This window comes from Plantibacter sp. CFBP 13570, assembly GCF_014841395.1.
Lineage (GTDB): Bacteria > Actinomycetota > Actinomycetes > Actinomycetales > Microbacteriaceae > Plantibacter > Plantibacter auratus.
In genome coordinates this window covers 1-47949 of sequence record NZ_JACYTW010000029.1, presented here as the reverse complement: position 1 = coordinate 47949, position 47949 = coordinate 1, and the positions used below count along the sequence as shown (strand labels likewise).

56 protein-coding genes are annotated in these 47949 nt (G+C 65.1%); 22 read left to right on the top strand and 34 right to left on the bottom strand.

Annotated features, from left to right (window positions below):
- Positions 1 to 167: 167 nt before the first annotated feature.
- Positions 168 to 1769, bottom strand: a complete 1602-nt coding sequence (locus tag IFT89_RS11420; RefSeq protein WP_213014255.1) for a relaxase/mobilization nuclease domain-containing protein — start codon at positions 1767 to 1769, stop codon at positions 168 to 170.
- A complete protein-coding gene (locus tag IFT89_RS11415) occupies positions 1766 to 2164 on the bottom strand; it encodes a plasmid mobilization protein (protein ID WP_202939018.1) in 399 nt (132 codons plus the stop codon). Before IFT89_RS11415 ends, IFT89_RS11420 begins: the two co-directional genes overlap by 4 nt.
- Before the next feature lie 466 nt (positions 2165 to 2630).
- Between IFT89_RS11415 and IFT89_RS11410 the strand changes: the two genes are divergently transcribed.
- Positions 2631 to 2927 carry a hypothetical protein gene (locus tag IFT89_RS11410; RefSeq protein WP_202939017.1) on the top strand — a complete coding sequence of 99 codons (297 nt, stop codon included), beginning with the start codon at positions 2631 to 2633 and terminating at the stop codon, positions 2925 to 2927.
- On the top strand, positions 2924 to 3307 hold the full coding sequence (locus IFT89_RS11405) for a hypothetical protein (protein WP_202939016.1): 384 nt from the start codon (positions 2924 to 2926) through the stop codon (positions 3305 to 3307). The genes IFT89_RS11410 and IFT89_RS11405 overlap by 4 nt, the downstream gene beginning before the upstream one ends.
- Before the next feature lie 138 nt (positions 3308 to 3445).
- On the opposite strand, the gene IFT89_RS11400 is transcribed toward IFT89_RS11405, so the two are convergent.
- The 6 genes from IFT89_RS11400 to IFT89_RS11375 all read right to left on the bottom strand — a co-directional run bounded on the left by IFT89_RS11400 (position 3446) and on the right by IFT89_RS11375 (position 8013).
- Positions 3446 to 3661 carry a hypothetical protein gene (locus tag IFT89_RS11400; RefSeq protein WP_202939015.1) on the bottom strand — a complete coding sequence of 72 codons (216 nt, stop codon included), beginning with the start codon at positions 3659 to 3661 and terminating at the stop codon, positions 3446 to 3448.
- A 30-nt stretch (positions 3662 to 3691) separates the two neighbouring features.
- Positions 3692 to 4129, bottom strand: coding sequence for a hypothetical protein (locus tag IFT89_RS11395; RefSeq protein ID WP_202939014.1), 438 nt, complete (start codon positions 4127 to 4129; stop codon positions 3692 to 3694).
- A gap of 58 nt (positions 4130 to 4187) precedes the next feature.
- Complete coding sequence (locus IFT89_RS11390) at positions 4188 to 5156, bottom strand: DUF3560 domain-containing protein (protein WP_202939013.1); 969 nt, start codon at positions 5154 to 5156, stop codon at positions 4188 to 4190.
- Between the two features lie 30 nt (positions 5157 to 5186).
- Positions 5187 to 5561 carry a hypothetical protein gene (locus IFT89_RS11385; protein WP_202939012.1) on the bottom strand — a complete coding sequence of 125 codons (375 nt, stop codon included), beginning with the start codon at positions 5559 to 5561 and terminating at the stop codon, positions 5187 to 5189.
- 545 nt (positions 5562 to 6106) lie between these two features.
- Positions 6107 to 7525 (bottom strand): ParB/RepB/Spo0J family partition protein, encoded by a 1419-nt coding sequence (locus tag IFT89_RS11380; protein ID WP_202939011.1) that lies wholly within the window; start codon positions 7523 to 7525, stop codon positions 6107 to 6109.
- Between the two features lie 104 nt (positions 7526 to 7629).
- Positions 7630 to 8013 carry a DUF3846 domain-containing protein gene (locus IFT89_RS11375; RefSeq protein ID WP_202939010.1) on the bottom strand — a complete coding sequence of 128 codons (384 nt, stop codon included), beginning with the start codon at positions 8011 to 8013 and terminating at the stop codon, positions 7630 to 7632.
- 537 nt (positions 8014 to 8550) lie between these two features.
- On the opposite strand from IFT89_RS11375, the gene IFT89_RS11370 reads away from it, so the two are divergent.
- Genes IFT89_RS11370 through IFT89_RS11360 form a run of 3 tightly spaced genes read left to right on the top strand, consistent with a single transcriptional unit; the run spans position 8551 to position 11672 of the window.
- Entirely contained in the window at positions 8551 to 9756 is a 1206-nt protein-coding gene (locus tag IFT89_RS11370) for a hypothetical protein (protein WP_202939009.1), read from the top strand.
- A 58-nt stretch (positions 9757 to 9814) separates the two neighbouring features.
- Positions 9815 to 10525, top strand: coding sequence for a TIGR02391 family protein (locus IFT89_RS11365; protein WP_202939008.1), 711 nt, complete (start codon positions 9815 to 9817; stop codon positions 10523 to 10525).
- 25 nt (positions 10526 to 10550) lie between these two features.
- Positions 10551 to 11672, top strand: coding sequence for a hypothetical protein (locus IFT89_RS11360; protein ID WP_202939007.1), 1122 nt, complete (start codon positions 10551 to 10553; stop codon positions 11670 to 11672).
- A gap of 79 nt (positions 11673 to 11751) precedes the next feature.
- On the opposite strand, the gene IFT89_RS11355 is transcribed toward IFT89_RS11360, so the two are convergent.
- The 3 genes from IFT89_RS11355 to IFT89_RS11345 form a co-directional block, all read right to left on the bottom strand.
- On the bottom strand, positions 11752 to 12513 hold the full coding sequence (locus tag IFT89_RS11355) for a Fic/DOC family protein (protein WP_202939006.1): 762 nt from the start codon (positions 12511 to 12513) through the stop codon (positions 11752 to 11754).
- A complete protein-coding gene (locus IFT89_RS11350) occupies positions 12506 to 12703 on the bottom strand; it encodes a hypothetical protein (protein WP_244650697.1) in 198 nt (65 codons plus the stop codon). Before IFT89_RS11350 ends, IFT89_RS11355 begins: the two co-directional genes overlap by 8 nt.
- Positions 12704 to 12933: 230 nt before the next feature.
- Complete coding sequence (locus IFT89_RS11345; protein WP_202939005.1) at positions 12934 to 13398, bottom strand: DUF1643 domain-containing protein; 465 nt, start codon at positions 13396 to 13398, stop codon at positions 12934 to 12936.
- On the opposite strand from IFT89_RS11345, the gene IFT89_RS11340 reads away from it, so the two are divergent.
- Positions 13385 to 14068, top strand: a complete 684-nt coding sequence (locus IFT89_RS11340; protein ID WP_244650700.1) for a GNAT family N-acetyltransferase — start codon at positions 13385 to 13387, stop codon at positions 14066 to 14068. The genes IFT89_RS11345 and IFT89_RS11340 overlap by 14 nt on opposite strands.
- Here IFT89_RS11340 and IFT89_RS11335 read toward each other — a convergent pair.
- The 5 genes from IFT89_RS11335 to IFT89_RS11315 all read right to left on the bottom strand — a co-directional run bounded on the left by IFT89_RS11335 (position 14065) and on the right by IFT89_RS11315 (position 18353).
- Positions 14065 to 14649: a recombinase family protein gene (locus IFT89_RS11335; protein ID WP_202939003.1), complete on the bottom strand. Its 585-nt coding sequence runs from the start codon at positions 14647 to 14649 to the stop codon at positions 14065 to 14067. The genes IFT89_RS11340 and IFT89_RS11335 overlap by 4 nt on opposite strands.
- Positions 14650 to 14651: 2 nt before the next feature.
- The gene (locus IFT89_RS11330) at positions 14652 to 15434 is read right to left on the bottom strand and encodes a Fic/DOC family protein (protein WP_202939002.1); all 783 of its coding nucleotides are present in this window, start codon (positions 15432 to 15434) and stop codon (positions 14652 to 14654) included.
- A gap of 2 nt (positions 15435 to 15436) precedes the next feature.
- The gene (locus IFT89_RS11325) at positions 15437 to 15583 is read right to left on the bottom strand and encodes a hypothetical protein (RefSeq protein WP_202939001.1); all 147 of its coding nucleotides are present in this window, start codon (positions 15581 to 15583) and stop codon (positions 15437 to 15439) included.
- Positions 15584 to 15943: 360 nt separating this feature from the next.
- Positions 15944 to 16801: a TIR domain-containing protein gene (locus IFT89_RS11320; protein ID WP_202939000.1), complete on the bottom strand. Its 858-nt coding sequence runs from the start codon at positions 16799 to 16801 to the stop codon at positions 15944 to 15946.
- 235 nt (positions 16802 to 17036) lie between these two features.
- Positions 17037 to 18353, bottom strand: a complete 1317-nt coding sequence (locus IFT89_RS11315) for a hypothetical protein (protein WP_213014254.1) — start codon at positions 18351 to 18353, stop codon at positions 17037 to 17039.
- A gap of 554 nt (positions 18354 to 18907) precedes the next feature.
- On the opposite strand from IFT89_RS11315, the gene IFT89_RS11310 reads away from it, so the two are divergent.
- The gene (locus IFT89_RS11310; RefSeq protein WP_202938998.1) at positions 18908 to 19690 is read left to right on the top strand and encodes a hypothetical protein; all 783 of its coding nucleotides are present in this window, start codon (positions 18908 to 18910) and stop codon (positions 19688 to 19690) included.
- 481 nt (positions 19691 to 20171) lie between these two features.
- Here IFT89_RS11310 and IFT89_RS11305 read toward each other — a convergent pair whose 3' ends face one another.
- The gene (locus tag IFT89_RS11305) at positions 20172 to 21569 is read right to left on the bottom strand and encodes an XRE family transcriptional regulator (RefSeq protein ID WP_274605576.1); all 1398 of its coding nucleotides are present in this window, start codon (positions 21567 to 21569) and stop codon (positions 20172 to 20174) included.
- Positions 21570 to 21574: 5 nt separating this feature from the next.
- Positions 21575 to 22336 (bottom strand): hypothetical protein, encoded by a 762-nt coding sequence (locus IFT89_RS11300; RefSeq protein WP_202938996.1) that lies wholly within the window; start codon positions 22334 to 22336, stop codon positions 21575 to 21577.
- Between the two features lie 296 nt (positions 22337 to 22632).
- Between IFT89_RS11300 and IFT89_RS11295 the strand changes: the two genes are divergently transcribed.
- Positions 22633 to 23595: an Abi family protein gene (locus IFT89_RS11295; protein ID WP_202938995.1), complete on the top strand. Its 963-nt coding sequence runs from the start codon at positions 22633 to 22635 to the stop codon at positions 23593 to 23595.
- A 142-nt stretch (positions 23596 to 23737) separates the two neighbouring features.
- Here the strand turns inward: IFT89_RS11295 and IFT89_RS11290 are convergent, their stop codons facing one another.
- The 3 genes from IFT89_RS11290 to IFT89_RS11280 all read right to left on the bottom strand — a co-directional run bounded on the left by IFT89_RS11290 (position 23738) and on the right by IFT89_RS11280 (position 24932).
- Positions 23738 to 24133, bottom strand: a complete 396-nt coding sequence (locus IFT89_RS11290) for a hypothetical protein (RefSeq protein WP_202938994.1) — start codon at positions 24131 to 24133, stop codon at positions 23738 to 23740.
- Positions 24134 to 24181: 48 nt separating this feature from the next.
- Positions 24182 to 24397 (bottom strand): histone-like nucleoid-structuring protein Lsr2, encoded by a 216-nt coding sequence (locus IFT89_RS11285; RefSeq protein ID WP_202938993.1) that lies wholly within the window; start codon positions 24395 to 24397, stop codon positions 24182 to 24184.
- Positions 24398 to 24584: 187 nt separating this feature from the next.
- Positions 24585 to 24932 carry a hypothetical protein gene (locus IFT89_RS11280; RefSeq protein WP_202938992.1) on the bottom strand — a complete coding sequence of 116 codons (348 nt, stop codon included), beginning with the start codon at positions 24930 to 24932 and terminating at the stop codon, positions 24585 to 24587.
- A 684-nt stretch (positions 24933 to 25616) separates the two neighbouring features.
- Between IFT89_RS11280 and IFT89_RS11275 the strand changes: the two genes are divergently transcribed.
- Positions 25617 to 26408: a hypothetical protein gene (locus IFT89_RS11275; protein ID WP_202938991.1), complete on the top strand. Its 792-nt coding sequence runs from the start codon at positions 25617 to 25619 to the stop codon at positions 26406 to 26408.
- 159 nt (positions 26409 to 26567) lie between these two features.
- Here IFT89_RS11275 and IFT89_RS20925 read toward each other — a convergent pair whose 3' ends face one another.
- The 5 genes from IFT89_RS20925 to IFT89_RS11250 all read right to left on the bottom strand — a co-directional run bounded on the left by IFT89_RS20925 (position 26568) and on the right by IFT89_RS11250 (position 31758).
- A complete protein-coding gene (locus IFT89_RS20925; protein WP_374190800.1) occupies positions 26568 to 26816 on the bottom strand; it encodes a ParB family protein in 249 nt (82 codons plus the stop codon).
- Between the two features lie 145 nt (positions 26817 to 26961).
- Positions 26962 to 27885 carry a ParA family protein gene (locus IFT89_RS11265; protein ID WP_202938989.1) on the bottom strand — a complete coding sequence of 308 codons (924 nt, stop codon included), beginning with the start codon at positions 27883 to 27885 and terminating at the stop codon, positions 26962 to 26964.
- 248 nt (positions 27886 to 28133) lie between these two features.
- Positions 28134 to 29549 (bottom strand): hypothetical protein, encoded by a 1416-nt coding sequence (locus tag IFT89_RS11260; RefSeq protein ID WP_202938988.1) that lies wholly within the window; start codon positions 29547 to 29549, stop codon positions 28134 to 28136.
- 1175 nt (positions 29550 to 30724) lie between these two features.
- On the bottom strand, positions 30725 to 31480 hold the full coding sequence (locus tag IFT89_RS11255) for an MBL fold metallo-hydrolase (protein ID WP_274605575.1): 756 nt from the start codon (positions 31478 to 31480) through the stop codon (positions 30725 to 30727).
- Positions 31481 to 31500: 20 nt separating this feature from the next.
- Positions 31501 to 31758 (bottom strand): hypothetical protein, encoded by a 258-nt coding sequence (locus tag IFT89_RS11250; protein ID WP_202938986.1) that lies wholly within the window; start codon positions 31756 to 31758, stop codon positions 31501 to 31503.
- A 525-nt stretch (positions 31759 to 32283) separates the two neighbouring features.
- Here IFT89_RS11250 and IFT89_RS11245 point away from each other — a divergent pair.
- The gene (locus IFT89_RS11245) at positions 32284 to 33402 is read left to right on the top strand and encodes a hypothetical protein (RefSeq protein ID WP_202938985.1); all 1119 of its coding nucleotides are present in this window, start codon (positions 32284 to 32286) and stop codon (positions 33400 to 33402) included.
- On the opposite strand, the gene IFT89_RS11240 is transcribed toward IFT89_RS11245, so the two are convergent.
- Positions 33399 to 33725, bottom strand: a complete 327-nt coding sequence (locus IFT89_RS11240; protein ID WP_202938984.1) for a helix-turn-helix domain-containing protein — start codon at positions 33723 to 33725, stop codon at positions 33399 to 33401. The two genes, IFT89_RS11245 and IFT89_RS11240, sit on opposite strands and share 4 nt — an antisense overlap.
- A 399-nt stretch (positions 33726 to 34124) precedes the next feature.
- Between IFT89_RS11240 and IFT89_RS11235 the strand changes: the two genes are divergently transcribed.
- The 4 genes from IFT89_RS11235 to IFT89_RS11220 all read left to right on the top strand — a co-directional run bounded on the left by IFT89_RS11235 (position 34125) and on the right by IFT89_RS11220 (position 37515).
- The gene (locus IFT89_RS11235; protein WP_202938983.1) at positions 34125 to 34523 is read left to right on the top strand and encodes a hypothetical protein; all 399 of its coding nucleotides are present in this window, start codon (positions 34125 to 34127) and stop codon (positions 34521 to 34523) included.
- Positions 34510 to 34755, top strand: coding sequence for a hypothetical protein (locus tag IFT89_RS11230; RefSeq protein WP_202938982.1), 246 nt, complete (start codon positions 34510 to 34512; stop codon positions 34753 to 34755). The genes IFT89_RS11235 and IFT89_RS11230 overlap by 14 nt, the downstream gene beginning before the upstream one ends.
- The gene (locus IFT89_RS11225; protein WP_202938981.1) at positions 34752 to 35555 is read left to right on the top strand and encodes a hypothetical protein; all 804 of its coding nucleotides are present in this window, start codon (positions 34752 to 34754) and stop codon (positions 35553 to 35555) included. Before IFT89_RS11230 ends, IFT89_RS11225 begins: the two co-directional genes overlap by 4 nt.
- A 103-nt stretch (positions 35556 to 35658) precedes the next feature.
- Entirely contained in the window at positions 35659 to 37515 is a 1857-nt protein-coding gene (locus IFT89_RS11220) for a thioester domain-containing protein (RefSeq protein WP_202938980.1), read from the top strand.
- A 72-nt stretch (positions 37516 to 37587) separates the two neighbouring features.
- On the opposite strand, the gene IFT89_RS11215 is transcribed toward IFT89_RS11220, so the two are convergent.
- The 7 genes from IFT89_RS11215 to IFT89_RS11185 all read right to left on the bottom strand — a co-directional run bounded on the left by IFT89_RS11215 (position 37588) and on the right by IFT89_RS11185 (position 40979).
- Positions 37588 to 38781: a hypothetical protein gene (locus IFT89_RS11215; RefSeq protein ID WP_202938979.1), complete on the bottom strand. Its 1194-nt coding sequence runs from the start codon at positions 38779 to 38781 to the stop codon at positions 37588 to 37590.
- A complete protein-coding gene (locus tag IFT89_RS11210) occupies positions 38778 to 38996 on the bottom strand; it encodes a hypothetical protein (RefSeq protein WP_202938978.1) in 219 nt (72 codons plus the stop codon). The genes IFT89_RS11215 and IFT89_RS11210 overlap by 4 nt, the downstream gene beginning before the upstream one ends.
- A gap of 65 nt (positions 38997 to 39061) precedes the next feature.
- A complete protein-coding gene (locus IFT89_RS11205) occupies positions 39062 to 39280 on the bottom strand; it encodes a hypothetical protein (protein WP_202938977.1) in 219 nt (72 codons plus the stop codon).
- A gap of 197 nt (positions 39281 to 39477) precedes the next feature.
- On the bottom strand, positions 39478 to 40008 hold the full coding sequence (locus IFT89_RS11200) for a hypothetical protein (RefSeq protein ID WP_202938976.1): 531 nt from the start codon (positions 40006 to 40008) through the stop codon (positions 39478 to 39480).
- Positions 40005 to 40232 (bottom strand): glutaredoxin-like protein NrdH, encoded by a 228-nt coding sequence (gene nrdH, locus IFT89_RS11195; protein ID WP_202938975.1) that lies wholly within the window; start codon positions 40230 to 40232, stop codon positions 40005 to 40007. Before nrdH ends, IFT89_RS11200 begins: the two co-directional genes overlap by 4 nt.
- 295 nt (positions 40233 to 40527) lie before the next feature.
- Positions 40528 to 40680 (bottom strand): hypothetical protein, encoded by a 153-nt coding sequence (locus tag IFT89_RS11190; protein WP_202938974.1) that lies wholly within the window; start codon positions 40678 to 40680, stop codon positions 40528 to 40530.
- A complete protein-coding gene (locus IFT89_RS11185) occupies positions 40680 to 40979 on the bottom strand; it encodes a hypothetical protein (protein WP_202938973.1) in 300 nt (99 codons plus the stop codon). Before IFT89_RS11185 ends, IFT89_RS11190 begins: the two co-directional genes overlap by 1 nt.
- A gap of 180 nt (positions 40980 to 41159) precedes the next feature.
- On the opposite strand from IFT89_RS11185, the gene IFT89_RS11180 reads away from it, so the two are divergent.
- The 8 genes from IFT89_RS11180 to IFT89_RS11150 all read left to right on the top strand — a co-directional run.
- The gene (locus IFT89_RS11180; protein ID WP_202938972.1) at positions 41160 to 41696 is read left to right on the top strand and encodes a hypothetical protein; all 537 of its coding nucleotides are present in this window, start codon (positions 41160 to 41162) and stop codon (positions 41694 to 41696) included.
- Positions 41693 to 42730: a CHAP domain-containing protein gene (locus IFT89_RS11175; RefSeq protein WP_202938971.1), complete on the top strand. Its 1038-nt coding sequence runs from the start codon at positions 41693 to 41695 to the stop codon at positions 42728 to 42730. Before IFT89_RS11180 ends, IFT89_RS11175 begins: the two co-directional genes overlap by 4 nt.
- 86 nt (positions 42731 to 42816) lie before the next feature.
- Positions 42817 to 44340: a hypothetical protein gene (locus tag IFT89_RS20260; RefSeq protein ID WP_244650694.1), complete on the top strand. Its 1524-nt coding sequence runs from the start codon at positions 42817 to 42819 to the stop codon at positions 44338 to 44340.
- A 32-nt stretch (positions 44341 to 44372) separates the two neighbouring features.
- The gene (locus IFT89_RS20255; protein ID WP_244650693.1) at positions 44373 to 44906 is read left to right on the top strand and encodes an LPXTG cell wall anchor domain-containing protein; all 534 of its coding nucleotides are present in this window, start codon (positions 44373 to 44375) and stop codon (positions 44904 to 44906) included.
- A 42-nt stretch (positions 44907 to 44948) separates the two neighbouring features.
- A complete protein-coding gene (locus IFT89_RS11165) occupies positions 44949 to 45521 on the top strand; it encodes a DUF6668 family protein (protein ID WP_202938969.1) in 573 nt (190 codons plus the stop codon).
- Between the two features lie 10 nt (positions 45522 to 45531).
- Positions 45532 to 45879 carry a hypothetical protein gene (locus IFT89_RS11160; protein WP_202938968.1) on the top strand — a complete coding sequence of 116 codons (348 nt, stop codon included), beginning with the start codon at positions 45532 to 45534 and terminating at the stop codon, positions 45877 to 45879.
- A complete protein-coding gene (locus IFT89_RS11155) occupies positions 45876 to 46577 on the top strand; it encodes a hypothetical protein (protein ID WP_202938967.1) in 702 nt (233 codons plus the stop codon). The genes IFT89_RS11160 and IFT89_RS11155 overlap by 4 nt, the downstream gene beginning before the upstream one ends.
- The coding region (locus IFT89_RS11150) for a hypothetical protein (protein WP_202938966.1) at positions 46574 to 47949 on the top strand (1376 nt) is incomplete at its 3' end. The genes IFT89_RS11155 and IFT89_RS11150, both read left to right, overlap by 4 nt.

The window sequence follows — 47949 nt, the reverse complement described above, 5'->3', positions numbered from 1 at the left end:
CGCTCCGCGGCGCGGCCCTCGTGTTCGCTGCGCTCACGCGCGCGCTGCAGCTGCGTCTGCCGCAGGCGGGCGAGTTGTTCCGCGATGCGGGTCGCGATCATCAGTGAGGTGCGAAGTGACCCGTGGAATGCATCGTCCATGCCGTCGGAGTCAGTCATCATGTGTTCCTATCGTTCACGCCCACGGTCGCCCTCATACGACCGGCCGGGCTGTTGTGGTGCCGCCTCAGGTGAGGCGGACGGTGGGGTGACCGTGCCGGTGCTGGCGGGCATGCCGCGCTGCGCGATCCGGAGCGCTTCTGACGCGGCCCGGTGCTCGACCGGGATCTCGGCCGCGCGTTCGGTCTGTGGTTGTTGGGATGCCGCACGGGTCGGTACCGGCGGGAGCTTCGCGGCGACTGCGGCGAGTTGTGCGCGCGCACCTCGCTCGAGCTCGGCCGCGCGGCGAGCTTCGCCGGCAGCACGGTGCATGCCGATCAGCGCATCGGTGAGCGCGAGCATCTGCTTCATCATCACGGTGTACGCGATCGCCCCGTTGGCTGGAGCGCCAGCCTGCAGGAGCAACATCGCAGCCCCGGACACTCGCGGGACGGACGGCTTCGAAACGGTCGCCTGACGGGTGCGCAACTGCGCCGACTTCGCGACCGAGTCAGCGGCAGCAGCCAACGGTCCGGGCGTCTGTTCGACCCGCTTCGACCATGCGGCCAACGTCCCGGACGTCTCCCGCGCCACCCGCGCCCACGTCACCCGATCCGTCGGCGGCACAGCAGCGAGCTTCGCTTGCAGATCATGCATCTCGATCGTGTACTTCGGCCACAGCGTCGCATCCGGAACACCAACATCCCGGCCACGGCCGACCGCGGGTTGGCGCTGCTTCGCAGCCGTCCACTCCGGTGCTGCGGTGGCCGTTTCCGACCACTCCGCGCGCAGGGCCACCAGCGAGAGGTCACGTCCGAGGCTGCGGCCACCGAACCAGATCGGGGTGGTGTCGGAACTCTTCCGGGTCGGGGTGTGTGCGACGGAGTATCCGACGACGTCGGTGCTACTGCCACGCTCAAACCTGGGACGCACGAGCAGCCCAGCTTGCCGCAGCCGGCGCACGAACTCTGCCTCATCCGTCGACGCGGTGGCGCACCCCCGGACCGTCCTGGCCAGGCTCACCCGGGCAGGTTCCGCGGCGCCGCGACGCTCCGACGCCTCGCGCTCACCGGCCTTCACGCCACGGGTTGCGCGTTCGGGCATCTCGGACTCGAGCAGCTGCAGCCCGTGCTTCGCTTCCAACATCCGGGAGGTGCGCTGGGCGCGCACCTGGTCGAGGTGGATGCTCACCTTCGTGCCATCCTCCCGCACCCGGGATGCGGCGATGTGGACGTGGTCGTTGCCGTTCTTCGACACCCCGTGACGCACCGCAACCCACCGGGCCGGTGACTTCCCGGACGCGTCGGTGAAGCCCATCTCGTCCATGAAGTCCTGCGTGATCTCCGCCCACTTCTCATCCGACAGCGCACCCTCCTCGGCACGCAACGACAGCGAGCAGTGCCACACAGAACCACCCGACACCTCGACACCAGACGAGCGTCGAGGCTGGTCAAGGATCCGCGCGATCTGCAACGCGTCGTCATGCGCCAGCTGCGCAGTACCGTGCATCGCCATAGCGACCGGGTCGCCCGCCACCAGGTGCGCATCACGGTGCTCGTTCGCCCGCCCCTCACCCACCAGATAGGACATGAGGCCGCTCATCCGGTCGCCCTTGACGACGTTCGGCATCATGCGTGAATCAGGCTCTCAACGAGATCGTCCATCCTCGTCAACGTCTTCTGCGTCGCACGCAACGTCGCCGCCAACTCCGCCGACACAACGCCCGTCGCGTTCGACGCACGAGCCAACTGGTTGACGTTGTTCGACAGCGCACCAAGCATCCGCTGCGTCTGGAAGAACTGCGTCAACAGATCACGCCGCTGCGTCGACGTCTCACCACCACGCTGCAACGTCGACTCAACCAACAACCGTGCCACCGTCACCCGCTGCTCCTCAGCGAGAACCACCAACCGGGCCTCCTCCTCCGGAGTGACCTTCACCCGGTGAGAGTGCTGCCGAGCAACCGGCGCATTCGCCCGACGACGACGAACCAACGCTCGCTTCCGCGGCTCCGTCTCGTCCGTCATCACCACTCCTCAGCCCAGCGCAGCGACCCCGAAACCTCGGGGACCACACGACCAGTGTGCCATCCGAAGCGCCACGCCGCCAGAGGATCAAGCCATTTAGGGAACCTAAATGTATAGCTTGCTCCGCAGGACCAGTGGAACCGGTGCCTGTGGTGCCCTGCATGGTCGGCAGAGCCGGGGAGTGGAGCATGCCACCCGGGCTGTGCATGAACCTCTCGGTTCGTGCGATCTGCGCTCTTTCGTTCGCGGTCTCTCCGAGCCCGCATCGGCAGAGAGCGTTCCGTGTGAACGGGCGGCCACCGTCCGGGCATGGTGCAGCCACGAACGCTGCACGCGCCGGACGTCTTGACCCCGCGCAACGCGGCTGCGCGGGCAAACCACATCTGTAGGTGGGTGTGCAAGTTCCGCTTGCACACCTACCCCCCGTCTATAGGTGGGGAGTCTCCCTCAATTGGAAGGATCACGCATGGATGAACACGACACCGCGGACGCGGCAGCAGCACGCGCCCGCGAGCTACTGCAAGAGGAGATGGACGCACGAGTGAACACCGTGCGCACCCTCGTCAACGCCGGACAGCACGCAACCAACATCGAGGCTCAGGCACGAGACGCAGCAACTCAGCACCAGGCCGCGTATCGCGCAGCGATCGACGCCGGCTGGACAGAGACCGGGCTACGCAAGGCCGGCATCCGACCACCGGGAACAGGCGCAACGCGCCGCCGGCCCGCGCGCGGCGCCGCATCGCAGGGGAGTGAGCAGTGAACGACACCGCGGCGCTGGCCGCGTCCTACCAGCTCTACTTGGCACAAGGTCTCCTGGTGCTCTTCGTCATCGCGGCAGCTGTGGCGAGCCTCGTCAAACTTGCGCGTGGGCGCTACCGGCGACCGATCACCCGTTGGGTGGTCGGGTCACTGCAGTCGATGCTCGTTGCAGCCGCGTACGGGCTGTTGCTCGTGCAACTCCCGAAGCTTGCCTACGCGCTCGCCACGCAGTCCGGCAGCTACCTCGAGCAGGTGTACCGAGAGTCAGGGATCTTGTTCGGTGCCATCGCGATCGCGATCGTCACCCTGAGCCTCATGCCGCTCATCATGGGCCGCGTGCGCGCAGCACGGACACCGCCAATCCCGAAACCGCTTCCCTAACGACGACAGCGAAACAGCAGAGGGTGCACCCGCGTTGCGGTTGCACCCTCTGCTGTTCGTCCGGTTGGTGGCTGGGGGAGTGTGAGGGGGCTCCGTCCCCCTCGCATGGTGCGCGCAGCGTGCCATGCCCCGCCCCGCTCAGTCGGGTCGCTCGGTGAGGGTGTAGCCGTCGAGGACGCCGTCTGCGATCAGGGCGATCTCTTCGAACAGCTCGCCCATGACGGTGTGCTCATCGAACGGGTCAAGGTCGGCGTCCCAGCCGGTGCCGTAGCGGTGGGTGGCGAGCTGTCCGGCGAGCAGCACATCGGTTTCAGCGGCGATGGTGTGACCGTCCGGGAGGGTGAGCATGAGCATGGCGTGGTCCTTCGTGAGTCGGGGAGTGGTTCAGTTGTCAGTGGTGCAGACGGCGCAACGGGTGACGCCGTCGACCATGTGGAGCGGGCCGTCGTAGGCTCCGCAATCGGCGCACTCTCGGGCGGCCCAGTACGCGACCACATCGGGCTGGTCCTCGAACGCCACGCGCGGGACGAAGTGGAAGCGTTCGTCGCCCTCACCGGGTATCGCTGCGGTGTGGTCCTCGTCGCTGAGGCGTGATCCGTGCGCGTTAGCCCAGGGCAGCGGGTCGCGCGAATCGGCGGCCTCGCCCTCCCACACCTCGCGGATGATGTGCTGGGCGACGTCTCCTTGGTCGAGCTGCGCGAACAGGGTGGCGAGGGTGTAGCCCTCGCCCATCGACAGGGAACCGAGAATGTTCCCGTGGTGCCAGTCACGAATCATCCGCGCGGCTGCGACGGCTGCGGGAACGGCGGTGATGGTGGTCATGGTGGGCTGCTTTCAGGTGAGGGCCGGAGCGACGGAGCGTCGCCCCGGCCGGTGGGTGCTAGCTGGCGCGGGCTGCTGCGGCGGCTTCCCAATCGGCAGCCGTGGTGAGCTGCTGAATCTCCGCATACGGGGTCGTGTCGGTCCACGAGTAACCGGTGGTGAGACTGACGGTCTTCTGGTTCACCCGGACGACTTCGCGCCACGACCCGCGCACCTTCACCCGGTCACCCTTCTGAACGGTGGAGCGGTCGTAGCCGGTGGCCGTGCCGGTGCGGATCTGTTCGGCGCGCACCTGCTCCCAGTACGCGAGCTGGTCGACGAGCTCCGCGCGGCGCGGTTCCGTGCGGGCGGTGCGGCGGCTGATCTGCTCCGACGTCGCCGGGACGTATCCGGCGGTGTCGTCGTAGACGGGGGCGACGCGTTCGCGGTCGAGGCGGCGGATGTCGGCGGCGTACTTCTCGATCCGGTTCGCGACCGTCACCGGGTTGTATCGTGCGTCGTTCGTGGCGGCGGCTGAGGCGGCGCGGGCTCGCGCGGTATCGGCGTCGTCGGTCGCGGCGACGGCTCGGCCGGTGGCGTTGTGGGCTCTCGCGATCGCGTTGCGGTGGCGGTGCTCGGAGTGATGGCCGATCTTGATGGGCTCGCCACCCTCGGGGAGCCGGTCGAGGGCGCGACGCTCGACGTCCCATGCGGCGTCAGCGGCGGCGGTCTTGCGCTCGGCTTTCGCGTCGAGCGCGGCCACCCGGTCATCCTGCCGGGCTATCTTGTCCGCCTCGACCTCCGCCGTTGTCCGGTGGGTGCGGTCGACGTCGACGGACACCGTGAATCCGGCCTGGCGGAGTGCGTCGGCGGTGCGGGTGATGGTGTGCAGGTTCGGCAGGCGGTCGCGGGAGTGCGGGACGTACCAGGCGGCGATGCTGCGCCCCCAACGCCACCGGTTGGCCTTCAGGACGTCGGCGGTGCCGTCGCCCCGGCTGGTGCCGTCGATGAGGGTTCCGGCTTCGTGCGTGTGCGTGATGGTGAGCATGCTGGGTCCTTCGTGTTCGTGATGGGTGGGTCAGTCGTTGGCGAGGTAGTCGGGACGGGTCTCGCTGCGGTCGTGGAGCGCGTAGGCGGCGGGCACCAGGCCGAGCGTGCGAGCGGCGGTCAGCGGGACGACGACGTAGGCACCGGAGGCCATGTACCCGGTCCGGCCCGGACGGACCGGGTCGACGGGTGCGAAGTGCTGCAACGTCGCGCCACCGCACGCCGCGACGTGCACGCGGGTGATGAGTCGGACGGCGGGTGTCTGCTCGGTCACCGGGTCGGTGCCGCCTGCGTCGACGATGACCACACGGCGAGTCTGGGCGCTCAGCCCGTCATCACCCGGCCCGTGGTGCTCGCTGGTGATGACCTCGGCGAGGTGGCCACGGGTGGTGTCGGTCGTGCTCATGGGGGTGTCCTTTCGTCAGGTCTTGGAGGGGGTCAGATGTCGCTGTCACGCCAGCGGCTGACGGTGCAGCGCTCACCTGGCTGGTTGGTGTCCCGGCCCTCAGAGCGGCACGAGCTGCACGCGCATCCGTCGGCGTAGCTCTCACCGGCGTACGTGTTCTCGTGTCCGTAGTCGTCCATTGGTCTCCCCCTCGTTCTTTTGCCGTGAAGGCGGTTTACCGCCGTCAGGGAGCGCCGGACTGGGCGCAACCCGAAGGGCAGGGGAGGAGAGAGTTTCCGGGCGATGTGAGGGAGCCTGCGACCGCGTCCGGGAAGTCTCGGGGGAGCTGGCGGTGCAGCCGCTTGCGCCCAGGCCGGCCGACCGCATCCTGCCGAAGGCTTCACGGCTAAAGAACGCACCCGCAGGGTGCACACAGCGCCCGCGCAGCGGGTGTCAATGCTGGGGGAGTGTGAGGGGGCTCCGACCCCTCGCATCGTGCGCTCTGCGTGCGATGCCGCGCCGCTTGTCCGGGATGAGGTGCTGGGCCTCACCCCGGACAGGACCGGTTAGCTGTCGGTGGGGAGCTTCGCGGCGATCCGCTCCACGTCACTCAGCGGGTAGCCCCACGCGGCGAGCTGACGGAAGTAGGCGGCGATATCGTCGCCGCCCTGTCGCCAGGTGTGGCGGCCGGTGGACTCTTCGATGCCAGCGAGGACGATTGCCAGGGCGACGTGCTGAGCGCGGGTCGGGTTCTTCGAGGTCGTTGCGGCGAGTCGGTCGCTGATCGACCCGTAGGCCGCCTTGTCGTGCTTCACGCCGAGCAGTTCGTGGGCGAACCGATTCCCGGTGTCCATGCCCCGGGAGACCGCGTGGCGGTGGGTGGTGAGGCCGTCCGCGATCACCTTCGCGGCACCCCTCGGCAGGGTCTTGGCGCGCAGCTTGGCTGCGAGCCAGTCGCGGCGCACCGTCTGCGCGGCATCCCACGCCTTGTTGTTCGCGATCAACTGACGGCGCTCCTGCTTCTTCGCCTCCCGCTCCTCAGGCGTCAACTCGTCCGCTGCGGGCTTGGACGCCGTGGACGCGTAGCGGTCCCGGAACCCCTTCGCGCTCTTCGGGATGTAGTAGCGGACGGACGCCTCAGCGTCGCCCGCATACGCGTTCACCGTGGCTGTGCGGCCCTCGACCTCGGAGATCACGTCCGGGGTCACCGGTTCCCCGTCCAGGGTCGCGAGCTGAGCGATCGACACCATGCCCGTGGACCAGTCGACGTAGTCCACGACCGCGAACCCCTGCCCGGTGAGCTGTTCGGTCGCAGCGTCCACGAGCTGTCGGATGTGGCGGTCGTTGCGGGCGCGCTGCGCGGCGTGCTCGAACTGCTCCGGCTCGGTCGTCGCAACCTGGATCAGTTCGGCGGTGACGTCCGGATCGTCCGCGAAGTCGAGCAACGCGGCCCCCTGCTCCAACGTCAGCTGGTGGGTGAACATGGCCGCTGCCGTGCCGGCGTGCTCTGCGAGGGCGAGGCCAGTCGTCACACGAGCCTTGGCGGTGCCGAGCTGCTTCGCGATCGTCGCGACGTCCATACCCTCGAAGGACAGCTGCTGCCAGGCGGCGACCCGGTCAGCGTCGCTGAGTTCCGTGCGGTGCTCGTTCTCGATCATCTGCGCGACGATGCGTTCCGTGGTCGCCTCGTCCGCCTCGACCACGTAGACGGGGATGGTGGGGCGCTGCGCCTCGCGGGCGGCGAGGGTACGGCGCTGACCCATCCGCACCAGGACGTTCCCGTGCTCGTCACGACGCGCGACGACGGGCTGCATAACCCCGAACCGGCGAATGCCGTCGATGAACTCGGGCGTGAGCGGGGCGACGGTGCGGACGTTGGTCTCAACGATGATCGTCTGCGGGTCCAGGTGCTCCAACACACCCGCCGGAACAGCCTGTGCGGTCTGCCGGGCGGCGGTCTGGGTGGTGGTGGTGTTCTTGGTCACGATGTTGCCTTTCAGATAGAATTTCAAGTGGCCGGGAACGGTGACAGCTGAAATGTCACCGACCCCGGCCTTTGTCGTTGCTGCGGGGTCGTCCTGGGGTGGGGTTAGCCGAGGAGCGCGGCGGCGTTCGTCAGCGGCGGATACGCGGTCGCCGCGCACCAGGCGGACACGACCGCAGCGGTTTGAGCGTCAGACAGACCGGCCGGGCTGCCCTGCTCATCGGTGCCGAGGAACACAATCGGGCCGTGCACGATCATCGGGTGTCCCGCCTGGTGCAGGAGCATCGATGCGACCCCGTTGACGGGTGTGCCCCGGTCCGCGCCGTACATGTCGTAGTACAGCTCGACACCGGACCCGAACGAGCTCGCGAGGTCGTACCAATCCGACCCCAACAGCTCGTTCATCTCGTCCGGGAACGTGACCTTGCTTGTGTCCACGTGCACGGCCTCGACGACCCCTGCCGCGCTGATTCTGAGTGCTCTGTTCATCCGTGTTGCTCCATTTCGTGTGCGCGAGCTGGCCTCGAAGACCCAGCCCGCTTCGTGAGCCCCCACCCCCTCGTTGTTTTCCCTTATCTGAGGTGGGGAGCCGATCTGGCACGTAGAGAGAGAGCGAAGAGAGGGAGGTAAGCGCCCGGGAGAGAGCGGTTGCTAAGCGCAGCCGGAGCTTGCGGAGGCGAAGTCTGCAAATAGCGAGCGATGGGTGCGCACCGGACGAGCGCAGCTACGATCGCAGAGCCAGAACGGCGCACCACATCAGATACGGGAACACTCCCGTCCCGAAGGGACGGGAGTGTCAAGCACAGCGCCGGCGACGCCGGCTCCTCATGAACAAGCACCTCGAGCGAAAGCTCGTCAGCTGAGTACGACTAGTTCCAGCAGGACCCGCGACGCCGCGCTCACTCATCGGCTAGACCGGCTTGGGACTGGCGCAACATCGAATCGACCAAGGCACGCGGCCTCACAAATGACCTCAAGCCCCAAAAGTGAAACAACTGTTGCAGCATGTGTGTAACACTATTCAACATGAGAACTTCGACCGCGGCGTTGATCACCATCCGTGCCGAGCGTGAGCGCGCAGTGAGGGAGCTCCGGCGCCTCGACCTCGCGATGGGGCGTCTCGCTGCAGACACCATGCGCAGCGACGAGTACGCAACGAAGTCCTCGCTGGGAAGACTGTTGGGGTATTCACATACGCACATCGCAAACCTGATCCAAGCTGCCGAGGCGGAGCCAGTCGCGGAGCCATTGGAGCGCGTGCCCGTGATAGACAACGCGGCCGCCGGTGACTACGTCACCTCCCTCGGATCCCGAATTGTCCGCTCGATCTCAGCATTCGAATCGAGTGACGTGTTGGTGCAGTCGGGTCTGGACCCGCGGCTATTCGCCGACGATGAAGATATTCGGGTCCCATACATGCTGTGGCAACTGGACTCAGGCGATTGGGTGGGCGTCGGCACCGCGACTGTGGGCTACGGAGGCACGGGGTGCGACCTTTCCCGCGACGCCCTGACTCGAGCAGGGGTTTCGCCCCAGGTTGCGGACGAAATTGTGCGTTGGCGCTTCTGCGATGCAATCGACATCGACGACCGCCAGACCTGGTTGACGAGCACCCGCTGGCCAGTGCATTCCCGCGGGATCCCGCGCGCACTGGACGACCGGATGATCGTGCCATTCGGGGATGGCCTGCGCTCGATCCGCACCTTCCGCGACTACCCCCAGCCGTCCCGACCTGAAATTGACGAAACAGGGTTCTACCCGTCCGTCACACAGGAGACAAACCTCGAAGCCTGGTTGCGTTTCCTCGACGACACCGATGCCCTCCCCGAGTGGGCTCAAGGAACACGGGTCGCGCGGGTGTTCCGGAACGATGATGCCGCCGCCTCAGATGGATTCGCGGCCCGTCCTCTTCGCTCGAACTGGGGCAGCTACGGTTCCGCGCACCCTTGCGTGGTGATCGAGCAAGGCATGGTGCAGTTGTGGGGGTTCTATCACCGACCCCTTGACCACACCCAGTACCTTCCCGACGAGGCCTACGAGGTGCTTGACATGGCTAACGCCTACCCAGCGACCTTGATCGAACGGGATGCCCGACAAGCACGGCCGTGGGCACGGTTCCTTTCAGCGTTCGTTCCACAAAGCGATGGACTGCCCGACCGGGTCGACATCTCGCCCAACGGAACCAGCGCCCTGGCCTACCTCCCCACAGCACCCATTACCTACGTCAGCTAGATACGCCATAGGGGACCGGGGATACCGCTCTCGAGCGAATCTGCTCTAGCGTCACACCATGAGTGAATTGCCAGACGCAGAGCTTGTCCGGATCGGTACGACCGAGGAGATCGCCGTCGCGCTGCTCCAAGGCACCGGCGGCGAGGGAGACTCTGTCAGCGGTCACAACACCATGGTCCACGCGGAAGAGAAGTTCAGATCCGAGACGGACCGTTTTGCGCTGGTCGGACGCGTCGGCGATGCGTGGGCTTGGCTGGTCGCGCACGGGTGCGTCGGAGAATCCGGTGGCGGAGCATGGCAGCGTGTCACACAACAAGGTGCTGCGATCGCGGCGAGTCCAGCTGCGGTGCTCGACCTCCAAGCATCTGCTCTGCTCTCCGCAGAGCTCTCGCCGGCACTCTTAGGGTCGGCGAAGCCTGCGTTCGCTCGAGGTGACTACGAGACCGCCGCATTTGCGGCACTGAAAGCTGTCGAGATCGAAGTCCGGCGGCTGGGGCAGTTTCCTGCCGGGCTGGTCGGTAGGAATCTCATGCAGGAGGCATTCAAGACTGGAGGCCCGCTCACTGACCCATCAGCTGAAAGCAGTGAACAAGTTGCCACGAGCCAGCTCTTTTGCGGGGCTATCGGAGCATTCAAAAACCCGGCCAGTCACCGGACGGTGCATTTCGATGACCCGTTCGAAGCAGCGGAGGTCGTGCAACTGGCAGACCTGCTCCTGCGAATGCTGCGGCGGATCGACGAACGCATCAACACGCCACAAAACGCCTGAGCCCCCCGAGAGAACGAAGAGCTGAGTGGACATCATGCACACCCTGATCCTGGTGACGGCAGAAGGCACAACGGCCCCATACCTCGTGTTCACCTTCGGTGTCGGACAGAAGCTCATCGACCGAGCCCGCGAGCTCGGTTGGGTTCCCCTGGGTGAGACGGTGGAGCTGGAGGGGCTGGTTGATGCTTCCCCGGAACACATCCGGGTACTGATCTCGGATGAGGTCATCATCGACAGCGACGCCGGCCCAGGCGACCTTCCAGGATGGTGGGAGGCTGTGCGCGCGGCTGACAACCGCTGCCTCGTGCTCCTCGCCGCAGATGACACCTTCGACCCGTCCGACGAGGAACGGCTCTCCGAGCAGCTCGCCGCCCTGCACCAAGCGCCGAACACCGCCGTAGCAGCACTTCCTATCGAGTACTCCCGGCAGGCAATAGTCCTGGCGTCCGAACCGGTCATCGCGCTCGCAACCCTCTCGAGCTTCAACGCGGATCTCACCGAGGCTCGGCAGAACTTCGAGCTCGCCGCGGAGTTCGAGAACGCGGTCGACGAGCGAGGCCACCAGATCTACCGGGCGTTGGTGAACCAAGCAGTCATCGCGTATCTGCGGTGCGTCAAGAAGTCGGATCACCGCCCCCCAGTGCTCGAGTACGTGTCGGTCCCGGAGCAGTTCCTTGGGGTGCATAGCCAGCTCGACAAGCTCCGAAATCGAACCATCGCCCACTCGGAAAGCGACCTCGAAGCGTCTTACGTTCTCGCCACGCTGAACGCCACCGACGGCACTCCATCGCTGCAGCAGATCCAAACGATCACCGCCGCTGGCGCAATGCCCCCGGCCATACGCGCACGAGCGGAAGCTCTCGTCACAGACCTCTCCACACAACTGAACAAAATCATTGACGAGGCGAAGCAAGCAGTCTCGGCGTCGCTGTCTCCCGAGGACGCAGCAACGCTATGGACGGATGGTCGGCAGCCACGGTTCGTTCCCGCCCTGATCTCCGAATGGGACCCGAATCGCAAACGAGCCCACTACCCGAGCTCGGAGCTGATCCCGATGTACATGTTCGACGACCCGGTGAACCCTGAGCAAGCGGCCGGCGGGGACGAGGGTGACGCCCAGCAGACAGTGCATCTGTCGATCGCCTGAGCAGCTCTCCGGGCCCACCGGCTTGCGATGATCCCGGCCCGCGAGCTGGCTCGGCTGCCTCAGGCTCTGAGTGTGGGAGTTAGCGTTCCTGCTCGACAGAGCGCTCCGGCGAGGACTGCACGGAGCTCGAGCTTGCCTTCGGCGCCTTGCCCGGGCGCTGGCGCACCGCTTCGGACGCCGGCAGCGGAAACGATGCGCGCCGCAGCGCGAGCAGCCGTTGCAGGTCGACGTCGACGACCGGCAACGTCTTGCTCGCGACCTGCCCGAACATCGCCTGCAAGGGTAGGAGATCTTGGGACTCAGCAGCGATTCTGCACGCCTGGTCGTTAGCTGCTCCAGTAACAGCCGTCCAATCGAGCGTGTAACCGGCCTCATGGGCAATCTGAGACCAGAAGACACGTTGCGTTCGACCATTGCCCTCACGGAACGGATGCAGGTAGTTCACCTGGTCGTAGTGACACGCCAAACGGCCCACGAACCGCTCTGGATCAAGTTCCCGCAGACGTCCCTCCTCGGTGAGTTCAGCGAATGCGAAACCGGCGCCCTGCTGCAGTCTCGCAACCGGCATGAAGAACTCCGCAGTCGGCGAATCGCCCTTACGGATATCAACGGTGCGCAGCTCACCTGCCCAGTCATAGACGTCTTGGAACAACTGGTGATGGATGCGTTGCAGCTGCCCCAGATCTGCGGTGATCTTGGTCGGGTTGCGCAGTAGTTGTGCCAGCCGCGCCTCAGTAAGGTCACCTTCTGCGCGGTCAAGTTCGGCGCGATCCGTGATGCCAAGCCGGTTGCGGAGCACCCCGGACGCAGGGTCAAGGTAGGGGTCGACGAACTCAGGCAAGACCGTAGCGGGCGCGAGTGCGACGGACGAGCTCGTCGACGTCGAACTGGCCGTCGACGTACGCTTCCGCATCCGCGCGGTACTCCGCCGTCGCCTCGAGGCCCTCCATTGCGGAGCTGTGCGCAGCAGCAGCTACATCGCGACGCCGAGCATCTCGCTCAGCCGCAGTGATCGTCATTGCAATAGTCATTACACACCCCTAACCCGTGGTCTAAGTCTATCACGACCAAGTAAAAACCCTGGTCTAGATGTCTTTTTTGCGCACTCGCCTGCATCCTCAGAGTTCAGCTTCGTGGAAAGCGTCGAGAGCTTTCGCGAACCGCCAATCGTGTCGGGGACGAAGAAGTCTGGCGGGATGTTCAAGAGCATCGTGCGGCTCGTCGGTCGCGACCCCAGCCGCCCCTGAGTATTCGGATCAGCTCAGCGAGGCGTCCATGCCGAGAGAGGCGTGTTGTCTGCGAGATAAAGCGGATGACAGGGGTGCCCGTCCTTGGTGACACCCAACGAGTGAAGTGGCGGCAGTAAAGCCAGTACCTGGGTCACGCGGGTAGGTTTGGCCTTCGCACCCCATCCGGCGATGACGGTGCCTGTGGCGCCGGCGAGGACGCGATCGTTCTCCGGCCCCACCGGGTCAGCCGCAGCCAGCATCACCTTTGGTTCCTTCGTGCGGAACGCGTACAGGTTGAGGATCAACATGCCGCCGAATCCCTCGCGCGTCGCGAATTTGACGCATTGCTTCAGTGTGGGGTCGAGTTTCGTCGCGTCGGCCGTGCTCGGGTTCAGCAGCACGAATGTGACCGTCGGTAGTGTCGCGTCCCAGACTCGGGTCAAGGTGTAGCGGTACTCGCCGCGGACGTCGGCAGTGGCGGAAATGAACTCAGTCATCAGGCCTCCCTCAGCGGTGCTGTGTCGCCGTCGAGCGACCATGCGGCCAATTCTCCCGCACTACTCTTCTCAGATGCCCAGCATCGCGAGAGACACCGACTACGACAAGTTCGAACCAGAGTTCTCCTACGGGCGAGACGCCGCGTTCACCGCATGGCAGAACCAGCTAGCCCATCTGCCGCCATCGGCCGTCTCGATTCGGGAGGCGACACCAACCGGGCAAGACGGCCGACGGGTGAAGGATCTGCAATTCATCTGCGAACCCATCGCCGTGAAGTCCGTCGGCGAAAACGTCTCGATGATCGCTGATCGGTTCGTCCTTCTGGCGGAGATCGATGAGGTCCACGTCGGCCTCTGCGTCGCGGTCCGAGGGGTGCGTCGCTCCGACCCGTTGTTCATCCAGGTCGTCGGGGTGGCCCCGCCGGCACAACGCCGCGGCATCGGTCTCGCGTTGCTCACCGCAGCGGCAGACCTCGAGCCGCTGCGCGACATCGCACTCGCCACCCAGAACGAAAACGTCGCAGCACTAGCCATGATCGACGGGTTCGCTCGGTCGATCGGTACGGTCGCTGAGCGCGTGCGGCTCGGGACCTACCGTGATCGCGATCTCGGCATCAGCCGAGGACATGGATATCGCGCCTGGACCATCCGCCGTCCCTCAGCTGGCTAGACGCGTGTGCCCTCGGCGGCTCGCGCGGCCGCCAGTGCACGCTTCACGGTCGCCTCGCCCACCCGAAGCGTCGACGCGATCTGCCCGACGGTGGCTTTCTCAGCACGCATCTGGACTGCGATCGCGATGCGTTCCGGTGTCATGACCGTCGGGCGCCCGCCGACACGTCCCTGGGCTCTCGCGTGCGCGAGACCGTCGAGGGTGTTCTGCCGGATCGTGTCCACGCGCAGCTGCGCGAACACCGCCATGATCCCGTACAGCGCCCGCCCCATCGGGCTGGTGGTGTCGATCGCCGGCTCGGTCAGTGACCGCAGGTCGACGCCACGCTCGCCGAGCTCCGTGATGAGGGTGATCAGGTGAGCGTCCGAGCTTGACAACCGATCAAGCCGATACACCAGGAGGGTGTCGCCGCGCAGGAGGTGGTCCCAGCATGCGTCCCACTGCGGGCGCGACGTCTTCCGGCTGGACTCGCCATGGTCGGTGTACACACGTTCAGCGCCGGCCGCCTCGAGCGCAGCCTGCTGCTGCTCAGGGTTCTGCTCACGCGTACTCACCCGCGCATAACCGATGATGTGTCCCATCCCTACATCTCCGCTTCTGGTGAGCGCTCCACCGAGATCGATAGTCCTTGGGTCGGACTCGCCTCGGGCGCGACTGGGCGGTGGCGCACCGCTTCGGCTGCCGGCAGAGGAAACATCGCAACGCGCAGGTTCTGGATCTCCTGCTGCTCGGCGCTGAGCTGCGGCACTGCCGGTGTGATCACCCGCCCGAGGACGTCCTGCAATCGGGTATTGCTGCCGGTGTCTTGGCTGTGGAACCGTGCCTGCACGAACTCGTCGCGCAGCGCCTGGCCGACGGCGAACGGCTTCGTGTCGATGACGTAGCCAGCCTGCTCGGCGAGCTGGGAGAAGAAGACGAACTGCGTGCGCGTGTTGCCCTCGCGGAACGAGTGGATGACGTTCAGCTCGCCCCAATACTCTGCAAGCTCTTCCACGAACTTCTCCTGCAGCAGGCCGCGGAGCAGATCGGCGTCGGCGAGCTTCTCGTACTGCTTCTCAGCATCGGCGGCGATCTGCGGGCCGGGATAGTAGGCGTGGCCTTCTTTCGTCATGAAGCTGTCGGGCCCCACTCGTTCCTGGCCGGCCCACTCGTAGACATCCTGGAAGATGTGCCGGTGGATCGCCTTCATGTGGTCGTAGTCGAACGCCCCGTCGATCGGATGAGCGGCGAGCTCGTCGAGGCGAATTGCCGCGATCGCTTCTTCGGCAGCGCTCAGCCGGACCGGGTCAGTCTCGCCCAGCTTGTTCTTTAAGACAGTGGTGCCTGGGATGAAGTAGTCATCCCAGGCACGAAACTTCTCCGGCACGACTATTCGGCGCGGATGATCGACAGCGCCTCAGCGATCGCCTGCTCGGTCGTGAGCTCACCCTGGATCGCACGCCGACGAACGGCGGAGATCCGTGGATCCGTGACGGCATGGCCAGCGGCACCGAGCGCTGCGTCGGCAAACGCCATCCGACGATCCACCTCACCTTCGCTGACCGCGGGCTGCACTCGAGTGAGAGCGATGCTCATCTGGACTCCTAACGTCTCCGCCCAGTCTACCATCGAGGCTCGAAAACGTCCAGGGTAGTGTTTTGATCCGAAATGGTTTTGAGCCCGTGTTTTGAGCCAGTCCCGAGGTGCGGAAATCCGCGGCACCCTCAGCCGTCGCCCGCCCGGCTCAGAAACGATCGTTTTCGGCGCACTCACACTGAGTACGCTCACACTCTCCCATCGCAACCCGTCTGATTCAGTTGGGCGTCCATGACACCGTCGGGTGACCAGCCTGTGGGTAGCTCGGTTCCGACGCAGTCGGGGGGGGACTCAGACTGGTCAGAACGGAACATCGGAGAGCGTGAGAGTTGACGGGCTCAGCCACTCGGCGGGACGTCCATCCGCCCAGCGAACCAATGCCTCGACCTTCGACACACCTGACGACAGCGGTGTCTGCTTCACGTCAATGATCGTTCCGACGACATCGTCACCCTCTCGCACGAACTGCCCGCCGAATGTCTTCGCAAAGGCCTCCACACGCAACTTGCGCTCGGTGGTGTCATCGTGTTGGTGCGTGTAGTTGCTCAGCATCTTCAGCCACTCGTTGGAGTGACTCGAAGGTTCTGGCACGGTTTGCCGAGCGAACTCGCGGACAACCAAGAGGATCTCGTCGATCTTCGCCTCCATCGGTCGCTCGGGCGTCGCGTCCCTCGAAGATGAGGAGGCGATTGCCTGAGTGAGCTGGGCCTGCAATTTCGGCCACCATGCATCAAACGATTCCTCGAGCGTGGACGCTGGGAGGGGCGTCTCGAGCACGTCGTTGATCGTCCGCATGAGCAGGAGCATGTCGTCTCTGTCCTCAGCCTCAGTGAGCTGAAGGTTGCTGAGCGGCCCATCGTAGTCTGCCTTCCGGATACCCACGAGGACCGGGCAGAGACTCTTGCCGAAGCTGGCGTACATCGCTCCGGCCTCGAGGTGAATCCACTCCTCGTGTCGATTCTCGGCAGTGATGAACACGACGCCCACCTTTGAGGCCTTGAGCTGCTCCGTGATTGCTTGGAACCAGGCCTCGCCTTTCGCTGTATCGGACGACACGAACGGCTCGCGACACTCCTGAATGACCTTCGGAAGCCAGGAGGCGAACGACTTCGCGACCTCGTGGCTGAGCGGCTTTGACCAACTGACGAATACCTTCACGTCGGTCAGCATATTGGGCGATCGACCGAGCACGAGCACCGGCTGCAAGTGGACAACACGTTGCGTCCACCACTCGTCCTGTAGAACTCCGTGGAAACCGGTCCGACAAAATACTCACTCGTTGGCTGGAGCCGAGCGACCCTTTACCGACACCAGGCCGACGCTAAAAGCAAAGCTCCCTCATTCTGATGCTCTAAGCGCATCAGCATTGCCGACAAGTTGTGAACGCTCGACGTCACGCGGATGTGTCAGCTCGGCGCCGAGCCATTAGTGCCGCTGTGCCGCCCAGAAGCTCCGGGTAGGCCATCAGATAGACGAGATGCAACCAGGCCAGGTCCGCAACTGTCGCCGGCACCCGCCCGTTGTGTGCTTCGAGCAGCAACCCATGGCGAGGGGTGAGTCCTTGATCGAAGCCGTGGGTAGAGTTCCGAAGCACCCGCAGCCATTCAGACGCAGCATCTACTCGCGGGACAGTCACGTTACCGCCTGCCTTGTCAGGGAGCCGGATACCGTCGCCATCGAGGAGCTCGGCTGCAAAGAAGCCTTCTGCCACAGCGCGCAGACCCTCAATGGCGCGTTCGGCTCGAGGCAGCAGCACCGTCTGCACAGAGGCTGGCATCCGAAGTCTTATCTTGTCGAGCCGTTCGACGGCAGCCTTCGGCTTCGTCAGCGCGCTCCAGTTCCACTGTGGATTCAGTCCGGGTAGCTGATCGAGCACATTGAACATGAGTACTCGACGTGTGTGGTCGTCGCTCGACGTTGCGAGGGCCTGACAACTTCGGAATACCTGCGTCAGCGTAATGATCCTCTGCTGCGCACGTCCTGGTTCCCAGTGCCCGTCCCTTGAATTCACCGCAGGTTCGGTTGCGTGCGACAGGAGCAAGTCGAGTCGGCTGGCCCACCACCGCAGGGCGTCGCGAAATGCCGATCTCTCAATTGTACCGACCGGGTCGGCTCGGGTTTCGTTTCCAGTAGGCGAGGCTGTATCGAGAAGGTCGACTGCGAAGCTTCGCCTGCCCGGCAGCGACTCTCCGAACACGATGGCGATCGAGCCACCGATGCGAGGGATGTTGATCCCCCAGACGTGTGGCGAGAGACTGCTGAATACCGGCGCCAAGAAGGGACCGAGGCCGACCATGCTGTCCGGCATGAGATGGTGAGCGCTTTGGAAGTGCAGGTCACCACTGCTCGGCTTCGGGGCATCATCAGAGACTCGCAGGAAGACTCCCGGCATCTGAAGACGCCCCGCGAGCTCGGTAGAACCGCGAACCAGAAACATGCGCGCGTTCGAGAGCGCATTTCGGTGGAGCTCTGGCATCACTGCCGCAGCAACTGCCGGCAGCTCTCCGGCAGTTGGCGTGGCGCCGATCAGAGCCATTGCTCCGGTAAGCATCGCGGCCGCATCGTGGGGGTACTTTTCGACAAGTTCAGCGCGGAACGCGACAGCTCGCTCCCAGAGGTTGGTCGTCAGAATCCCGTCGAAGTCGCTGAGCTCGCGAAGCGAGGCGTAGGTCGACTCGTCGTCTGGAGACGACTCAGAACCGGTGTCCAATACGCGTATGAGACGAGGCGGGCGACCCTTAACGGACTCCGCGTTCTGCACGAGCCACCCAGACTTATCGCGCTCGAGCGCCCAACCGGCCATGCCAGCTAGGCCTGGTGGATCCCCGCCGTACGCCCATGAGGGAATCTGCACGCGGACCTGCGCAGCCCTCAACGCGGCGATGTCCCCTGCACTCTGAAACTTCATCGATTCCCCACCTCCCCATCTTCGAGCAGGACGCGGCCGCGGATCGAACCTCTGTGGCGGTGGCCGACGCGTTCCGCCGGACAGCAAGAGACCCCTCCGCCCGGGCGGAGGGGTCTCTTGTACCGCGCCTCGATGCTCACGCGGGAGCTCCACCGTAAGAGGGTGGCTCACTCCAAGCGCTCGCGTGCGATTCAGTAGTAGTACCGCTCGAGGTAGTACCTACTGTACCGGAGCGAACATCGAAAATGATGCGAAATCGCGATGCACGCAACCCGCCACCCTACGCTAGCGCAACCCATTAATGATATCCTCGTAGTTCACAGTCTACGCCTTCGTTTCGAGAAATAGGAGTTCCGATGTCTCACGCACAGAAGAGAGCGTTCGAAGCCGCCAAGGCTGCCCAGCAGCGACGAGAAGGTATGGGGGGACCGTTTCGCGACGTGTTCTTCAAATCACGCGACGCTACTGGGGCCGTCACGCATCCTCTGGCAAGCCTCTTGAGCAACAGCAGCGGGACAGGCGGCGGCGGCCGCGGCGGAAAGACGCGCCTCCTGCTCTACATCAGCCTGCTGTGGGTCGCCGCGGGCGGGGATCACACGTCACACAGACCCGCATCGTTCTGGGCTGCACTCCTTGGCCTCGAGGATCCGGACGGTGCGGGCAGTCGCGTCATTCGCAGCAGCTGGCAGGAACTCGAAAAGCGCAACTTCGTCGCCAGTGAACCCGGCGTTGCGTCCGGGGACGTGCGGACCATTCGCGCGCTCCGCGAAGATCGCTCCGGTGCGAAGTACACGATCCCCACAGGCCAGTCCGGCGACACCTACCGACGCATCCCAGAACTGGCATGGCGGATGCTCTTCCACTCCTCCGAGCTCAGCGGCCCAGGGCTCGTGATGTACCTCATCTCTCTCCGAACTCACGGGCAGGCTAGCGGCGGTGAAATGACCTTCCCGCGCAACTACATCGCCACGGAGTACGGCATCAGCGACTCCACACGGAAGGCCGGCCTCCGCAACCTTGTCGAGATAGGAGTACTCGTCCACGAAGGAACCAGCAAGGAAACCGGCGCGACCGCAACGCGTCTCCGCGGACGCAACGTCTACACGCTGACCCCGATCTACGCGCCGCCGGCACCATGATCTGTGGAGCATCGAGATCCGGCCATCCACACCGAGGGTGCATGACGACGGTTTCATGCTCTACGGCGCGCTCTCAGCTGGGGTAGCCCCCCCCCCCCCCCACTCGACGTCACCCAAGACGATGCCGCCCTAGGCATCCCCGCGTGCACTGCAGCTGATCGTCGACGGCCGCCAAGAACGATCGCTTACGGCACAAGCATGGTCATGTCATCCAGCTATGGCTCCGTAGCCGGCACGTATCAGATCGCCCTCCACTACCTCATGCGCCTACTGACGGTCGCGCTGGGCCGGAACGGCACGCAGGTAGCGCTATGACACCGCAGGATGCCGAATGCAGGCGCGCCCCGCACTTCAGCCTGCGGGCCGGCGCAGAACGGACCTTCTGACCCCGATATTGCTTATTGCGAAAACGTCCGGGTAGCGTGAACGACAGGAGGGCTCGATCTCACCTCTACTGAGATCGAGCCCTCCTTCGTTGTTGCTACTTCTTCTTGTTCTCGGTGACGCTGGTGTGCGGGTGACGCGCGGCTGCAGCGGGGGTGATGTAGTGCCCGGTGATGGCGCTCCGGTGCTGCGTCGCGCTGGTGCGGTTCGCTCCAGACTCGGTAACGCTGGTGCGCGGGTGACGCGCCGCAGCTGCGTTCGAGATGAAGCGTCCGGAGATGCTGGACCTATTCGACATGGCGGTTCCTCCTTCCTGTTCACTGTGGGGGTTGATCGGATCCGCCTGGCGGCGGTCCCCATCGTCCGAGGACCGGACGAGGCTCAGACGAGGAGCAGCGGGCTCATCAATATCGGCGAGACGACGGACGGTTTTCACGCTTACGCGCAGGTCGGCGGCGACATCGGCGAGCGGGGTGCCGTCCTCGTCGAGGAGCGCGAGTGCGTTCTTCATCAGTTCGGGTCTCTCCCCGGGGAAGTCGCGGATCGAGTGCGTTGTCGGTTTCACGGCGTTCAAGGTGATCCATGCGCGCCGGTAGGTGGAGTCGGAGATGAACTCGAGCTCCTTGCATCGGTATAGGAGAGAGTGGATCGAGACCCCCCATCGTTGGCTAACGTCGTCGAGGCGCGCGAGGTTGATCCGTCGGGGTAACTCGTTCTGAATCGTGTCTCGCGGGGTAAGAAACTCAGCAGCGAATGTATCGGCGTCGCGCTCCATCTGACTGTCGGTGCCATGGCGTCCATGGTGAAGAACGATATGACCGAGTTCATGGGCGGCTGAGAACCGGTGACGAAGGACGTCATCAGCCTTGTCTGGAGTGAGCACGACGATCGGCCTAGGGAGCGAGCTGATGGAGAAGGCATCGATTTTGCGTTTCGGATCGAGCTCGTCTTCCTTCATCGAGAACAAGACCGTCAGGATTCCGTGCTGCTCGAGCTGATAGACGAGGTGCGGGATCGGTTCTGTGCCCAGCTTCCAGTAGGAGCGCATGAGTTGCGCAGCGCTCACAGGGTCGGGGGCGTCGTCAGATTCGGACTGCGCCCAGTCGGGGAGATCGACGTCGGGGAACTCGACGTATTCCTCGAGGTAGCGGCTCAGTTCCCAAACGAGTTCTGCGTATGCGGTGGCCTGTTGCTGCTGTCCGACCGTGGTCGAGCGCAGGCGACGGAAGGAGGCTTGGGCGACCTCGACACGAACAGCGGGACGACCGAGTGTGAAGAACGAGATGGGGACGTCGAGCGCAGCTGCAAGAGCGCTGATCGTCTCAGCGCGCGGAACGATCTCGCCGCGTTCGTACTGCCCGATCGCCGCGGCGGAAACTCCTACGAGGCGGTGCATGTCGGCCTTGGTCATCGCTCGGAGTCGTCGCGCCTGTTCGAGGCGAGACGGGTCGAAGGCGCGAGCGACGTCCGTGGGAGTGAGGCTGGAGGGAGGCATAGGCATTACTGGTCCTGCGTGTCGGGCTGCTTGGAGACTCGTCGAGTGACGGTGGTCCGGGGCCGAGGGGCCTCCGCGAAGCTCTTTGCTGGCTGTGGCCGTGTTGCAGCGGATTCGCTCTTCTGAGGCATCTTCCGGAAGGTCAGGGTCTCGGGCTCGAGAAACCGCAGGTACTTGCCATCGAAACGCGCGGGCGCCCACATGATCTGGCCCACACCCAGCGGCGAGCTGCTGTAGAAGGCGACGAACAGTTCCAAGTTGTCTTCGTTCTCGTCCATGTGCTGGAGAACGTCTTCGACACGGGCGACGTGATCGCCCTCCGCCGGGTCGTCGAACAGAGTTGGATCGGACAACTCGGGGCGTCGTGAGCCGTACTCCTCATAGGAGTCACGTCGCGTCTTCGAAAGCGACGGCGGACGGTACTGATTGACGTTCCGCTTCATCTTGTCGCCCACGCGTATCGGGAAGATGAGTCCATTGCCGACGACCATGAGCTTGCGAGACGAGCGCGGGATGGGTTCTTCACGGAAGCTCGGCACCTGCAGTAGGCCGGCCCTGATGTCTTTCGGTACCGCTCTCGACATCCCCACGCCGTAGACGTAGAGCTCATCGTCTGGATCGGCGTACTCCCTGTTCGCGCGCCCAGTCCGAGCCTGCGCGTCACGGATGCCCTGCGGAATGGCCGCCTGAAGGGCGAGCAGCTCTTCGTTCGAGAAAGCGGAGTGCCAGCTCCGAGCGAGTTGGGAACTTGTCGGTGCAATCGGCATGAGGACCTCCTAGGTCACGTTCAGAGTAGCGCAAACTTTCATTTCAGACAAGAAAAGTTCAAATAGTCATCAGACCGCTGGATCTCATCTGTCATTTAGTTGGACGCTTCCAGCTCGTCGCGCCGCATCCCAGATCCGTAAAGCGGCCTGAGGGCACAGCCAAACAGGTGCTTACCGCGGGTGCGAGGATTGGCAGGAAAGCTGCTACGCTAGGTCCATCACGATCAGCCCGCTCGCCTCACGGCTCGGGCTGATTTTCTTTTGGGAGACATGTGGTCGCGTACACCAAGCCGTGGATGTCCATCGAGCAGCAGATCACCCAACTGCAGGGTCGAGGGCTCGTTGTCGATGACAGGGCCGCAGCGACTCAACTCCTCGATGAAGTTGGCTACTACCGGCTCACCGGGTATCTCTACCCCGCACGACAGTCTGAACGATTCGTCGACGAGAGCGGTCGCTGCAGGACCCGCGTTCTCAGTGCCTACCGGCCTGGTACGCACATCGACCATGCAGCCGCTCTCATCACCTTTGATCGTGACCTTCGCTTGCACGTGCTTGAGGCAGTCGAGCGAATCGAGGTCTCTCTGCGGACCCAAGTAGGCCACATCCTCGGCCAGAGGTCTGCGTTCGCACACCTCGAACAACGAAACCTGACTCCCGCATTCGTCCAGCCGTACGTCGACGAGGAGACAGGTGAAACCACTAGCAAGCACGCCGAGTGGATCACCCGCGTGGACGAACGGCGCGCCAGCTCGAAAGAAGCGTTTGTCGCTCACTTCCGAGAGAAGTACGACGACCAGATGCCCATCTGGGCTCTCACTGAGATTCTTGAACTCGGACACCTCGCCAAGCTATACAGTGGCCTCCAGAATGACATCGCTACCCGCGTTGCCACCCACTACGCCGTCCCGAGCAAGACGACCCTCGCCAGCTGGATCGCCAGCACGAACTACGTCAGGAACGTCGCCGCTCACCAGGCACGACTCTTCAACAGGAAACTCGTGGTGGCACCCACTCGTCCAAGAGGGAACACGGTCCCGCTGCTCGCCCACCTCCGTGATGATTCGGCCCCTAAACAGGATTTCGGCCTATACAACGCACTCGCAGTAATGGCGTATCTGCTCCGCAGCGTCTCGGGACACACCGAGTGGACGAGTCGATTGCGCGAGATCGTCGACGGCTTCCCTAACGTCCCGTTCCTAGGAATCGAAAGCATGGGATTCGCAGAAGGCTGGAACCATGCCGAACTGTGGAACTAAGCCGATATTTCAACCACATCAAGTGACCGATAATATATCTTATGTCAGTCGATGCATCCTTCCCTGCGTACAACTGGTCGGCTGAGAACTCGCTGCATGTCGCAGCAGCCGCATGAGCGCCTCGGCGAGATGCGGACTCGGTCTATTGCAGGAGAAGTTGCGCGGCGCCTGCCACAACGCCCGGGAACCCGAAGACGGCAGCATAGACCGAGCAGACGATCGCTGCTCCCTGAAACGATCGCTTACGCGCGTCTGCGATGACACTGACGTCGGTGATGTCCTCCGCGAACGCCGTCAGCACTTCTTTCGTGATGCCCAGTGCTCCGCCGGCCAGAATGAATATGACCGCGGGCCACCGGTTGTCACTCGAGATGGCTACGAAGCAGAGGGAGCCAGCGACAAGCAAGACGATCACGATCACCGCACCTGGGCACATGATCCGCTTTCTAAGTGTCTTCCAAACGGAAGTTGTCCCAGAGGCGGCCGGCTGCTGCCCTTGGTTCGCTCCGCCGGCACTCGGCGCGCCGTGCTGCGTCATCTGATTCCCCAATCAGTCTTAGGCCGGCCCCCGGCCCGTCCTCGCACTCTACTGGCGACGTCGACGCGTGCTGAGAGGGACAACCCGACGACCGGCCTCTGTGTACGGGCGGAGCACATCCCGTAGCGCGCCGGCGTTGTCGTCGCTGAGGTCAATCTCATACGCGCGGCCGTCGACGCCGAACCGGATCGTCTCGCCAGATCCTTGCCCGAGGTCGGTTCCGTCGAGGTCGTCGACGAGCGTGGTGATGGTTCGCTGTGCCATGCAGCCATCCTGCCAGCCGCACCGTTCAGGCATGCACGAGGCGCTCCCGGCCAGCAGACGGGTGCCGTTGACCGGGAGCGGCTGACAGCTGCGATCGGAAACCGGGGAGGACTCCTCGCGTCTGTCACCGGTCAGCGTAGCCACCACCCCGAGAACCCGCACGACCATTTTCCGGCCGGCACCGCTGTCAGCTCAGGACGCGGCAGGAACCGAAGAGCTCGGCGAGCTGCTGCTCCGCATCCTCATCACCGTGGTATGCCCCCAACCGGAACCCTCGGGTCTTCCCGTCGATGAAGAACAAGTTCACGAAGATCCGCTCCACCCCGTGGAGCACCCGCATCTCCCAGTCCAACATCTGCACATGCGCGGTATTGAACCGCACCGTGAGATCGCTCGTTCCTGCCTTCGCCTCAACCCACACCATGAACTGCTCTCCCTCGCCCCCGTCCAGCACCTCTGCCGGCCGGCCGACGCACTGCTCGTGAGTATGCGCCATCGCCCCCGAAACGATCAACCGGTCAACCACATCGGCCACTCCCCCGCCTCACCTCGAAGCCCCGCGGGGACTAGACCCTTAACGGGCAGCCCTGGCTGATCATCGGCGGTCGACTGCCGATGCCCACACCCATGTCCGCCGGCGGGTGCCGTCACGGAGGGAGAACTCCACCCATACCGCCTTGTCCGTCCAGGCGACGGCTCGCCCGCGCACCCGCACCGAGGTCTCCGGGAACCTCACCCACGCGTCGACGTCGACAGGCGCAGGGGCTTCGGGGACGACGTCGGCGCCGCGGTACCAATCACGCCAACGGCAAACCACCCAACGAGACCGCCACCACTCCCCCGGCCGGCAGATCACAACCGATCAACGGCTGACGCCCACACCCACGCCCGTCGACGCGTCCCATCGCGGAGCTCGAACTCCACCCACACCGCCCGATCCGTCCAAGCAACAGCTCTCCCCCGCACCCGTACGGACGTCTCTGGGAACCGGACCCACGCCTCCACCTCAATCGGCTGCTCGGCTTCGGACACCGTCTCAGCGCCCCGCTCGAGCGGCGACAGCGACACTGGGCGCGGCCGCAGCACAGCTTCGTGCAACAGCGGGTCGGTCAGCCCCTCGCCGTAACGCCGATTCTGTCCCATGAGCCAATTAGAACATACGTTCGAATACATGACGATGTCGCGGTGGCTGCCTGCGAGGTGCCGCTAGCGTGATCGAATGAGCGAGAAGAGCGCGAAGAAGAAGCGCCAGGTCCAGCGGAACGACGGAGTTGCCAACTCCTCAGCTGCGCGAGTGCGTCGGGCGGCCGAAGCCGTCTTGGCCGTCAAGCTTGACGACATCCCCGTCTCGACCGTGAGTCAGTTCGCAGTCGGTTGGCTGCGGGCCGCATTCGAGCAGAGTCAGATTATCGCCGAGCTCACCTCGAGCGGCCGCGCACATGCAGCGGCACCGAACCGACGAACGCTGTGGGAGATCGTGCTGCGCCTGCACTGGCTGGCCGACATGCCACAGCCGGACCGCAACGGTGCAGCTCATGCGATGCTCGCGCACGAGCGAAAGACGATGGCAAAGACAGCCGGCCACATGGACGAGCTCGGCTTCGGCTCTGATATCGATGTGGAGGCGCTGAATGACTTCGTCTTGGAGGTCACAGAAGACAAGGTTCTCCGGGATCAAGCCGAGAAACTCACCGCGGCCGTGTACGCGACCGAGCTCAACAGCGCCGTGTTCTACCGGCTCTGGAGAGAGGACTCAACCTACGCTCACGCCACAGGGTTTCTCGCCGGTTACTACGCGCCGGCGGGCGTCGACACGATAGGCAGCGGTCACCCTCCGGCCGTGGACGAGGACCTGGAGGCCCACCGGCTGACCGGCATGTTCATCGTCGTCGCCGTCGGGCACCTTCTTATAGGTGAAGGCATCTCCCCAGAATCGGCATCAACGATTGCCGCCGCATACTTCGAGGCTGATGAGATTGCGTCGCTCCCTCGTCGATCGGCTTCGAAGTAGCTCACGCACCAATTGCAGGGAGCGGCCGCAGGCCGGGCGATGTGAGTCGACCCGGTCAAGCTGGACTTACTGAGTGTTGGACAACTCATGAAGGGATTTCTGCAATGCGGGCGAGCTGATCGACGGAGAGCGACCACCGTCGTCACAACATCGGTCCCATCAGCTCCCTAGCGGTCGACCTCTCGGCAGCGAGACGTTGCCGCCGTGGAACTCGTTCCCTTGGTTGTACTCGGTCTCAAGCCTGACCGCTTCTTGTTCCAGAAGTGCGCTCACAAACTCGGAGAAGGTCCGGTGGCCCTCTTGTGCGTGGGTCATCGTATACGCGGCGCGTACCCGGTCGCGGAGTTCTGCGCGCGTTGTGACTGTGATCTTCGCTTCGCTCCCTGCCGCAGCCGGCGGAGAGGACATCTGGAGTGCAGGCGGGTCGAGAGGTGACGGAACCACGTCGCTGCTGTCGACCTCTGCGGAGGGGGCGGGACGCATCGACCGGATGAGGCTGCTCACTCCCGCCGGCCGAGGTGGTGGGCCCGCAACCGTGCGGTCTCGCGTGTTCTCAGACATTCGCCAACTCCATTGCTGCTTCCTTGTCCTGGATGCGTCGCACGACCTCCGCGGCGATGGCTTGCAAGTCGTCAGCCACGCCCTCCGCTGAAGCCGGGCCGACTGACTGGGGCTTGATTCCAGCTTTGAGCTGGTCCCAGAATTTCGGGGCGGCCTTCACCTTGTCGTCGAGCTCGTGAACCAGCAGACCACTCCCCCGCGCCTTACGCGCCGTTGCCTCTGAGTGACGCAGGTACGAGGTGAAGACGAGGTGCTCGATTTCCGCCTTCATGGCGGGCGTGGCGTCCACACCTCCGAGGGCCGCGACGACCTGGTCACTGAACTCTCTGCGAACGGTGGTGGCAGATGTTCCGGAGCCGAACATGAGCACGCCGAGAAGATCCATATCGGGGTTCAGGTCGATCACGGATTCGAGGCGCGAGGCGGTGATCTTCATTCCCTCGAGGCTGCCATCATCCGTCTTGACCGGGATCAAGACGTATCGTGCAGCGGCCACAGCAGCAGACTGCAGCATGTCGTTTCCAGGCGGGCAGTCCAGGAGGATAATGTCGTAGTCCGCTGCGAGCTTATCGAGCATCGCCGCGATCGAGAGCCGAGCTTCGAGCAGCTTGCCTTGCGCGGCCTTCGAGACCAGCGCAGCGGCGGCCCCCTCAATGTGGCTCCCCCCGACAACGACGTCCAATCCGGGCCGGACGTCGCGGAGTAGCTTGAGATCGACGCCATACGCCAGCGATTGCGCGAGCGCCAGTCCGTCGTCATCTGATGGCGTGTGCCGGTAACCCAGATCGAGCCCCAGGTTCGCTTGGTAGTCGAGATCCACGACCAACACTCGCCATCCAGAAAGCGCGAGCAGTCCCCCGACGTTCGCTGTAACCGTTGTCTTCCCGACTCCACCCTTGCCGTTGATGAGCGCCACGACTCGTTGCAGATTAGACCTGTCCATTATTCCTCCAAACCCATTAAACCCAAGAAAGATGGATTTTCCAGCATTGCCTCGCCGCGTTCTTCCGTCGCCAACATTACCACAAATCCCGGAATTACCAGAATAGACAGATTACCCAGGTTTCCCGGCTTAGGTGGATTAAGTGGAGTTGCTGGAAATGTGACGCTTCGAACGCCGCCACACGAATCTATCGAGATCCGATCCGGGTACGTTCAGTGCCGCTAGGCGGCTGCCGGACGGTAGAGGTGGTCGAGGCGTCCGGCGTACACGTACTCGGCGGCCAGGTGGTGATCTGGTCGGTCTGGTTGGTCCACTCTGTGGGGGTAGCGGAGGATGCCGGCGTTGTGTTCTTGGGCGTCGAAGAAGACGAGAGTGGGTTGTTGGACGGTGGGTCTGGGGGAGCGGGTGCCGGTGGGGGAGTGGCGTGCGGTGAGGTGGTCGAGCCACCAACGCCAGCGGATGCGTTCCATGGTGAACCGGGCTCGTCGGCGCTCGAGTACTCCGTCGACTCCCAGCAGTTCTGCGGCACGGTGGAGGACGTTGCGGAGGGTTCTGCCCCATCGTGCTCCGCGCTTCACCAGCAGCCGTGCACTGACCATCTGCGAGAGGATCTGACCGGCGTGGGAGGCGCTGATTCCCAGTCGTGCAGCGGCTGTGGGGATGCCGATGGTCTCGCCGTCGTTGAGGAGCGCAAACAGGCGTCCTGCGTGGTGACCGAGGCCTTGGTAGCTGAACACATCGTGGCGAAGGTCGGTCAGGTGTTGCTCTGTCTCCTCGAGCAACAGCCGGCGAGTGTTGAAGAGTTCGGCCGGGGCGGCGGCGATCGTTCGGGGGAGTGTCCGACCCAGATCTGTGGGTGTGGATAACTGTCCGGGCTGGGTTCTGAGTTGCCAGGTGGCGGCATTGGTGCCGTGGTGTTCCTGGACTCGTCTGATGAACCCGGCCGCCTGGAGGCGCAGGAGCGCAGCGGCTGTGGTGGAGTGGCTGAGGCCTGCGAGCTCGGCGAGGTCGCGGTCTGCGGCCGCGACGGTGCGTTTGCCGGTACGGAGCACGAGGAAGGCCAGTGCGGTGAGCACGGACCGGTTCGCCGGGTCTCCGTGGCGGCCGCCCCACCGGCCGGGGTTCACCCGGAAGCTCTCCAGGATCCTGGAGACGTCGACGAGGGACGCTTCGAACTCGGCCCAGCCAGCCTCATCACGGCCAGCAGGTGGGGCGCCGGCGGGCGCGTACTGGTTCAGGGCAGCCCGCGCCATGGCGTTGCTCCAGGCGCGCTGCAGTCGCTTCTCGGCCTCGGCCGGGCGCCGACGTCGGCGCCGCCCCTGTCCGGTGTTCTGCGTGCGGAAGTGCTCAAGCCCAGGGGCGGTGCGGACAGCGTCGACGACGTCCTGGTAGTCCCAGCCTGCGTTCGCGGCCGCAAGCAGCGCCTGGTAGCCGTTCCGGGATGGATCAGCACCACCACCGGGTGCGTCCATGAACGCCCGGCCCGCGGCCGTGAGCCCGCGGCGGCCGCCGCGGGGGGGTGCGACTGGCACAGCGGTCTCGGCGACAGCTTGCTCCTCGGGGGCGAGGGCGTAGAGGTGCTCGAGCAGCTGCTCGAGCTGCGCCGGCGTCGTCGACGGATACAGCAACGTGTCCAAGCTCCCCTGGAGCACCACAGACGAAGAACCATCCCGATGCGGGGACAACGGCGGACGACACGCACCATTGCGCGGGTTCGAGAGCATCCCATGGTCCAACACCGAGAACGCCGCCTTGCCGGCATACCCAAGCCGCGACACCAACCCGGCAGGAGCGCCCTGAGCGCGATCGACACCAACCCACACGTGCCGGCGGTCCTTCGCCGACGACCGGCACACCACATGCTCGATCCCGCACTCATCCAACAGGGCGGTGAACGCGTCGACCTGGTCGAACCGCTCAGACGCATCCCCACCGTCGAAATCGAACGCCAACAGGTAGAACAACCCATCAGGACCAGCCAACCGCACCGCCCACGGCCCCACCGGAGCCCCAGCACGCACCGGATACGCCAGCGAGTAATCGTTCGCGACGAACTCGCCATACGCGTCAACCCGCATCGCCTGCACATGCGGCGCCGGCGAGATCCGCTGCGACAACTCCCACGCCGACCACCCACCAACACCAGCAACACCCGCAACAGCCAACGCCTCAACAGACGTCCGAAGCCGGCCCCTCACCACAGTCGCACCCACGCGATGGACACGCCGGGCGCAGGATGCAAAAAGACAGGCACAATCGTGCCTCCATGCGTTACTATGGCTCCATCACCTCCTGAAGGTGGGTACGGAAAAGCCTCCGGGCGGACCCGGATCTGTTTCTAGGGGATTAGCTCGAACCGTCTGATTGCCGTCGTGGGTTCTGAGCTACGAATCTTTGAGGGGCCCGGTGCGAAAGCACCGGGCTTCTTCGTTTAAGCGGCTGTCTGATGCGCCTCCAGCGTTCTTGATGAGGCAGGATCGACGACTGGCAGCACAACGTTTCCCTGCTCGTCTCGCTCAACGATCTGGCTCAGGAGCACTTGCAGGTAGAGGGATGGAGCGAGGTCTCCAGATAGCTTGGCAGCCATCTCGAGCGCTGAACCGTACGAGGGGTCGAGCGTAACTGACCCCTTCCAAGGCGTGGTGCCTGCGGGCAAGCGATTGCGCTTCTTCCCTGCGTTGCTACCAGTCATGCGCTCATGCTCCCGAGTTAAGACAGTCTTAAGGCACAGCTGGCGCGGCGTGTCGTCAAACATGTCACTCGTTCCCTTTGGATCGCCCTCAGCCGATCCCGCTTTTCAGGCACGACATTATCACTTAAGGCGGCGATGCGCTCTTTCATGGACTCTCTGGGCGTGTTTGACAGCCTCAGCCAGTGTGATTCTGAGCAGCGGCCCGTGCCCTGGGAGGATGGTCCGGACGTGTAGCGGGAGGAGACGCTCGAGTGCAGTCGTTGTCTCAGCGTTGTCGCCCCTGAATATCTTGTGCAGGAACTGTGCGCCTCGGTGCGCGCTCGTTGGATGCGCCGAAACGAGCGCGTCTCCTAGCACCAGCGTCGCTTCGGCGGGAAAGTAGAACGCGCTGTGCCCGGCGGTGTGGCCAGCCAGCGCCATGGCGATCGGTCTACCGGGGAGCTGTAGTTCTTCGCCATCGCTAAATGTCTCAGCCGACTGAACGCCAACGTCGGCAAGACCGCCTGCTCGTACTGCCGCTATGGCCCAGGCGGCGATCCTGGGCTTCCAGAGGCGGGGGAGGACTGAGCGGAAGGTTATCTGGTGCCGCTCGGTGCGACTCAGATGCTCGACCTCGGCGGCCGCGCACCGCACAACGGTTCCCTGAGACTGCCGAAGGAGTTCAGCCGATCCGATGTGATCGGTGTGTGCGTGGGTGACCAGGTGCTCGACCACCGTGAAGTTTCCTCCGGCGGCGGCCCGGACGCTGCGTTCAACCAGCTGCGCGTCAGCTGGGTACCCCGAGTCGATCAGGCTTGCCGAGGTTCCGTCGGTCATGACAATCCAGTTGGAGAGTGGGCCCTGGACGAAGTGCAGATTCGAAGACAGCGCCGTCATTCGCACAGGAAGATCGCGCATCAGATCAGGAGGTAGTCGCGAAGTACGTCGACAGAAGTGTTCACGACGGCGCAGTTAAGAGACAGCCGTCCCTCGTCGTCGCGGGAAATAGTCTGATGGTCCAGCAACGCTGGAAGCGCCGAATCAACGATCTCGGTCGAGGTCATCCGAGCAAGGTGGCTCTCGGTGGTCGTGCCGGTCGCGGAAAGCGCGTGAAGGATGTGGATAGATCCCGCCGCGAAAACATGGATATTTGCAGGCGGAAGGGTGTTGAGCATGATGTTTTCTCCGCAAGGGGTGACAGTAACTGCCTGTGACACCACTTCCGCTGTCCAGCGGTCGGGTACTTGTCATCGAATACGAACAGTGGCTCTGAACGCCACTATCTCAATATGGTCACACCTGATCGTTCGGCACGGCAATCCACCTTTTGGGGGACAGCGGTCAGAGAGGATCTGAACATGCGACTGGCCCAGTTCGGCACCGGATGCCCTGCTGTGACGGCCAGGCCTAGTTCCACATTGACCTCGCTGGGGCATCGTGACGATCGAAGTTCTTGTCTGGTTTGCGAAGCGACGTGGAGGCTCGCGATGGCGTCGAGGATGGACGTTTCGCGGCGATTCGTGCGATTGATCCCAGCGGGGACCGTTGACCGTCTTCGCTTCGGCAGCAACATCATCGAAACCGGCACTGCCTCCTGACTCATCCTCATTAGGAGCCCACACGCCCACAACTGACTTGCTCCTCCTACTCAGATGGGTCTGAAACACCCACCGCCGGCCTGATGGCCGACCAGACTTGACATGGTCAAGACCTGTCTGGGGTCCATCATCTGGCTAACGAGGAGAGGCGAGGTGGAGGCGAGCAGGGCGCCAGAGGCGAGCTGGCTGACGATCGAGCGCCGCGGGGGATTGCTGGCCGCTGGTAGCAGCTCTTACCACGGCGTCAGCGCGAGGAAGAATGTCGCGCTCCCTGAGCTGCGCCACAAGCTGCTCCCGTTCATGGAGGAGGGGTTGGAGCACAACCGCCCGATCAGCATTACGACGGCGCTCGGGAGTGGGATGTACGCAAGCCGCCGCACGTTGCTGTCACCGTTGTCCAGGATCGCAGTCGCGGTCATCGGTACCCTTCATCCGACCCCCGTCCCTCCCCAAGAGCCCCTAATCGGTACGTGGGAGTGGGACGTAGCCAAGCCAGGATCAGGAGTACAAACAAGCTCCTGGTGGGATGCCGGCATGTTCCAGGTCTACGGCATTCCTCCAGAACATCCCAACAGGGACGGTGCGTATCCGGCGCCACCGTGGATGACAAACATTGTTGTCGCCGAGGATCGACTCCGTCTGCGCCAACTCATTGACCTTGGTGTGCGGTCTCGAACAGATCAACTGCACTCCATTGCCTTCGACGCCGAAACCGGCTACGGAACAGAACACCGCACGCGCGCCTCATTGCGCTTGGTCGGTCGCGCTGCAGAGACGCCGCAGGGCACCATACGGCTGACTGGATTGACCCACCGCATTCAGGCACCAATCGAGGACTCGACTCCCGGCCTAAAGGCAAGCCGTTCCGATGACTACGTCCGAGCTCTGTTTGAACTCGTCGAGGACCGGTTCTTCTGCATCGTTGACGCCGACTACTGGCAGGCATTTCTAACGTCTCCTGGCACAACTGCGCCTAGTCTCGAACAGGCAAACAGCTACGACGTGCTTGCAGCACTGCCAGTCACGGAACACGAACGGGTCACGACGTACCTGCGGGAAGCAGCCGGAACACCCCATCCTCGTCCAGCGATCGAGGTGAACGTCATCGTCAACGGAAAGACCCGGCAGGCGAAGCTCAAAGCGAGCGGCGTCCGGGACGACGGCGGAAACCCCACCGGCCGATACGTCGCGTGCGTGCTGCGTTTCAGGAAGCCTCGTTAGGACTCGTTGAGAGCGTACGTCGTCCACAGCTCCACGAAGTACTTCACCCGCTCCGGATCGGATCTGTAGCGAACAGAGCGACCCCACCTGTCGTCTTTCGGCCAGTCGCCCGTGACCGCACCGCTGTCCTCGAGCTCACGAAGAATACGGCTGAGACTCCCGCCAATCTCAGTGGCCGCCGCGATCGCACCTCGACTAGCACCATCCTCTGTCGACGCGAGGTAGCGCAGGATACGAGTCTTCGCCGGTGTTCCGAGGATCGAACTGGCCATCGCAAGGTCCGCAGTCCACTGCGGATCATTCGGTTTGTAAGGCGTGGCCATCCCCCCATTCTCCCCGAAGTGAAGCCCCCGAGTACAACTGTCCGTTCCGAGCTGAACGCAACTGTATCCATCATAGCTATAGTTGCCGTCTTCAAAGCGACTAGACTATCCGTGATACACGGTTTCAGAACGCAAGCTGTGCATCAAGGAGGGACCGTTTTGTCGGAACGTGGGGTGGCCGGTGTGTGTGCAGTTGATCGAGCATCTCTAGATGTCGCCTCCGCGAATACGGAGGTTGAGCAGGTGGTATTTATGACGGTCTCAACAGATCAACGAGTGTCGGCCACGACCGACGCTTCGACCGCAAAAAGAGCAGATGGGTCTATGTCTGGCCCCGGTGCGAGGGGATCGGAGCCCCTGCGAAGCCCGTCGCATGTCGATGGGCCGGCGGTCGCACTCGTGGCGATCGATGACGTGCGGCGTGATGGTGGCGGCGTTGAGGTTGTTCCGCCGAGGCATGCGGTGTCGGCGCTACTGATGCCGATCGCTGTTGATCGGGATGGCCGGTTGTTGGCTGTTGGGTCTCGGTTGGAGTTCGCTCGTGAGGCTGGTTGGACGCATGTCGATGCGCGTGTGTGGGAGAGCATCGACGACCCGGGTCTGCAGTTACAGATCGAGTGGGAACGGACCTTGGGGCGCACTGACGTGTCGTTGCTCACGCAGGCCCGATATGTGCGTGAGGTGTTGCGGCCGGTGTTCGAGGCGCGCGTCGCGATGATGCACCGAAAGAACGTCGTCCAGCTGAACCGTGCAACCTCTGGTGATGTGACAAAGGAAATCTCGCATGAGCACGGATAATTTCTCACGCCGGCGTCCGCTTGGTCGAGCTGTGGTGGATCGTGCGATTGATGCCATCACGCAGGCGGATCTGGTGCTGCAGCGGATTGACTCGGAGTCGTTTCTTGCTGATGCGCTTGCGGATCCGGTGGATTTCGAGGACTGGGTTGCCGCGTCGGAGTGTCTGGAGCGTTCGTGTGTCCGGGTTCGTCGGATCAGCGCACGACTGTCAGCGAGGAGTGACGCTACGTGAGCGGTAGTCATGCGGAGGCGGAGGCGCGGTTTCGTGCTGCTCTGGCGAAGATCTTGGTGATGTCACCGGGCGAGTTCAGTCGGTCGCCTGCTGCGGCTCAGATGCGCCTTGACATTGCTGAGCACTTGGTGCCGATCGTCCGCGATGCGGTGTACCGACGGTCGGGATCAGCGTTCGTTGACGAGACGGAGTTGGTGAACATGATCGAGGTGAACTTCATTGATCAGCCGGCGAAGGCTCGACACACGGTGGAGACCTCGAACGACGCGTTTCGTTACGCGTCGGCCATCGTGCGGGAGTGGGTAGCTGCGGCCTCGGACCAGGCCAGGTTCAAGTCCCTCGGTAAGTCCTGGGTGCCGCGCTTCGAGCGAATCGACGGGCCCGGGTTCGATCAATCTGCCCTGGTGTCGGCCAGCTCCGATCCGTTGGAGTTGATGATCGCTGATGAGGTTTCCCCTCTCGAGCTCGCCGTGATGATGACCGCCCGAACTCTGGAACACCGTTCGCCAGACGCTCTCAGACCTCGGCTACACGACATCGTGGATCTGCTCGCCCATTCGAAGTACGACAAGTCGGGTCGTCAGGACGCGAAGACTCTGGAGTGCGCGCAAGCCACATTCGCCGATGTGTCTGCCGATCGACTGCGCGCTGTCGCGGCCGTCACCTGGGGAGGGCGGCCGAACCGACAGGAGACGTCGCTGCTCGGCGCGTACTTCAAGGATCCCAACTTCCAGCCCCTGCAATCGACAGCACACTTCCGGGCCTTATGGACCTACCGAAGACGCGTCAACGCGGCGTGATTCGGCGTGGGCGGAGGGGTGTGCAGTAGGTCGCTGCACACCCCTCCTGTCTGTGTATGAGGGCAACACTTCGTTGCCCGTCACCAACCACGGAAAGGTCCACATGGATCAGGCAACAGCATTCACCCGCCCCGTCCGGAGGCGGCGGGTCCGATTTGGGGCGCTCACGCTCGTGACTGCGCTCGCGCTCGGCGGTACCGCAGGCATCGGTCTCGCGGTCTCTCCGTTCTCTGCCATCACCGCGCAGGCCGCGACCCACGGGTACGGGTACGACGAGGGTTCCGGGTTCATCGGTCAGGAGCTCATTAACGGGATCGCGACGTACTGTCTCGAGATCCTCGCCTCCCCGCCCACCGGGGACAGCGCGTTCGTGGGGAATCAGGCGTGGGCGTCGATGAGTGCCGACGACAATGCTCGGGTGAACTGGGCGGTGTCGAACTACGGCCAGTACGCGGATAACAACTGGGCGGCCGCGACGCACTTGTTCGTGTGGTCTCTCGCCGACAGTGTCGAGTACAACAGTCACGGCATGTCCGGAGACACCTACTACGGCGGCCGGGTCCCGGCTGAGCAGCGTGCTGACGTGCTCGCGAAGCTCGCGCAGATCCGCGCCGACGCCACCGGCGTCACCGCAGGAGCCATCGGCGGCGGAGCCGGCCTGATAGCCCTCAACGTCGACACCACGAACAGCTACAAGGGCACACTTGAGGTCTCCGACCTCGACCCGGCGGATGCGACGGGGACGGTCACGTTGACGAACGGGATCTTCACCGACACTGGGTCGGCGACGATCGCCGGTGTCACGAACGGGATGGTGTTGCCCGTGCGGGGGAACCCGGAAGACGGCGTCGTCGATTACAAGATCAGCGGCTCTGCCACGTTCAGTAAGTCGTCGGGGTACGCCGGGCAGATTGGTGTCTACCAGTCCGCCGGCGGCGCCCAACAGCACACCGCGGGCCCCGGCCCGAAGGCCGAGCAGTCGTTCACGTTGTCTACCGGAGACCCGATGGACCGGTCGACCCTGTTCCAGCCGGTGGTGACGTCGGAGATGCAGCAGCCTCTGGTGGGGGTTGGTGGCACGATCACGGACCACGCGACGTGCGATGTTGCCGCGGACAGTGCGAGCCCGGTGTGGCGGACGAACCGCGACGGGTCCGGCGTCCGCGTGAACTGGGACGTCGCGTTCTACCCCAAAGCCGACGCTGAGAACGACCTTCCCGAGGTCCCCGCAGGCCGGGAACCGATCGGCACCGCGACCGCCGCCTGCACGGGCCCTGGCGAGGTCATGAAGGCATCCATCGTGAAACCTGCCGGGATCACCGGGCAGATCACCGCCGTGTGGTCGATGAATCTTGCCAGCCAGGACGCCGCCGTCGCACCGACGCTGCAAGCGGACTGGCACGACGGCTTCGGCCTGGCCACTGAGACGGTCACCGCACCGCGAGTGACGACGAAGGCTGTTCCGGCCGTGTATGACGGCGAGCAGTACGGCGACACCGCCGTCCACACCGACGTCGCCCTCTACCCGGACACCGCCGTGCAGACCTTCACCGCCTACAAGATCGTCGACGGCCAGAACGTTTGCGACGCAAGCACCGTGTACCAGGCCGAGTCCGCACCGATCGTGATCGGCGGCCGCACCGAGGTCCCCGGGCCCACGTTCACCGCCTCTGCCGACATGGGCGAGGGCGTGAACTGGATCGAACGCACCTACACCGACGACACCAAGACCGTCCTCCTCAGCGAGGGCACCTGCGGAGAGCCGGACGAGCAGACCCTGCGGAAGGTCAAGCCGGCCGCCGCGGGGCTTGCCTCGACCGGGTTCGACGGTTCCGGTATCGGCTGGATCGCCGGCGGCCTCGTCGCCCTCGGCCTGGCCCTCATGACCGGCCTCGCCGTGCAGCGCCGCCGCAAGCCCGCCCCCATCATGGAAACGGCCAACACCAGCGACACCGAGTAGCACCAGCTGCACCAACGACGAACGCCCCGACCAGACGGTCGGGGCGTTCGTCGTTATGCGTCGGCGGACGGACTACCCGCAGGTCCAATCCACACGCCAACCCGAACCCGAGTCATACGGGCCATTCACGCTCGCGACACCTGAACCTGGCACGGTGATGCCGCGATTGTTGTAGCTCGACTCCGAGTAGCCGCCGGCGCCTCCGCAGGCGTAGGAGGTGTACACGATGCGTGGGGGAGTGGGCGCGGCGGGTGCACCGCCGCCGGAACCGCTGTCACCGCCGCCACCGGAGCCCGAACTGCCGCCGTCGGCCGACCCGCCACCCGAGCCCCCGCCACTACCGGAACCGCTTCCACCGCCGTTGTAGTTGGGGTTGGGTTTGGCCTCACCGGTCGATGGGTCGACGTAGCTGTCGTTGCCGGCCTGGTTCGCGGCGTCGATGGCTGCTTGGGTGTTGATCGCGGTTTGGGCGTCGAGGACGGTCTTCGCGGCCGTTTCGTAGGTCTCGAGGGGTGGGATGAGGGGGTCGTTGTCGTCGATCGTGATCTGCAGGGCTGTGACGGTGTCGTTGAACGCGGTGATATCGACGGCCGGGGCGAACGCGCGGACGGCTGGTGCGTTCACCGTCACGACCGTGTTCGCGAGGTTCCGCAGCGGGCCCCGGAGGTCCTCGCGGGCTTGGACAAGGGTGTCGATCGCGGTGTCCTTCCGGTCAGTGTCCGCCTCAACGGCCCGGATGGCCGCCGCGAGGGTCTTCTGGAACGCGGTGAGCTGCTGCAGGGTTGGGTCTTTCGGCAGAATCCGGTCCACGGACGCCGGTTCCAGGGTGGTTGATGCGGCCGGTTGTCCCTCGGCTGGTGGGGTTTTCACCGCGGTCACGGCCGCGTCGAGGGCCAGTCGGGCTTGCTCGAGTTCAGCCGCAGCACTGGTGTCGAAGTAGGCGGGGGCACCGGCGACGATCGTCGCGACGGCGGCGCTGGTGTCCAGTGTCCTGGTGATCTCAGCGTCGAGAGCGATCTTCTGGGCGTTGTTGTGGATCTCAGCCTGCCCGAGCGCTTTCACCGCACCCCGGGCTGAAGTGAGCTTGTCTTCGAACTCGGCGTTTGCTGCGACGGCGTTCGTGATGACCACCGCTGTGATGAGCACGGCGGCGGCCGCGACAACCGCGAGGATCTTGCCGAGGGTGTGTCGGCGCATCCAAGCTAAGACGGCCGCCCGCCGAGACGTCGGCCGTGCTGGTGCTGGGTCGGTTGAGGTGTTGGTCATGCTGGGTCCTGTTCAGTGATGCGGCTGTTGGTGCGGCAGGTTTCCTGCGCGATGCGGCGGGTCCAGTAGTCGGCGTTGTCGCGTTCGAGCTGCTGCGCCTGGTCCAGGGGACCGACGGCGGGGTGGGTGGTGCACGCGGCGAGGTAGCGGTCACGTAGCGCCTCCATCCAGGCGAGCGAACGTGCGCTCGCACTGCCCGGCGTGCTGGTAGTCATAGGGTTTCCCTTTCGGTGTGGGTGGTGACTGCCCGGTGACCTTGCCCACCGGGGCGGGCCGTTGGTTAGTGGTGGCTGGTGCTACCGGGTTCTGGGCTGTTCGGGGAGGGCTGGGTGCGGTCGATGAAGGAGGGGTTTCCGGTGGTGTCGAGCCAGGCCAGGTAGTCCTGGTAGGGGTCGTCACCGGGGCGTGGGGTGACGGGTGCCGGTGGGGTGCGTCGGATGGGGGTGTCGAGCTGGAGGCGGTGTCGCGGCTCGGACCGGGCCGGACGGCGTGCGGTCATGAAGGTTCCTTCCTCAGGGTTGGGTGACGGGTGATGGGTGTCGCGGGAGGGTATTTCCAGACAGCCCCCTGGCGGGGCGTGCTGGTGGTGGGTAGCCGGGAAATGAGCGGCGGTGGCGGCCGAACCCAAGGGTGCTGCCGGACGGGATGGGTGAGCCGGGATGGTTCTGGCTGCGTTGCAGACGAGGATGCTGACGATCACGCGGTGGTCCGTTCTGGGTTGGTGGGTTCGGGTGGCGGGATGCGTACCGGCCAGGCGGTGGTGCTGACCGGTGTCACGGGTTGCCGGGTGCCGCGGTGCCGGTTCGCGTCGGCGGCGTGGAGGATGGCGGTCATGTGGGCTCGGCGTTGCTCGCTGGTGCGCGCACGGCGGGCGTCGTCGACGAGGACCCGGAAGAGCTCGATGCCGTCGATGAGGCGTTCGCGTTCCAGGCGGGCGGTGTGCCCGCCGAGCCAGAACAACCACCGGCCTGCCGGTGTCAGCCGCTCGAGGTGCACGGTGCGGGCGGGGACCGCGAGGGTGTTCCCGCCGAACCCGGCCGGCGCGGGGTAGCTGGGGAGACGTTCCTCGCCGTCCAGCAGCGGCACGTCGGCGTTGACGTTGATGCGGTGCCAGTGCCAACCCAACGCGTTCTGCAGCGCGTTCAGCTCCAACCGCAGGTGCGTGGAGCCGCGGCGGGTGTCGTCGGCGCCGGCCTGCAGGATCTCCGCCGGCGTGTACGGTCTCATCGACCCGGGACGAGCTCGGCGAGCTTGTCCGGGCGGAACCCGGACCAGTGGCCGGTGTCGGTGACCACGACGGGCGCCTGCAGGTACCCGAGCGCCTTCACGGTCTCCAACGCGTCGGGGGCCTCGGACAGGTCCACCACCGTGTACTCGACTTTCCCGTCGAGGAACCGGTGCGTGGCTGTGCACTGCACGCAGTTGGGTTTGCTGTAGACGGTGACGCTCATGAGTGGTGCTCCTGTCTGTCGGGTTCTCGCACCTGGGGGATTTCCCCGATAAGCAGAGCAAATGGGAATCCGGAGGAGCAGCCATAAGCGGGTACCCGGTTGGGGTGAAAAGTTCTACGTCGATGTGAGGGAGCGAAGCGACCGCGGCGCAGAAGTTTTCACCCCAACCGGGCGACGAAGTCGCCGTGTTGGGTGCGGGGGAGGAGGCCCATATGATCGGCGGTCGGGGAAATCCCGAAGCGTGGTTGTTGTCAGCGCAGCGCCGCCATCGGCGGCTCCTTCACCCCGGCCCGGTTCACCGGCCGTGCGCAGCTCGACGTCTTGTGGGGCGGTTGCCTCTCCGACGGCGCCGGTAGCGCGGGTCGAGCAGGAAGCCGAGCGCGAGTAAAGCGACGAGCGTTCCACCGAGGACGCCCCAGAAGGTCGCGGATTCGAGGACGTCTTGCATCATTCGACTGGACGCAGTCGGCGCGGCTGCACGGCGATGGGGCGTTGGAGGATGTTGTACAGCCGGTAGGTGCCCTCGGGCACCCGGGAGAGCGTGTTCTCCCGGACAATCTCCCAGCCGGCACTGGTGAGTGCCGCCATTTCTGCGTCCCATCCACGCATCATCTGCTGCTCCACTGCGCGCAGCTCCGCCGTCTCCGGACGCAGCGGGATCGGCTCAGAGCACCGGGAGATCTCCTCCATCATCGGCTCGCCGGCCTCGGTGGAGATGGGCGCGGTCTGGTTCTCGGTCTCGGACATACGGCTCTCTTCGTTGGTCTCGGCAGCACACGAATGGGTGCTCTCGTACACAGACAGGAGGGGTGTGCAGTAGGTCACTGCACACCCCTCCTGTCTGTGTATGAGGACACCTGGCCGGAATGTGCCTCATCACACGCCGGCCAGGTTCCCGCCCTGTTGTTGCCGATGAGGAGGCGCCCCATGTTGAAGACCCGTATTCGCATGATCAGTCCCGCGATGTTGAGCGGATTGGCCGTGTGCGTGCTGCTGACGTCGTGCGCCGGCACTGCATCGGTACCGACCGCAACGGAGTCCGCGCCGGTGGGGTCTGCTTCATCATCGCCTGGCGTCGGCGCCCTGATGCCGCCGGTCGAGGACGACCGACAGGCGCCGGAAGCTGCGGTCCTGACCTCGGATGATCGGGCTGCAGCGGTCGAGCTCGCGACAGCAGTAATGGCAGCGTTCTCGAGGACCGACGTCGATGCGCAGGCCTGGATCAACGGACTCTACCCGCTGCTGACGGCGAAAGCTGCCTCGCGGGCTGAGGGCACGAACCCGGCGCTGGTGCCGGTACACACGATCACTGGGCCGGCAGTGTTGAACGATCGGCCGACCCGGATTGGTGCAGTGGCGATGGTGCCGACCGATGCTGGTATTTACACCCTGTTGCTGGTGTGGGATGAGCGCGCTGGGGTGTGGCTCTGTGACCGCATCGGCGCACCCCGGGACGAGCGGTGAAAACCGTTGCGGCAGCAGTCACGGTGCTGCTGCTGGTCGGAGCGTTTTTCGGGTTGATGCTCAGCGGTGGTGGTTCGAATTGCGCGGCCGCGCTCGTCGGTACGGCCGACGCCGCGAACGCACCGGCCGACGGTGTTGCGGGGTTCACCGGTGACCAGTTGGTCAACGCCGCCACGATCATCAACACCGCTGCCAGCATGGGCTTGTCCGGCCAGGCGCAGATCATCGGCGTCATGACCTCGATCGGTGAGAGCAGCCTGGTCAACATCGGTTACGGCGATGAGGACCAGGGCGTGACGAATCCTGACGGTTCACCGACGTGCTCGGTGGGGTTGTTCCAGCAGCAGTGGTGTCTGGGTTGGGGCACTCGCGAGCAGGTCCTTGACCCGGTGTATGCGTCGACGCAGTTCTTCACCCGTCTGGCCGGGGTTGCCGGGTGGGAGTCGCTGGAACCGACGATCGCCGCGCACCGGGTGCAGGGAAACGCCGACCCGGACCACTACACCCGGTTCCTGGAGCCTGCCCAGCAGATCGTCACCGCCCTCACCGGCAACGATGCGTCGCAGGGTGGGTGCACGGACGACCCGTCCACGGCGGCCGGCGATGACTACCCGTGGCCAAACGAAGCGCCCGACACCGAAGGTGGCGGGCTGTCGCCGCTGCGGTACTACTACCGCGAGTGCGTGGACTTCGTCGCCTGGCGGTTGAACCGTGACGCCGGCGTGACGGCGGCTCCATGGAAGTGGGACTGGTCGACGCTGACCCCGATGGGCGGCAACGCCATCGACTGGCCTGACTCCTGGGCCAAGAACGGTTGGGCGACCAGCCTCACCCCGCGGGCCGGGTCGGTGGCCTGGTGGGGGACCTCTGCCGGTTCCTACGGCCACGTCGCCTACGTGCAGGCCGTGAACCCGGACGGCACGGTCGTGCTCGAGGAATACAACTGGGGCCGGCCCAAGCACATGTACGGCACTCGAACCGTCCCCGCGACCAGCGTCGACCTGTTCCTCTACGCACCTGGAGGTGCCGAATGACCCCGACACGGGTATCCCCATTTCCCAAGTTCACCGCCGAGCTACTCGCACCTGACGGACCCTGTTTCTCGAAGAACGGCATCCCGGTGCACCTGGCCGCGGTGCCGGTGGAGCAGCTGCGCCCGGCGATTGTCGCCAGGTGCACCGCAACCGCAGCAGAGCTGAACCGCCCCGTGCTGCTGGAGATCACCGATACTCCCAGCGCCGCATATGCCGTGTGGCCGGATGGGGTGTTGAGCCCGGTCCAGGGAGGCGCAACCAGCCGGCACTCGGCCGAGCCATCGACACTCACCGGGCCGTGCCGAGCGTGCGGGACCGCCGTGCCCGTGCAGGCCGCCTCGTGCCCGCGCTGCGGGTGCACCGACCCCTGGGCGGCATTCACCACTGCAGAGCCTCACATCACGGCAGAGACGATCCAGGACGCCCCTGACACTGTCTCCGGGCCGACGGTCGTGCGGGCATCCGCCCCGGTGCTTGTCGCCGGACCGGCACTAGGAGGCCGGGCACTGTTCACCCGTCGGCGGGTGTTGATCGGTGGGGGTGCGGCGCTGCTGGCGTTACTCGGCGCCGGCGGGGCGGCAATTGCCTTCACCGCATCCGGTCGCCCCAGCGCGCCTCGCCCGAGCTCGACGGCTAAGACCGTCGCCCCGGTGGTCACGGTGCCCGGTTGGGCGCGGGTGCCTCTGCAGGAATTCGGCCGGTTCACCGCAGTGGGGGATGTGGCATTCATTCCGGAGACGGCGACGATCGGCTTCGCCACCGGTGCCGAAGCCGTCCTCGTGGATGCTGCCTCCGGCACGGTCCACACCCGGCAGTCCTGTGCTGCGGCCGGGATGTACGCGGCGCTGATCGACGGCAGCTGGGCGGTGATCGCGGTCACCGGCCAGAGCGTCCATCTGTGGGCCGGGAGCAGCCTGGAGCACGCCGAGATGCCTCTGCCCGCCGGTGGCAAGCTTAGGATTCGGGGTGGGTTGCCGTTCGTGACTGACGGCACCTCGAGCTGGCGGGTAGCGGCGACGGGGTTGGTCCCGATCGTGAGTCCACGTCCAGGAACGGCGCTGATCGGGCAATCGGCCTCGGGTCTGCTGTGGGCGTCCGCCCGAGGCAGCGTCATCACCGCCGACGACGCCGGCACCGCGTTGCAGGAGCTTCCGCTGGCACCAGTGCCCGGGCTGTCGTTGTCGACATGGCTCGGGGTCCTTCCCGGCGTGGTCCTCACCGCTTGGGTCGATGGGCTCGGCAGCCAGAACGTCGTCGCGCACCACAGCGAAACCGGTGAAGTCATCGGCACTGCCGCCGCGGGAGCGGTGACCGCGGAGTCGGTCGTGACCGCACCCGGCAGCAGCACCGCCGTGATCGGTTCGGCGCTCGTTGACGCAGACGCGGCGACCGTCACCGGAATCCCGGCCGGGTTCACTGCATCCACTGCACTCGACGGGGTGTTCCTCGGCACGCACGAGCAACGCCCTGCCCTGCTCACCGGGACCACGGTCGAGGCCATCCCAGCACCGGCGGCGACGGTGCTGGGGTGCACCGGTACCGGGCTACTCGTGACCAGCACCGGCGGGCACCTGCAGGTGTTCGCCCCCGAAACGTCCACGTCCAACTGACGCGGATCCGCAACACCACCCAAGGAGAACACATGTCCACATCCACCAGCCACGCCCGGCGCTGCAACACCGCCCTCGTCCTCCCAGCGGTCGCGCTGGGCATGCTGAGCGCCATCGCGCTCGGACCGGCCGCCAACGCCGTCGCCGCTACACCGACCTCGGCCGCCACCGTTGTTGCCCCGGTCGACCCCGTCGATCCCGTCGACCCCGTTGATCCGGTCGACCCCGTCGACCCCGTTGACCCGGTCGACCCCGTCGACCCCGTTGACCCGGTCGACCCCGTCGACCCCGTCGACCCCGTCGATCCGGTCGATCCCGTCGACCCGGTTGGTCCGGTGACCCCGGCCGATGGTGGGGCGCCGGCGGACGAGGGGAGTTCTTCGGCCGATGACTCCGACGACGACTCCAGCACGTGGAGCACTGGCGATGACCGTGCCCGGCTGGCAGACACCGGTGCAGGCGAGACGGCGACCACGCTGCTCGCCGGTGTCGGTGTGCTCGTCGCTGGTACTGGAGCCGTGCTGCTCGGCCGGCGCCGACGGTCCATCGATCTCCCCACGGTCTGATCGGGGCCTCCGGTGAACGGTGACGCGTGGTTGGAGGGAAGCTTGCCGGCACCCGCTGCCGAGCCCGAGCCTGCTCAGATCCGGCCGGAGACTCCGGCCCGGGCGGTGGCCCCGCACAGCGGAGTCATCGCCCCGGCCACACACGACCGGCTGCCGAGAGCGACCGTCGACGGCCAGGCCGCGTGTTGGCTTATCGGCTGCCACGGCGGGGCCGGCACCACCACCCTCGCCCAGCTTCTGCAGCTCCCGGAGCTCAGCCGCGCTTGGCCGACACGAGCCGACGGCAGGATGCTGCGCACCGTGCTGGTCGCCCGCACCAACGACGCGGGCCTGCGGGCCGTGCAGACCGCGGCCACCCAATGGGCTGCGGGACTTCTGCCCGACGTCGACGTGCTCGGCGTCGTGTTCGTGACAGACGCCCCCGGCCGCCTCCCGAAACCGCTCCGCAAACGCGTCCGGCTCGTCGGCAGCGTGCTTCCGCAGTCCTGGCAGCTCCCGTGGGTGCCGGCCTGGCGGGAGAGCCCCGCAACCGAGACCAGCATCCCGGCGGCGGTCCGGACTGTCCTCGAGCGCATCACTCAGTCCATCAACAACCCAGCAGTTCCATCTCTCTGAAAGGCATCACATGTTCCTCCTCCACCTCATCTCCGACGTCATCGCGGCGGCACCCACCGGTGTCCACCAGGCTCTGTCGGATCCGTCCCCGATCACGGCCGTCGCGACGTCCTACACCCCGACCGACAACCCGCCGCTGCCGGGGGAGTTCACGAAGAAGGTTCGCGATGTCCTCGGTATCGCGAAATGGGTGCTGGGGCCTGCCGGTGTGCTGGGTCTGATCATCTTCGGAATCACCATGGCCATCTCCGGTCGCCGCAACGACGGTGATGTGGAGCTCGGCCGGTTCGGGAAGGTCATCCTCGGCGTCTTGATCGGCTCCTCTGCGGTGGGCATCGTCGGGTTCGTGATCGCATGAGCCGGCGCAGCAAGAAGATCACGTTCGCGTTGAGCATCGGCGTCGTGGGCGTCATCGCCGTCACCGGTCTCGCCGTGGGCGGTGTGCAGCTCATGCGTGGCACCGGTGTCGCACCGCCGGCATCAGGACAGGGCGCAGCGCCTGGCCAGGCCGTGGTGCCCGTCGGTGATGGGTGCAGCAACCAGCCGGCCGTCACCGAGGGCACCGTCAGTGCAGCACCCGAGACCACCTGGGCGTATCTCGGGCGGGTGGCGGTGCCGACGTCGCCGCAGGCAGGACCGTTCGAGACGGCGGACGATGGGTTCCCCAGCTGCTTCGCGCACACCCCGGAGGGGGCACTGCTGTACGCGGCGAACATGGTCGCGGTCTCCTCGGACCGGCCAGTGGCGTCCGCGAACGCGGAGCAGATGTACGCCGAATCGCCCCGCAAAGCAGAGGTGGTGAAGACCGAGCAGGAAAACTCGACACCGAACACCGCCGCCGCGCTCTCGCTGGCCGGGTTCCGAGTCCTGCACTACGACGGCGATATGGCGGCGATCGACACCGCATGGCGGGTCGGACCAACGCTGCTCTCAAGCGTGTACTTCGAAGTGCGCTGGGAGAACGGCGACTGGCGGATCGTCCCACCGGCCGCGGACGGTTCATCGATCGTGCAGCTGCCCAACCTCGGCGGCTACATCCCGTGGAGTGCGTCGTGAGCTGCGCCGCCGTCGACCCGATGTGTTGGGGTGCGGAAGCGGTGCAGAACGTCGCTTCTGGCGCGTTCGGGAAAGCGCTGCAGGAACTCAACGGCATGCTCTTCACCGCGGTCGGCAAGATCGTCGCAGCGTTGGCGTCCGGATGGATCGCACTGCCGAGCCCCGCATTGTCGGGCGGGGAAGCCCCGGCAGACGCAGCAACGACCGATTTCGTGTCCAAGCAGGTCAACGACGTGCTGGGGGTGATCGCATGGGGCGCTGCGGCGATTGCGGTTGGGTCCCTCATCGTCTTCGGCATCCGTCTCGCCCTCTCCCAACGCCGCGGTGACGGCGACACCCAGACGGGCCGGTTCGGTGCGATCCTGACCGGCGCCCTCCTGGTGTCGATGCCGGTCTCGATCGCAGCGTTCGTGTTCAACTCGGCCCCACCTGCAGCTGCAGGTGGGGCCGTCGGGTTCCTCCAGGAACAGCTGTGGTGGATCACCGGCGCCATGGTGATCATCAGCGTGCTGATCGGCGGGGCGAAGATGATGATCTCCCAGCGTGGCGAGGCCGGCAAAGAACTCGCCATGGCGTTGTTGCGCACCCTCGTGGTCTCCACCTCAGGGGTGTTCGTGGTGAACCTGTACGTCCGCGTCATGGACAACTTGGCGTTCACGGTGCTGAACAACGCCACCGATCAGGAGTTCGGTGAGCAGATCATGCGCGGCTTCGCCGTGACTTCAAGTGTGGGTATCGGTCCGTTGATCCCGATCGCGGCCATGACCGTGGCCAGCGTCTGCGGGTTCGTTCAACTGTGCGTGTTGCTTGGCCGCAACTTCGTGCTGGTCATCCTGCTGGGCGCGTTCCCGTTGGCGGCGTCGTTCACGAACACCGAGCAGGGCATGGCCCTGTTCCGGAAGTTCGTCGGCTGGGTGATCGCGTTCGGTGCCTACAAGCTCGCCGCGGCGATCTGCTACGCGGCCGCGTTCCAACTGTTCGCCACCACCGGCTGGGATCCGTCCGGCATCGCCCAAACCGCGACCGGGTTGCTGGGCATGCTGTTGGCGTTGTTCGCGCTGCCGGCGCTGCTGCGGATCTTCTCCTCAATCACCGGCGGCATGGGTGGCTCCGGCGGTGGGGCAGGGCTCGCGATGGCTGGCGCCGGGATCGGCCAGATGCTGATGGAGGGATTCTCGGCCAGCGGGAAGGGCGCATCCGAGTCCGGCTCGGTGCCTGAGGGGGCCGCACCGACCGTGCCGCAGAGCGCACCGACGGGTATGCCAGCACCCAGCGGCGCAAGCACCGCCGCGGCGACTGAGGGTGCCGGTGCGGCGACAGCGGCCGGAGCTGGTGCTGGTGGTGCAGCCGCTGCCGGAGCTGGTGCCGGCGG

Bases quoted from the DNA above. Each gene is read 5' to 3' on its own strand.
- IFT89_RS11420 (WP_213014255.1), bottom strand. From the start codon at position 1,769: ATGATGCCGAACGTCGTCAAGGGCGACCGGATGAGCGGCCTCATGTCC.
- IFT89_RS11415 (WP_202939018.1), bottom strand. From the start codon at position 2,164: ATGACGGACGAGACGGAGCCGCGGAAGCGAGCGTTGGTTCGTCGTCGT.
- IFT89_RS11410 (WP_202939017.1), top strand. From the start codon at position 2,631: ATGGATGAACACGACACCGCGGACGCGGCAGCAGCACGCGCCCGCGAG.
- IFT89_RS11400 (WP_202939015.1), bottom strand. From the start codon at position 3,661: ATGCTCATGCTCACCCTCCCGGACGGTCACACCATCGCCGCTGAAACC.
- IFT89_RS11395 (WP_202939014.1), bottom strand. From the start codon at position 4,129: ATGACCACCATCACCGCCGTTCCCGCAGCCGTCGCAGCCGCGCGGATG.
- IFT89_RS11390 (WP_202939013.1), bottom strand. From the start codon at position 5,156: ATGCTCACCATCACGCACACGCACGAAGCCGGAACCCTCATCGACGGC.
- IFT89_RS11385 (WP_202939012.1), bottom strand. From the start codon at position 5,561: ATGAGCACGACCGACACCACCCGTGGCCACCTCGCCGAGGTCATCACC.
- IFT89_RS11375 (WP_202939010.1), bottom strand. From the start codon at position 8,013: ATGAACAGAGCACTCAGAATCAGCGCGGCAGGGGTCGTCGAGGCCGTG.
- IFT89_RS11370 (WP_202939009.1), top strand. From the start codon at position 8,551: ATGAGAACTTCGACCGCGGCGTTGATCACCATCCGTGCCGAGCGTGAG.
- IFT89_RS11365 (WP_202939008.1), top strand. From the start codon at position 9,815: ATGAGTGAATTGCCAGACGCAGAGCTTGTCCGGATCGGTACGACCGAG.
- IFT89_RS11350 (WP_244650697.1), bottom strand. From the start codon at position 12,703: ATGACTATTGCAATGACGATCACTGCGGCTGAGCGAGATGCTCGGCGT.
- IFT89_RS11340 (WP_244650700.1), top strand. From the start codon at position 13,385: ATGAACTCAGTCATCAGGCCTCCCTCAGCGGTGCTGTGTCGCCGTCGA.
- IFT89_RS11345 (WP_202939005.1), bottom strand. From the start codon at position 13,398: ATGACTGAGTTCATTTCCGCCACTGCCGACGTCCGCGGCGAGTACCGC.
- IFT89_RS11335 (WP_202939003.1), bottom strand. From the start codon at position 14,649: ATGGGACACATCATCGGTTATGCGCGGGTGAGTACGCGTGAGCAGAAC.
- IFT89_RS11325 (WP_202939001.1), bottom strand. From the start codon at position 15,583: ATGGCGTTTGCCGACGCAGCGCTCGGTGCCGCTGGCCATGCCGTCACG.
- IFT89_RS11310 (WP_202938998.1), top strand. From the start codon at position 18,908: ATGTCTCACGCACAGAAGAGAGCGTTCGAAGCCGCCAAGGCTGCCCAG.
- IFT89_RS11305 (WP_274605576.1), bottom strand. From the start codon at position 21,569: ATGCCTCCCTCCAGCCTCACTCCCACGGACGTCGCTCGCGCCTTCGAC.
- IFT89_RS11300 (WP_202938996.1), bottom strand. From the start codon at position 22,336: ATGCCGATTGCACCGACAAGTTCCCAACTCGCTCGGAGCTGGCACTCC.
- IFT89_RS11295 (WP_202938995.1), top strand. From the start codon at position 22,633: ATGTCCATCGAGCAGCAGATCACCCAACTGCAGGGTCGAGGGCTCGTT.
- IFT89_RS11290 (WP_202938994.1), bottom strand. From the start codon at position 24,133: ATGACGCAGCACGGCGCGCCGAGTGCCGGCGGAGCGAACCAAGGGCAG.
- IFT89_RS11285 (WP_202938993.1), bottom strand. From the start codon at position 24,397: ATGGCACAGCGAACCATCACCACGCTCGTCGACGACCTCGACGGAACC.
- IFT89_RS11275 (WP_202938991.1), top strand. From the start codon at position 25,617: ATGAGCGAGAAGAGCGCGAAGAAGAAGCGCCAGGTCCAGCGGAACGAC.
- IFT89_RS20925 (WP_374190800.1), bottom strand. From the start codon at position 26,816: ATGTCCTCTCCGCCGGCTGCGGCAGGGAGCGAAGCGAAGATCACAGTC.
- IFT89_RS11255 (WP_274605575.1), bottom strand. From the start codon at position 31,480: ATGACGGCGCTGTCTTCGAATCTGCACTTCGTCCAGGGCCCACTCTCC.
- IFT89_RS11250 (WP_202938986.1), bottom strand. From the start codon at position 31,758: ATGCTCAACACCCTTCCGCCTGCAAATATCCATGTTTTCGCGGCGGGA.
- IFT89_RS11245 (WP_202938985.1), top strand. From the start codon at position 32,284: ATGGTCAAGACCTGTCTGGGGTCCATCATCTGGCTAACGAGGAGAGGC.
- IFT89_RS11240 (WP_202938984.1), bottom strand. From the start codon at position 33,725: ATGGCCACGCCTTACAAACCGAATGATCCGCAGTGGACTGCGGACCTT.
- IFT89_RS11230 (WP_202938982.1), top strand. From the start codon at position 34,510: ATGAGCACGGATAATTTCTCACGCCGGCGTCCGCTTGGTCGAGCTGTG.
- IFT89_RS11220 (WP_202938980.1), top strand. From the start codon at position 35,659: ATGGATCAGGCAACAGCATTCACCCGCCCCGTCCGGAGGCGGCGGGTC.
- IFT89_RS11215 (WP_202938979.1), bottom strand. From the start codon at position 38,781: ATGACCAACACCTCAACCGACCCAGCACCAGCACGGCCGACGTCTCGG.
- IFT89_RS11210 (WP_202938978.1), bottom strand. From the start codon at position 38,996: ATGACTACCAGCACGCCGGGCAGTGCGAGCGCACGTTCGCTCGCCTGG.
- IFT89_RS11205 (WP_202938977.1), bottom strand. From the start codon at position 39,280: ATGACCGCACGCCGTCCGGCCCGGTCCGAGCCGCGACACCGCCTCCAG.
- IFT89_RS11200 (WP_202938976.1), bottom strand. From the start codon at position 40,008: ATGAGACCGTACACGCCGGCGGAGATCCTGCAGGCCGGCGCCGACGAC.
- nrdH (WP_202938975.1), bottom strand. From the start codon at position 40,232: ATGAGCGTCACCGTCTACAGCAAACCCAACTGCGTGCAGTGCACAGCC.
- IFT89_RS11190 (WP_202938974.1), bottom strand. From the start codon at position 40,680: ATGCAAGACGTCCTCGAATCCGCGACCTTCTGGGGCGTCCTCGGTGGA.
- IFT89_RS11185 (WP_202938973.1), bottom strand. From the start codon at position 40,979: ATGTCCGAGACCGAGAACCAGACCGCGCCCATCTCCACCGAGGCCGGC.
- IFT89_RS11180 (WP_202938972.1), top strand. From the start codon at position 41,160: ATGTTGAAGACCCGTATTCGCATGATCAGTCCCGCGATGTTGAGCGGA.
- IFT89_RS20255 (WP_244650693.1), top strand. From the start codon at position 44,373: ATGTCCACATCCACCAGCCACGCCCGGCGCTGCAACACCGCCCTCGTC.
- IFT89_RS11160 (WP_202938968.1), top strand. From the start codon at position 45,532: ATGTTCCTCCTCCACCTCATCTCCGACGTCATCGCGGCGGCACCCACC.
- IFT89_RS11155 (WP_202938967.1), top strand. From the start codon at position 45,876: ATGAGCCGGCGCAGCAAGAAGATCACGTTCGCGTTGAGCATCGGCGTC.